General features: G+C 73.6%; 49 protein-coding genes. 14 read left to right on the top strand and 35 right to left on the bottom strand.

Annotation, left to right across the window (positions count from 1 at the left end):
* Nucleotides 1-331 precede the first annotated feature (331 nt).
* The 3 genes from QC029_RS19880 to thyX form a co-directional block, all read right to left on the bottom strand.
* Entirely contained in the window at nucleotides 332-2,017 is a 1,686-nt protein-coding gene (locus QC029_RS19880; RefSeq protein WP_279557056.1) for a ribonuclease J, read from the bottom strand.
* 103 nt (nucleotides 2,018-2,120) lie between these two features.
* Nucleotides 2,121-3,020, bottom strand: coding sequence for a 4-hydroxy-tetrahydrodipicolinate synthase (gene dapA, locus QC029_RS19885; RefSeq protein ID WP_279557057.1), 900 nt, complete (start codon nucleotides 3,018-3,020; stop codon nucleotides 2,121-2,123).
* A gap of 170 nt (nucleotides 3,021-3,190) precedes the next feature.
* The gene (gene thyX / locus QC029_RS19890) at nucleotides 3,191-3,883 is read right to left on the bottom strand and encodes an FAD-dependent thymidylate synthase (protein WP_279557101.1); all 693 of its coding nucleotides are present in this window, start codon (nucleotides 3,881-3,883) and stop codon (nucleotides 3,191-3,193) included.
* 256 nt (nucleotides 3,884-4,139) lie between these two features.
* Between thyX and QC029_RS19895 the strand changes: the two genes are divergently transcribed.
* Nucleotides 4,140-4,379 (top strand): hypothetical protein, encoded by a 240-nt coding sequence (locus tag QC029_RS19895; RefSeq protein WP_279557058.1) that lies wholly within the window; start codon nucleotides 4,140-4,142, stop codon nucleotides 4,377-4,379.
* Nucleotides 4,380-4,431: 52 nt separating this feature from the next.
* Nucleotides 4,432-4,983 (top strand): hypothetical protein, encoded by a 552-nt coding sequence (locus QC029_RS19900; protein WP_279557102.1) that lies wholly within the window; start codon nucleotides 4,432-4,434, stop codon nucleotides 4,981-4,983.
* A 115-nt stretch (nucleotides 4,984-5,098) separates the two neighbouring features.
* On the opposite strand, the gene QC029_RS19905 is transcribed toward QC029_RS19900, so the two are convergent.
* The 6 genes from QC029_RS19905 to eccD form a co-directional block, all read right to left on the bottom strand.
* Entirely contained in the window at nucleotides 5,099-5,557 is a 459-nt protein-coding gene (locus QC029_RS19905) for a hypothetical protein (RefSeq protein ID WP_279557059.1), read from the bottom strand.
* A gap of 5 nt (nucleotides 5,558-5,562) precedes the next feature.
* Entirely contained in the window at nucleotides 5,563-6,315 is a 753-nt protein-coding gene (gene dapB / locus QC029_RS19910; RefSeq protein ID WP_279557060.1) for a 4-hydroxy-tetrahydrodipicolinate reductase, read from the bottom strand.
* 44 nt (nucleotides 6,316-6,359) lie between these two features.
* Nucleotides 6,360-7,775: a pitrilysin family protein gene (locus tag QC029_RS19915; RefSeq protein WP_279557061.1), complete on the bottom strand. Its 1,416-nt coding sequence runs from the start codon at nucleotides 7,773-7,775 to the stop codon at nucleotides 6,360-6,362.
* Nucleotides 7,772-10,015, bottom strand: a complete 2,244-nt coding sequence (locus QC029_RS19920; RefSeq protein ID WP_279557062.1) for a polyribonucleotide nucleotidyltransferase — start codon at nucleotides 10,013-10,015, stop codon at nucleotides 7,772-7,774. The genes QC029_RS19915 and QC029_RS19920 overlap by 4 nt, the downstream gene beginning before the upstream one ends.
* 277 nt (nucleotides 10,016-10,292) lie before the next feature.
* Nucleotides 10,293-10,580, bottom strand: a complete 288-nt coding sequence (gene rpsO / locus QC029_RS19925) for a 30S ribosomal protein S15 (protein ID WP_279557063.1) — start codon at nucleotides 10,578-10,580, stop codon at nucleotides 10,293-10,295.
* 228 nt (nucleotides 10,581-10,808) lie between these two features.
* On the bottom strand, nucleotides 10,809-12,284 hold the full coding sequence (gene eccD, locus QC029_RS19930; protein WP_279557064.1) for a type VII secretion integral membrane protein EccD: 1,476 nt from the start codon (nucleotides 12,282-12,284) through the stop codon (nucleotides 10,809-10,811).
* Between the two features lie 247 nt (nucleotides 12,285-12,531).
* Between eccD and eccCa the strand changes: the two genes are divergently transcribed.
* Together eccCa and QC029_RS19940 are read left to right on the top strand one after the other, a co-directional pair.
* Complete coding sequence (gene eccCa, locus QC029_RS19935; RefSeq protein ID WP_279557065.1) at nucleotides 12,532-16,497, top strand: type VII secretion protein EccCa; 3,966 nt, start codon at nucleotides 12,532-12,534, stop codon at nucleotides 16,495-16,497.
* Between the two features lie 215 nt (nucleotides 16,498-16,712).
* Nucleotides 16,713-16,946 (top strand): DUF397 domain-containing protein, encoded by a 234-nt coding sequence (locus QC029_RS19940; RefSeq protein WP_279557066.1) that lies wholly within the window; start codon nucleotides 16,713-16,715, stop codon nucleotides 16,944-16,946.
* 129 nt (nucleotides 16,947-17,075) lie between these two features.
* Here QC029_RS19940 and QC029_RS19945 read toward each other — a convergent pair whose 3' ends face one another.
* From QC029_RS19945 to eccB, 7 genes are all read right to left on the bottom strand, one after another.
* On the bottom strand, nucleotides 17,076-17,363 hold the full coding sequence (locus tag QC029_RS19945) for a WXG100 family type VII secretion target (protein ID WP_279557067.1): 288 nt from the start codon (nucleotides 17,361-17,363) through the stop codon (nucleotides 17,076-17,078).
* A 30-nt stretch (nucleotides 17,364-17,393) separates the two neighbouring features.
* On the bottom strand, nucleotides 17,394-17,765 hold the full coding sequence (locus QC029_RS19950; RefSeq protein WP_279557068.1) for a WXG100 family type VII secretion target: 372 nt from the start codon (nucleotides 17,763-17,765) through the stop codon (nucleotides 17,394-17,396).
* Between the two features lie 74 nt (nucleotides 17,766-17,839).
* Entirely contained in the window at nucleotides 17,840-18,973 is a 1,134-nt protein-coding gene (locus QC029_RS19955) for a S8 family serine peptidase (protein WP_279557069.1), read from the bottom strand.
* A 129-nt stretch (nucleotides 18,974-19,102) separates the two neighbouring features.
* Entirely contained in the window at nucleotides 19,103-20,857 is a 1,755-nt protein-coding gene (locus tag QC029_RS19960; RefSeq protein WP_279557070.1) for a WXG100 family type VII secretion target, read from the bottom strand.
* A gap of 18 nt (nucleotides 20,858-20,875) precedes the next feature.
* The gene (locus QC029_RS19965; protein WP_279557071.1) at nucleotides 20,876-21,298 is read right to left on the bottom strand and encodes a hypothetical protein; all 423 of its coding nucleotides are present in this window, start codon (nucleotides 21,296-21,298) and stop codon (nucleotides 20,876-20,878) included.
* Nucleotides 21,299-21,540: 242 nt separating this feature from the next.
* Nucleotides 21,541-22,818: a type VII secretion-associated serine protease mycosin gene (gene mycP, locus QC029_RS19970; RefSeq protein ID WP_279557072.1), complete on the bottom strand. Its 1,278-nt coding sequence runs from the start codon at nucleotides 22,816-22,818 to the stop codon at nucleotides 21,541-21,543.
* A 19-nt stretch (nucleotides 22,819-22,837) separates the two neighbouring features.
* Nucleotides 22,838-24,349, bottom strand: a complete 1,512-nt coding sequence (gene eccB, locus QC029_RS19975) for a type VII secretion protein EccB (protein ID WP_279557073.1) — start codon at nucleotides 24,347-24,349, stop codon at nucleotides 22,838-22,840.
* Nucleotides 24,350-24,541: 192 nt separating this feature from the next.
* Between eccB and eccE the strand changes: the two genes are divergently transcribed.
* The 3 genes from eccE to QC029_RS19990 all read left to right on the top strand — a co-directional run bounded on the left by eccE (nucleotide 24,542) and on the right by QC029_RS19990 (nucleotide 29,583).
* Nucleotides 24,542-25,867, top strand: coding sequence for a type VII secretion protein EccE (eccE, locus tag QC029_RS19980; RefSeq protein ID WP_279557074.1), 1,326 nt, complete (start codon nucleotides 24,542-24,544; stop codon nucleotides 25,865-25,867).
* Nucleotides 25,867-26,604 carry a hypothetical protein gene (locus QC029_RS19985; RefSeq protein ID WP_279557075.1) on the top strand — a complete coding sequence of 246 codons (738 nt, stop codon included), beginning with the start codon at nucleotides 25,867-25,869 and terminating at the stop codon, nucleotides 26,602-26,604. The genes eccE and QC029_RS19985 overlap by 1 nt, the downstream gene beginning before the upstream one ends.
* A 249-nt stretch (nucleotides 26,605-26,853) precedes the next feature.
* Entirely contained in the window at nucleotides 26,854-29,583 is a 2,730-nt protein-coding gene (locus QC029_RS19990; protein WP_279557103.1) for an SCO5717 family growth-regulating ATPase, read from the top strand.
* A 44-nt stretch (nucleotides 29,584-29,627) separates the two neighbouring features.
* Here the strand turns inward: QC029_RS19990 and QC029_RS19995 are convergent, their stop codons facing one another.
* The 8 genes from QC029_RS19995 to rimP all read right to left on the bottom strand — a co-directional run bounded on the left by QC029_RS19995 (nucleotide 29,628) and on the right by rimP (nucleotide 37,948).
* Entirely contained in the window at nucleotides 29,628-30,566 is a 939-nt protein-coding gene (locus QC029_RS19995) for a bifunctional riboflavin kinase/FAD synthetase (protein ID WP_279557076.1), read from the bottom strand.
* 277 nt (nucleotides 30,567-30,843) lie between these two features.
* The gene (gene truB / locus QC029_RS20000) at nucleotides 30,844-31,749 is read right to left on the bottom strand and encodes a tRNA pseudouridine(55) synthase TruB (protein WP_279557077.1); all 906 of its coding nucleotides are present in this window, start codon (nucleotides 31,747-31,749) and stop codon (nucleotides 30,844-30,846) included.
* Between the two features lie 3 nt (nucleotides 31,750-31,752).
* Nucleotides 31,753-32,232 carry a 30S ribosome-binding factor RbfA gene (gene rbfA, locus QC029_RS20005; RefSeq protein ID WP_279557078.1) on the bottom strand — a complete coding sequence of 160 codons (480 nt, stop codon included), beginning with the start codon at nucleotides 32,230-32,232 and terminating at the stop codon, nucleotides 31,753-31,755.
* Nucleotides 32,233-32,298: 66 nt separating this feature from the next.
* Entirely contained in the window at nucleotides 32,299-32,592 is a 294-nt protein-coding gene (locus tag QC029_RS20010) for a DUF503 domain-containing protein (RefSeq protein ID WP_279557079.1), read from the bottom strand.
* Nucleotides 32,593-32,769: 177 nt separating this feature from the next.
* The gene (infB, locus tag QC029_RS20015) at nucleotides 32,770-35,847 is read right to left on the bottom strand and encodes a translation initiation factor IF-2 (RefSeq protein ID WP_279557080.1); all 3,078 of its coding nucleotides are present in this window, start codon (nucleotides 35,845-35,847) and stop codon (nucleotides 32,770-32,772) included.
* A 168-nt stretch (nucleotides 35,848-36,015) separates the two neighbouring features.
* Nucleotides 36,016-36,294 carry a YlxR family protein gene (locus QC029_RS20020; RefSeq protein ID WP_279557081.1) on the bottom strand — a complete coding sequence of 93 codons (279 nt, stop codon included), beginning with the start codon at nucleotides 36,292-36,294 and terminating at the stop codon, nucleotides 36,016-36,018.
* Between the two features lie 74 nt (nucleotides 36,295-36,368).
* A complete protein-coding gene (nusA, locus tag QC029_RS20025; protein ID WP_279557082.1) occupies nucleotides 36,369-37,394 on the bottom strand; it encodes a transcription termination factor NusA in 1,026 nt (341 codons plus the stop codon).
* Between the two features lie 2 nt (nucleotides 37,395-37,396).
* Entirely contained in the window at nucleotides 37,397-37,948 is a 552-nt protein-coding gene (gene rimP / locus QC029_RS20030) for a ribosome maturation factor RimP (protein WP_279557083.1), read from the bottom strand.
* 260 nt (nucleotides 37,949-38,208) lie between these two features.
* Here rimP and QC029_RS20035 point away from each other — a divergent pair, with 260 nt between their 5' ends.
* The 3 genes from QC029_RS20035 to QC029_RS20045 are packed head-to-tail and all read left to right on the top strand — an operon-like array spanning nucleotide 38,209 to nucleotide 40,248.
* Entirely contained in the window at nucleotides 38,209-38,760 is a 552-nt protein-coding gene (locus tag QC029_RS20035; protein ID WP_279557084.1) for a hypothetical protein, read from the top strand.
* Entirely contained in the window at nucleotides 38,760-39,293 is a 534-nt protein-coding gene (locus tag QC029_RS20040) for a ferritin-like domain-containing protein (RefSeq protein WP_279557085.1), read from the top strand. The genes QC029_RS20035 and QC029_RS20040 overlap by 1 nt, the downstream gene beginning before the upstream one ends.
* Nucleotides 39,294-39,336: 43 nt before the next feature.
* Nucleotides 39,337-40,248 carry an aminoglycoside phosphotransferase family protein gene (locus QC029_RS20045; protein ID WP_279557086.1) on the top strand — a complete coding sequence of 304 codons (912 nt, stop codon included), beginning with the start codon at nucleotides 39,337-39,339 and terminating at the stop codon, nucleotides 40,246-40,248.
* A 49-nt stretch (nucleotides 40,249-40,297) separates the two neighbouring features.
* On the opposite strand, the gene QC029_RS20050 is transcribed toward QC029_RS20045, so the two are convergent.
* The 9 genes from QC029_RS20050 to QC029_RS20090 form a co-directional block, all read right to left on the bottom strand.
* The gene (locus tag QC029_RS20050; RefSeq protein ID WP_279557087.1) at nucleotides 40,298-42,007 is read right to left on the bottom strand and encodes a proline--tRNA ligase; all 1,710 of its coding nucleotides are present in this window, start codon (nucleotides 42,005-42,007) and stop codon (nucleotides 40,298-40,300) included.
* Between the two features lie 63 nt (nucleotides 42,008-42,070).
* Nucleotides 42,071-42,607, bottom strand: a complete 537-nt coding sequence (locus QC029_RS20055) for a GNAT family N-acetyltransferase (protein WP_279557088.1) — start codon at nucleotides 42,605-42,607, stop codon at nucleotides 42,071-42,073.
* Between the two features lie 122 nt (nucleotides 42,608-42,729).
* Nucleotides 42,730-43,575 carry a GNAT family N-acetyltransferase gene (locus QC029_RS20060; protein WP_279557089.1) on the bottom strand — a complete coding sequence of 282 codons (846 nt, stop codon included), beginning with the start codon at nucleotides 43,573-43,575 and terminating at the stop codon, nucleotides 42,730-42,732.
* Nucleotides 43,576-43,663: 88 nt separating this feature from the next.
* Entirely contained in the window at nucleotides 43,664-44,818 is a 1,155-nt protein-coding gene (gene ispG, locus QC029_RS20065) for a flavodoxin-dependent (E)-4-hydroxy-3-methylbut-2-enyl-diphosphate synthase (RefSeq protein WP_279557090.1), read from the bottom strand.
* Between the two features lie 154 nt (nucleotides 44,819-44,972).
* The gene (locus tag QC029_RS20070) at nucleotides 44,973-46,277 is read right to left on the bottom strand and encodes an RIP metalloprotease (RefSeq protein WP_279557091.1); all 1,305 of its coding nucleotides are present in this window, start codon (nucleotides 46,275-46,277) and stop codon (nucleotides 44,973-44,975) included.
* Complete coding sequence (dxr, locus tag QC029_RS20075) at nucleotides 46,274-47,578, bottom strand: 1-deoxy-D-xylulose-5-phosphate reductoisomerase (protein ID WP_279557092.1); 1,305 nt, start codon at nucleotides 47,576-47,578, stop codon at nucleotides 46,274-46,276. The genes QC029_RS20070 and dxr overlap by 4 nt, the downstream gene beginning before the upstream one ends.
* A gap of 62 nt (nucleotides 47,579-47,640) precedes the next feature.
* Nucleotides 47,641-49,206, bottom strand: coding sequence for an ABC transporter permease (locus QC029_RS20080; protein ID WP_279557093.1), 1,566 nt, complete (start codon nucleotides 49,204-49,206; stop codon nucleotides 47,641-47,643).
* A complete protein-coding gene (locus QC029_RS20085; RefSeq protein WP_279557094.1) occupies nucleotides 49,203-49,937 on the bottom strand; it encodes an ABC transporter ATP-binding protein in 735 nt (244 codons plus the stop codon). Before QC029_RS20085 ends, QC029_RS20080 begins: the two co-directional genes overlap by 4 nt.
* Nucleotides 49,934-50,473 carry a PadR family transcriptional regulator gene (locus QC029_RS20090; RefSeq protein ID WP_279557104.1) on the bottom strand — a complete coding sequence of 180 codons (540 nt, stop codon included), beginning with the start codon at nucleotides 50,471-50,473 and terminating at the stop codon, nucleotides 49,934-49,936. The genes QC029_RS20085 and QC029_RS20090 overlap by 4 nt, the downstream gene beginning before the upstream one ends.
* Before the next feature lie 148 nt (nucleotides 50,474-50,621).
* On the opposite strand from QC029_RS20090, the gene QC029_RS20095 reads away from it, so the two are divergent.
* Both QC029_RS20095 and QC029_RS20100 read left to right on the top strand, forming a co-directional pair.
* Complete coding sequence (locus QC029_RS20095; protein ID WP_279557095.1) at nucleotides 50,622-51,149, top strand: GNAT family N-acetyltransferase; 528 nt, start codon at nucleotides 50,622-50,624, stop codon at nucleotides 51,147-51,149.
* On the top strand, nucleotides 51,142-51,891 hold the full coding sequence (locus QC029_RS20100) for an alpha/beta hydrolase (RefSeq protein ID WP_279557096.1): 750 nt from the start codon (nucleotides 51,142-51,144) through the stop codon (nucleotides 51,889-51,891). Before QC029_RS20095 ends, QC029_RS20100 begins: the two co-directional genes overlap by 8 nt.
* 46 nt (nucleotides 51,892-51,937) lie before the next feature.
* On the opposite strand, the gene QC029_RS20105 is transcribed toward QC029_RS20100, so the two are convergent.
* The gene (locus QC029_RS20105) at nucleotides 51,938-52,870 is read right to left on the bottom strand and encodes an EamA family transporter (protein WP_279557097.1); all 933 of its coding nucleotides are present in this window, start codon (nucleotides 52,868-52,870) and stop codon (nucleotides 51,938-51,940) included.
* A gap of 79 nt (nucleotides 52,871-52,949) precedes the next feature.
* Between QC029_RS20105 and QC029_RS20110 the strand changes: the two genes are divergently transcribed.
* Nucleotides 52,950-53,447 (top strand): MarR family winged helix-turn-helix transcriptional regulator, encoded by a 498-nt coding sequence (locus QC029_RS20110; RefSeq protein WP_279557098.1) that lies wholly within the window; start codon nucleotides 52,950-52,952, stop codon nucleotides 53,445-53,447.
* A gap of 99 nt (nucleotides 53,448-53,546) precedes the next feature.
* Here QC029_RS20110 and QC029_RS20115 read toward each other — a convergent pair whose 3' ends face one another.
* A complete protein-coding gene (locus QC029_RS20115; RefSeq protein ID WP_279557099.1) occupies nucleotides 53,547-55,463 on the bottom strand; it encodes an acyl-CoA dehydrogenase family protein in 1,917 nt (638 codons plus the stop codon).
* A gap of 264 nt (nucleotides 55,464-55,727) precedes the next feature.
* Here QC029_RS20115 and QC029_RS20120 point away from each other — a divergent pair, with 264 nt between their 5' ends.
* The gene (locus tag QC029_RS20120; protein ID WP_279557100.1) at nucleotides 55,728-56,741 is read left to right on the top strand and encodes a LacI family DNA-binding transcriptional regulator; all 1,014 of its coding nucleotides are present in this window, start codon (nucleotides 55,728-55,730) and stop codon (nucleotides 56,739-56,741) included.
* Nucleotides 56,742-56,839: the final 98 nt, after the last annotated feature.

Consider the following 56,839-nt stretch of genomic DNA (forward strand, 5'->3'; position numbering starts at 1 on the left):
GTGTTTCAAAGGAACCTCGCCCCTCGGCCGTCTACTCGGCCGCGGGAACGGGGTATCAACATATCTGGCGTTGACTTTTGGCACGCTGTTGAGTTCTCAAGGAACGGACGCTTCCTTCGGCACCCCTCCCGGGGTCCCTCCGGGCGCTTCCCTTCGGTGTTTCCAACCTTACCAGAATCGTTTTCCGGTCCGTTTCCGTCCCGTTCATGATCCCGGCCACCGGGAGTCCTCCGGAGCAAGACTGCTTCCGGTTCCCGTTCGGCGGAGACTTAAACGTACTGGAGCGGGGCGCCCGGATGCAAATCCCGGTGCCCCGCCCCCTGTCGGGACCTCAGACCTCGACGACCACGGGGAGGATCATGGGCCGGCGACGGTAGTTGTCCGACACCCACCTGCCCACCACGCGGCGGATGAGCTGCTGCACCTGGTGCGGTTCGGAGATGCCGTCCTGGGCCGACTTGGCCAGCGCTTCGTCGATCTTGGGGATCACCGACTCGAAGTCGCTGTCGTCGATGCCCGAGCCCCGGGACTGGATGTGCGGACCACCGGTGATCTTGCCGGTGGTGCTGTCCACCACCACGAAGATCGAGATGATCCCCTCCTCCCCCAGGATGCGGCGGTCCTTCAGTGAGGACTCGGTGACGTCGCCGACCGACAGGCCGTCGACGTAGACGTAGCCCGCCTGGACCTTTCCGACGATCTTGGCCCTGCCGTCGACCAGGTCGACCACCACACCGTCCTCGGCGATGACGATGTGGTCCTTGGGCACACCGGTCTGTGCGCCCAGCTCCGCGTTGGCGCGCAGGTGGCGCCACTCGCCGTGGACCGGCATCAGGTTCTTCGGCTGGCAGATGTTGTAGAAGTACAGCAGCTCGCCCGCCGAGGCGTGGCCGGAGACGTGGACCTTGGCGTTGCCCTTGTGGACGACGTCGGCGCCCCACCGGGTCAGGCCGTTGATCACGCGGTAGACCGCGTTCTCGTTGCCCGGGATCAGCGAGGAGGCGAGGATCACCGTGTCGCCGGGGACGATGCGGATCTGGTGGTCTCGGTTGGCCATCCGCGACAGCGCCGCCATCGGCTCGCCCTGCGAGCCGGTGCAGACGAGCACCACCTCGTCGTCCGGCAGGTCGTCCAGCGTCTTCACGTCCACGACGAGGCCGGCGGGCACCTTGAGGTAGCCCAGGTCGCGGGCGATGCCCATGTTGCGGACCATCGACCGGCCGACGAAGGCGACGCGGCGGCCGTGCTCGTGGGCCGCGTCGAGGATCTGCTGGATGCGGTGGACGTGGCTGGCGAAGCTCGCCACGATGATGCGCTTCCGGGCTCCGGCGAAGACCTGGCGCAGCACCTGCGAGATGTCCCGCTCGTGCGGGGTGAAGCCGGGCACCTCGGCGTTGGTGGAGTCCGACAGCAGCAGGTCGATGCCCTCCTCGCCCAGGCGCGCGAAGGTGCGCAGGTCGGTGAGGCGGCGGTCCAGCGGAAGCTGGTCCATCTTGAAGTCGCCGGTGTGCACCGCCATGCCGGCGGGAGTCCGGACGGCGACGGCCAGCGCGTCCGGGATGGAGTGGTTGACCGCCACGAACTCGCAGTCGAAGGGGCCGATGCGCTCGCGGTTCCCCTCGGCCACCTCGAGGGTGTACGGGCGGATGCGGTGCTCCTGGAGCTTGGCCTCGATCAGGGCCAGGGTCAGCTTGGAGCCGATCAGCGGGATGTCGGGCTTCTCCCTCAGCAGGTACGGGACGCCGCCGATGTGGTCCTCGTGCCCGTGGGTCAGGACGATGCCGTCGATGTCGTCCAGCCGGTCCCTCACGGAGCTGAAGTCCGGGAGGATCAGGTCGACGCCGGGCTGTTCCTCCTCGGGGAAGAGGACGCCGCAGTCGACGATGAGCAGCCGGCCGCCGTACTCGAAGACGGTCATGTTGCGGCCGATCTCGCCGAGACCGCCCAGCGGGGTGACGCGCAGGCCGCCCTCGGGCAGCGGCGGCGGCGGGCCGAGTTCGGGATGCGGGTGGCTCAAAAGACTCTCCTCACCACGCGCGCCACGCGCCCCCGCGGGGCACGTGGCGCGCGATCGTCGTGCACTTGCAGTTGTTGGTCCGTATGTAGTTGTGAAGTCCGTGTCAGAGCTGTACCCCGCCCGCCGCGAGATCGCGCCTGAGCTGCTCGGTCTCCTCCGGGGTCAGCTCGACGAGCGGCATGCGCAGGGGACCGGCGGGCAGTCCCTGGAGGGCGAGGGCGGCCTTGGTGGTGATCACGCCCTGGGTGCGGAACATGCCGGTGAAGACCGGCAGCAGCTTCTGGTGGATCTCCGTCGCCTTGGTGACGTCGCCGCTGAGGTGGGCCTCCAGCATCGCGCGCAGTTCGGGGGCGACCACGTGGCCGACGACCGAGACGAAGCCGACCGCGCCGACGGACAGCAGCGGGAGGTTGAGCATGTCGTCCCCGCTGTACCAGGCGAGCCCGCTGCTCGCGATGGCCCAGCTCGCGCGGCCCAGGTCGCCCTTGGCGTCCTTGTTGGCGACGATCCTGGGGTGCTCGGCCAGCCGGACGATGGTCTCGGTGTTGATGGGGACGCCGCTGCGGCCGGGGATGTCGTAGAGCATGACCGGCAGGCCGGTGGCGTCGGCGATGGCGGTGAAGTGCCGGTACAGGCCCTCCTGCGGGGGCTTGCTGTAGTACGGCGTGACGGCCAGCAGGCCGTGGGCGCCCGCCCGCTCGGCCGCGCGGGCCAGTTCCAGGCTGTGCCGGGTGTCGTTGGTGCCGGCTCCGGCGACGACGTGGGCCCGGTCGCCGACCGCCTCGACCACGGCGCGTACGAGCTGGGCTTTCTCCGCATCGCTGGTGGTCGGGGACTCACCGGTGGTGCCGTTGACGATGATGCCGTCGTTGCCTGCGTCCACCAGGTGTACGGCGAGCCGCTGCGCGCCGTCGAGGTCGAGATCGCCGTCCGCGGTGAACGGCGTGACCATCGCGGTCAGGACCCGCCCGAAGGGCGTCTGCGGTGTGGAGGTCGGAGCCATGGGTCCCACGCTACTCGCAGCCTGCGGTGCGATGCTCCCTCGGGATGGGGTTGAGGAGCCCGGCACTGTCCGCTCGGGGGTTCAGACAGTGCCGGGTCCTTGGAAAGAGCGTAGACGAACCTTCCCAAAAGCCGCAATACGGACATCAATGGCGGCAGCCCGGGAACCCCCTAGGGAGCGACCCGCCCGTTGGCGTTGAACGCCGCGTGGGTGAGCGGCATGAGCCCGGCCCAGTGCTCCTCCATCCGCTCGGCGACCATCTCGATCTCCCGCTGCGGGAAGGAGGGCACCCGCGCCAGCTCGTGCTGGGTGCGCAGCCCCAGGAAGTGCATCAGCGAGCGGGCGTTGCAGGTGGCGTACATGGAGGAGTACAGGCCGACCGGGAGGGCGGCGCGGGCCACCTCGCGGGCGACGCCGGCGGCCAGCATCCCCTGGTACGCCTCGTAGGAACGGCGGTACGAGTCCTCCAGGGACTCGGTGACCAGCCGGTGCTGCTTCTCGGTGCCCTCGACGAACCGGTACTTGCCCGGGCGGCCCTCCTGCACCAGCCTGCGGGAGGCGTCGGGGACGTAGAAGACGGGCTCCAGCTCCCGGTAGCGGCCGGACTCCTCGTTGTAGGACCAGCCCACCCGGTGGCGGTGGAACTCGCGGAAGACGAACAGCGGCGCGCTGATGAAGAAGGTCATCGAGTTGTGCTCGAACGGACTGCCGTGCCGGTCGCGCATCAGGAAGTTGATCAGTCCCCTGGAGCGCTCCGGGTCCTTCTCCAGCTCGTCCAGGGACTGCTCGCCCGCGGTGGAGACCCGCGCCGCCCACAGCACGTCGGTGTCGGCGGCCGAGTGTTTGACCAGCTCGACGGTCATGTCACTGCGGAAGCGGAGGTCGGGGGCGTCGGACACCGGGGGGATCCTTCCAGTCGTGCCACGTCGGAACTCGGGGCGGCGGACAGCCTATGGCGGCGACGGCCGCGGGAGCGACTTCACCCCCTCGCGCGTCCTGCGGGCCCGGAAGCCGGCACAGTCACTGATATTTTGCTGCAAGCAGTCGAAAACGGGCACTTCCTCGAACGTCTGGACGTTCCCCCTGCGACAGTGCAGATCGCCGTTCAAGGAGCAGCAGATGGTCCGTCGCGAAGAGTCCGTGCCCTTCGCCTTCGTCGCCGAGTCCGGGCACTTCCACAGCAACGTCACGCCCCCGCGCCGCCGCCCCACCGGAGCCGACATGGCGGGCCGCGTGCTGCTGGGGCTGGTCGTGGTCGCCGGACTCGTCGGATCCCTGCTCCTGGGGGTGCCCGCCCTGGAGACGCCGCAGCCCCAGGACGGCAGGCCGGACCAGCCGACCGCCGCCGAGGGCCGCTGATAATCTCCTCGCTCACAGGCCCCCACCCACTGTGCCCGTGAGCGAGGATCCCGTGCCCCTGCACTTCCTGACGGCCGACGGCGAACTGGACGCCATCACCTCCGACGCACCGCTGCCGTACGAGGAGCGGGAGAGATGGCGGCGCCCTTACCGGCCCGGCCCCTGGCGTGTCGCCGGGGCGGCGCTGGCGCTGCTGCTCGCCGCCTACATGCTGATGTCCACCCTGGTCATCGCCATGGCCGGCACCCTCGTGGAGGCGGTCGTGTGCGTGGCCGTCGCGGCGCTGGTGATCACGTACGCCCTGCGCCTGCTGCGCGTGGGGGTCTGGGTCAGCGCCCACGGCATACGCCAGGTGGGCCTGTTCTCGACGACGACGGTGGCCTGGCGGGACGTCGCGGCCGTACGGACGGTGCAGCAGCCGGTGAAGTGGCTGGGCATGCCGCGTACCGTGCAGGGCCAGGCCCTGCTCGTCGAGCCGCGGGGCCGCGAGGCGCTGAGGCCGGTGCTGACCGACCACAACGCGGACTTCCTGTCGGCCTCCGACTCCTTCGACCAGGCCGCCGACGTGGTGGAGGGCTGGGCCGCGGAGAACCGCCGCCCGTAAGCCCTCCCCTCCCGCCACGGCCCCCGGCCCAGTCTCCGGGCCGGGGCCTTCCGGAATCCGTACGCAGCACCTCCGGGACGGCCCCGGAAACGCCTCGGAGCCGCTTCCGGGGCGCTCAGCCGGCGGTCTCCCGGACGGGCTTGCCGTCGTGCAGGGCGATGGCCCGCTGCATGGCCTTGCGGGCGCGCGGGGTGTCCCGGGCGTCGCGGTAGGCGACGGCCAGCCGGAACCAGCAGCGCCAGTCGTCCGGCGCCGCCTCGGCCTCCGCCTTGCGCCGGGCGAAGACCTCGTCCGCCGACTCCCTGTCCACGCGTCCGCCCGCCGTCCGCGCGGGCCCCTCCGGCAGCCCGCCCTCGGCCTCCAGCTCCCGCGCCAGCCGGTTGGCGTTCCGCGCGAAGCGGGTGTTGTGCCACAGGAACCAGGCGCCGACGCAGGGCAGCACGAAGGCCATCGCCCCCATCCCCATCGCGGCGGGCTCGCCCGTGCCCAGCAGCAGCACGCCCTCCAGGGCCACCACCGCGAAGACGACGACCAGCGAGACGGCGAGGAAGGCGTAGGTGATCTTTCCGCCCATGGGTGTCAGTCCAGGTCCAGGAAGTGCTCCAGCCCCACGGTGAGGCCGGGGGTGCCGACCACGCGGCGCACACCGAGCAGGATGCCGGGCATGAAGCTGCTGTGGTGCAGCGAGTCGTGGCGGATGGTGAGGGTCTCGCCGGTGTCGCCGAAGAGCACCTCCTGGTGCGCCAGCAGCCCGCGCAGCCGTACCGAGTGCACCGGGACCCCGTCCACGTCCGCGCCGCGGGCGCCGTCGAGGGCGGAGGTGGTGGCGTCGGGCTGCGGGGGGCAGCCCGCCTCGGCCCGGGCGGCGGCGATGAGCCGGGCGGTGCGGGCGGCGGTGCCGGAGGGGGCGTCGGCCTTGTTCGGGTGGTGCAGCTCGACCACCTCGGCGGACTCGAAGAAGCGGGCGGCCTGCTGGGCGAAGCGCATGGTCAGAACGGCGCCGATGGAGAAGTTCGGCGCGACCAGCACACCGGTGCCGGGGGACGCCTCCAGCCAGGTGCGCAGCCTCCCGAACCGCTCGTCGGTCCAGCCGGTGGTACCGACGACGCCGTGGACGCCGTGGCCGACGCAGAACTCGAGGTTGTCCATCACCGAGTCGGGGTGGGTCAGGTCCACCGCGACCTGGGCGCCGGCCTCGGTGAGCGCCTCCGGCTTGTCGTCCTTGTCCAGGGCCGCGACGAGCTCCATGTCGTCGGCGCCCTCCACGGCGCGTACGGCCTCGGAGCCGATCCGGCCCCTGGCGCCGAGGACTGCTACGCGGAGCTTGCTCATGTGCGTGTTCCCTTCACGGGTACGGGCCCGGCGAGGGCCTCGGGTCAGGCGACGGCTTCGTCCAGGCGGGCGCTCTGCCGGTCGGTCAGCGGGCCGATGACCGACAGCGAGGGCCGCCATCCCAGGATCTCGCGCGCCACCGAGCGGACGTCGTCCGGGGTGACGGAGGCGATCTTCGCGAGCATCCCGTCGACCGACAGCTGCTCGCCCCAGCACAGCTCGCCCTTGCCGATGTGGTTCATCAGCGCGCCGGTGTCCTCCAGGCCCAGGACCGTGGAGCCGGACACCTGCCCCACGGCGCGGTGCAGCTCCTCGTCGCCCAGGCCGTGCTCGGCGACGTGGTCGAGTTCGTCGCGGCAGATCTTCAGCACGTCGTGGACCAGGTTGGGACGGCAGCCCACGTACACGCCGAACAGGCCGCAGTCGGCGAAGCCGGAGGTGTAGGAGTACACGCTGTAGGCCAGTCCGCGCTTCTCCCGCACCTCCTGGAACAGGCGTGAGCTCATGCCCCCGCCGAGGGCCGCGCTGAGCACCTCCAGCGCCCAGCGGCGCTCGTCGGTGCGGGAGAGGCCCGGCATGCCCAGGACCATGTGGGCCTGCTCGGTGCCCCGGTCCAGCAGGTCGACACGGCCGGCGGTGCGGATGCGGCGCGAGCCGGCGCGGGGGGCGACGGGCTCGGCGTCGGCGCGGCTCAGAGCGCCCGCCCGCTCGAAGGCCTCGTGCACCTGGCGTACGACCGTGTCGTGGTCGAGGTTGCCCGCGGCGGCGACGACCAGGTGGGTCGGGTCGTAGTGCCTGCGGTAGAAGCGGGCGATGCGGTCGCGGGTCAGGGCGTTGATCGTCTCGGTGGTGCCCAGGACCGGGCGGCCCAGCGGGGTGTCGCCGAGCATGGTCTTGGCGAACAGGTCGTGGACGCAGTCCCCGGGGTCGTCCTCGGTCATGGCGATCTCTTCCAGGACGACGTTGCGCTCGGCGTCGACGTCCTCGGCCCTGATCAGCGAGCCGGTCAGCATGTCGCAGACGACGTCGACCGCCAGCGGCAGGTCGGTGTCCAGGACCCGGGCGTAGTAGCAGGTGAACTCCTTCGCCGTGAAGGCGTTCATCTCGCCGCCGACCGCGTCGATCTCCGCGGAGATGTCCAGGGCGCTGCGCCGTCCGGTGCCCTTGAAGAGCAGGTGCTCCAGGTAGTGGGTGGCGCCGTTGAGCGCGGGCGTCTCGTCGCGGGAGCCGACCCTCGCCCAGATGCCGAAGGTGGCGGAGCGGACGGTCGGCACGGACTCGGTGACGACGCGCAGGCCGCCGGGGAGCACGGTCTTGCGGACGGTTCCCGCGCTGTTCCCGGAGGCCGACGGGGCGGCGGTCCACGACCGCGCGGAGGGGCCGGAGGCCGGATGGGCACGGGCGACGGCCCGCCCCACCGTGGCGGTGGGGCGGGCCGTCGTACGGGGCGTGCGCGTCACTTGGTCGCAGCGTCCTTCGCGTCGGCGTCGGCGTCGGCGGTCTCGCCGCCTTCCTTCTCGTCCTCGTCGAGGACCGGGATCAGCGACAGCTTGCCGCGCTGGTCGATCTCGGCGATCTCGACCTGGACCTTCTGGCCGACCCCCAGCACGTCCTCGACGTTCTCCACGCGCTTGCCGCCGGCGAGCTTGCGGATCTGCGAGATGTGCAGCAGGCCGTCCTTGCCCGGGAGCAGGGAGACGAAGGCACCGAAGGTGGTGGTCTTCACGACCGTGCCCAGGTAGCGCTCGCCCACCTCGGGCATCGTCGGGTTGGCGATGCCGTTGATGGTGGCGCGGGCGGCCTCGGCGGCCGGGCCGTCGGCGGCGCCGATGTAGATGGTGCCGTCGTCCTCGATGGTGATGTCGGCGCCGGTGTCCTCCTGGATCTGGTTGATCATCTTGCCCTTGGGGCCGATGACCTCGCCGATCTTGTCGACCGGGATCTTCACGGTGATGATCCGCGGCGCGTTGGGGGACATCTCGTCCGGGACGTCGATGGCCTCGTTCATCACGTCCAGGATGTGCAGGCGGGCGTCGCGGGCCTGCTTGAGGGCCGCGGCCAGCACGGAGGCCGGGATGCCGTCCAGCTTGGTGTCGAGCTGGAGGGCGGTGACGAACTGGCGGGTGCCGGCGACCTTGAAGTCCATGTCGCCGAAGGCGTCCTCCGCACCGAGGATGTCGGTGAGGGTGACGTAGTGGGTCTCGCCCTCGATCTCCTGGGAGATCAGGCCCATGGCGATGCCGGCGACCGGCGCCTTGAGCGGCACGCCGGCGTTCAGCAGCGACATGGTGGAGGCGCAGACCGCGCCCATGGACGTCGAGCCGTTGGAGCCCAGCGCCTCGGAGACCTGGCGGATGGCGTAGGGGAACTCCTCGCGCGAGGGCAGCACCGGGACGAGCGCCCGCTCGGCCAGCGCGCCGTGGCCGATCTCGCGGCGCTTGGGGGAGCCGACGCGGCCGGTCTCGCCGGTGGAGTACGGCGGGAAGTTGTAGTTGTGCATGTAGCGCTTGCGCGTCACCGGCGAGAGGGTGTCGAGCTGCTGCTCCATGCGGAGCATGTTGAGGGTGGTGACACCCAGGATCTGGGTCTCGCCGCGCTCGAACAGCGCCGAACCGTGCACCCGCGGGATCGCCTCGACCTCGGCGGCCAGGGTGCGGATGTCGGTGAGCCCGCGGCCGTCGATGCGCTTCTTCTCCTTGATGACGCGCTCGCGGACCAGGGCCTTGGTCAGCGAGCGGTACGCCGCGGAGATCTCCTTCTCGCGCCCCTCGAACTGCGGCAGCAGCTTCTCGGCGGCCAGCGCCTTGACGCGGTCCAGCTCGGCCTCGCGGTCCAGCTTGCCGCCGATGGTGAGGGCCTGGGCCAGCTCGTCGCGGACGGCCTCGGTCAGCGCCTCGTACACGTCGTCCTGGTAGTCCAGGTAGATCGGGAACTCGGCGACCGGCTTGGCGGCCTTGGCGGCCAGGTCCGACTGGGCCCTGCACAGGGTCTTGATGAAGGGCTTGGCGGCCTCCAGGCCGGCGGCGACGACCTCCTCGGTCGGCGCCTCGGCGCCGCCCTTGACCAGCTCGACGGTCCTCTCGGTGGCCTCGGCCTCGACCATCATGATCGCCACGTCGCCGTCGGGCAGGACACGGCCGGCGACGACCATGTCGAAGACGGCCTCCTCCAGCTCGGTGTGGGTGGGGAAGGCCACCCACTGGCCGCGGATCAGGGCGACGCGGGTGCCGCCCACGGGCCCGGAGAAGGGCAGCCCGGCCAGCTGCGTGGAGCAGGAGGCGGCGTTGATGGCGACCACGTCGTACAGGTGGTCGGGGTTGAGCGCGAGGATCGTCTCGACGATCTGGATCTCGTTGCGCAGGCCCTTCTTGAAGGAGGGGCGCAGCGGGCGGTCGATCAGGCGGCAGGTGAGGATCGCGTCCTCGCTCGGGCGGCCCTCGCGACGGAAGAAGGAGCCGGGGATCTTGCCCGCGGCGTACATCCGCTCCTCGACGTCGACCGTCAGGGGGAAGAAGTCCAGCTGCTCCTTGGGGTGCTTCGAGGCGGTGGTGGCCGACAGCACCATGGTGTCGTCGTCCAGGTAGGCCACGGCGGAGCCGGCGGCCTGGCGGGCCAGGCGGCCCGTCTCGAAGCGGATGGTGCGGGTGCCGAAGGAACCGTTGTCGATGACGGCCTCGGCGTAGTGGGTCTCGTTCTCCACCAGGGAATTCTCCTCGTCTGCGTCTCCGCCCGTGTGGCGGGGACGGTGGCGGTGGAGCGTCTTCCCGTACGGGCCGGTCTTCGATCGAAGCTCCCGGGACCTTTTTCTCCCGGGGGCCACTACCGAGGACCGGCGGCGTGAAGGCGCTCCCCCTCGTTCCGTATGTCGTTGTGGGACCAGAGTACAAAGCTTCCGGTCCCCGTGAGAGCCCGTGAGGTGCCGCGAGTACGGCAAAGGGAGCGGTCCCCTCTCCGGGGACCGCTCCCTTCACGGCGTGCTACCGGGCGCCGGCCGCGCCGCGGCGGATGCCCAGGCGCTCGACCAGCGCGCGGAAGCGCTGGATGTCCTTCTTCGCCAGGTACTGCAGCAGGCGGCGGCGCTGGCCGACCAGCAGCAGCAGACCACGGCGGGAGTGGTGGTCGTGCTTGTGGGTCTTCAGGTGCTCGGTGAGGTCCGAGATGCGGCGGGTGAGCAGCGCGACCTGGACCTCGGGGGAGCCGGTGTCGCCCTCCTTGGTGGCGAACTCGGTCATGATCTGCTTCTTCGTAGCGGCGTCGAGCGACACGCGATACTCCTTGGGTTCTTCGTCGAGGCCACCGAGTGCCCCTGGTCTTCCGCTCAGGGGATCTTCCACGACTCGGGAGGCGGGGTCCGCTGGGCGCTGCCTCCAGGTGCTCCCGGAAGACGCGTACGCAAACGGCCGTCGACCACCCTACCAGTCGTGCGACGGATCGCTCACCGCAGGTCAGCGCCGGGCGGTCCGGACGGTGATCCTGACGGCGGTCCGGAGCCGTCAGCCGGTCATGCTCCGGGCGGCGGAGTAGGCGTCCAGCACGGCCAGGCACAGCGGGACCAGGGACAGCAGGACGAAGCCCTCGGCGAAGTCGAGGAAGCGGCCCCAGAAAGGAGTGACGCCGCGCCGCGGCACGATCAGCCCGATGGCCGTGGCCAGGGCCGCCGCGCCGGCCAGGGCGGCCGACAGCCAGATGGTGCGCAGGTCCAGCGGGCCGCCGTCCCCGGTCAGCAGTTCGCGCACCAGGTCGGCGGGCGGGTTGAGGGCCAGGCCCAGGACGAGCAGGGCGAGGGCGGCCAGGCCCGCGGCGAGGGTGCAGGCGACCTGGGCGGTGTAGCGGAACAGGCGGGCGCGCGTCAGCGTCCCCAGGCCGGCGGCCAGGGCGAGGAGCTGTCCCCAGCCGGAGTCGGAGAAGCCCAGCACCGCGGCCGAGGCGACGGTGACGGCCGCGCAGCCGCCGACGAGGCCCAGCAGCGTCTCGTGGCCGCGGCGGGCCTGGGCGGCGATGCGGTCCGCGTCGACGGGACCGGCGGTGTCGGGGACGGCGTCGGGGTCCTCGTCATAGCGCATGCCGCCGGTGCGCGGCGCGTTGTAGCCGATGGGGAGCCGGGCGAAGCGGGCGGACAGGCCGGGCAGGAAGGCGATGGCGCCGATCGCGACGGGAACGCACACGGCCGCGGTCTCCACCGGGCTCAGCTCGGTGAGGATGGCGGTGAAGGTGGCCAGGGTGCCGACGGTGGAGGCGAAGGCGGCGGCGACGAACGGGCCCTCCCCGCCGGGCGTGGCGGCGATCAGGGAGACGGACGCGACGAGCACGGCCACGCACCCGAGCAGGAACTGCAGTCTGCCGACGCCGCCGCCGTCCTCCAGGGGCAGCAGCCCGGACCCGGCGATCATCACGTGCGGCAGGGCGGCGAGCCCGAGCGCGATCGCGGCGGGGCGGTCGTCGTACACCCGCGCTCGTACCGCCGCGAAGGCGACGAGGAGCACTCCGGTGACGGCGGCGAGGATGCCCGGCAGGCTGTGCATGTCGTGGCGGACGGGGTCGGCGAACCACAGCACGAAGGCCATGAGCGACAGCAGCACCACGCCGCCGACCAGCCCGGCTCCGCGCATCAGGTCGTCGCTCCACATCCTGCGGTCCTTCGAGACCGCGGAGGCGACCGCGTCGGAGACGTCGTCGAAGACGGCCGGGGGCAGCGACTCGGCGAACGGGCGGAGGCTGAGGACCTCGCCGTCCAGGACGCGCTGGGCGGCGAAGGAGCGGGCGCTGTCGAGCACGCTGCCGTCGCGGCGCACCAGGTGGTAGCCGACGGGCGCGCCCTCGGCGGGGGTCTGGCCGCTGAGGCGGAGGATCTCGGGGTGGATGTCGGCGACGGGCACGTCCTCGGGGAGGGCCACGTCGATGCGGCTGTCGGGTGCGACGATGGTGACCCGGCAGAAACCGGTGGCGGCCGCCGGTGCAGTCGTACTCACCTTGAGATCCCCCTCGTGGGCTGCTCACTGGCTCCATGACCGCGCGCGGGCCGTCCGCGGGACCCCACGGTCCGCCGCGGTTCCTCACCGGCGGCCGGCCGTTCACGCTGCGCGTATGTCGCGCGACACCCTACCGCCCTCGGCCGTTGCGCACTGCCAGTAGGATCGCCACCCGCGGAGGGGGGTCCGTCGCCACGGGGGCGCCGGCAGGAAGAACCGTCCCCTCCGCCCGAGGGATTGATGCTCCGTGAGTCAGATCGTCGTCAAGCGACCGCCACGGGTCCTGCCGCCCAGCGTGCCCAGCGAGGATCTGAGGCTCGAACCGCCCCCCGAGCTGCCCCGCGGGCAGCAGGAGGGCGTGCTGTTCCAGCTCCTGCCCATGCTGGGCATGGGCGGTTCCGTCGTCTTCTTCTTCATGCCGAACGCGCACCCGTTCATGCGCATCATGGGCGTGATCATGATCGTGTCCACGATCGCCATGCTCATCGCCACCATCGTGCGCTACCGCAGAGGCACGCAGGGCGAGATGGCGCAGATGCGCCGCGACTACCTCAAGTACCTCGCCCAGACCCGGCGCAGGGTCCGCAGGACGGCGCGCAGGCAGCGCGACGCGCAGTACTACCTGCACCCCTCGCCGGACCAGCTGTGGGCCCTGGTGGCCGAGGGCAGCCGGGTGTGGGAACGGCGCGCGGGCGACGACGACTTCGTGCACGTACGGGTCGGCCTGGGCACGCACCGGCTGGCCACGCCGCTGGTGGCGCCGGAGACGGCGCCGGTGGACGAGCTGGAGCCGCTGACGGCGGGCGCGATGCACCAGTTCCTGCGGACGCACGGCACCGTCGAGGACCTGCCGATGGCGGTCTCCCTGCGCGCCTTCTACCACCTGACGGTGAGCGGCGAGCCGGAGTCGGTGCACGGCGGCGTCCGCGCGATGGTGGCCTCGCTGGTCTCGCTGCACTCCCCCGACGACCTGGTGGTCGCGATCGTCACCGGGCGCGACGGGGCGGAGCGGTGGGAGTGGGCCAAGTGGCTTCCGCACGCGCAGACCTCGGCGGTCACCGACGGCGCGGGCACCGGCCGTCTGATCACGACCGACACGGCGGAGGCGGAACGGCTGCTGGGCGCCGGACTGGAGGGCCGCCCGCGCTTCAACTCCGGCGGGCAGCCGCTGCTGGACCAGCCGCACGTCCTGGTGGTGCTGGACGGCGGCGCGGTGGTGCCCCCGGGCTCGCTGCTGGCCTCCGCCGAGGGCCTGCAGGGGGTCACGGTCGTCGAGGTCGTGCCCGGTGAGATCGGCAGTCCGCGCGGCGGTCTGTCGGTGGTCGTGCGCCCGGGCGAGCTGCGGCTGGAGTCGGGGCACGGCGCGGTCTACGAGGGCCGGCCCGACTTCCTGTCCCTGGAGGCGGCCGAGGCGCTGGCCCGCCAGCTCGCCCCGCTGCGCATGGGCACGGGCGGGGGCGACGACGAACCGCTGCTGGCGAACCTGGAGTTCACCGACCTGCTGAACCTGGGCGACGCGGCCTCGGTCGACGTGCGCCGCACCTGGCGGCCGCGTTCGACGGCCGAGCGGCTGCGCGTGCCGATCGGTGTCGGCGAGGACGGCCAGCCGGTCATGCTGGACCTGAAGGAGGCCGCGCAGGACGGCATGGGCCCGCACGGCCTGTGTGTCGGCGCGACCGGTTCGGGCAAGTCCGAGCTGCTGCGCACCCTCGTCCTGGGCCTGGCGGTCACCCACACCTCGGAGACGCTGAACTTCGTCCTGGCGGACTTCAAGGGCGGCGCGACCTTCGCCGGGATGGCGCAGATGCCGCACGTGGCGGCCGTCATCACCAACCTGGCCGACGACCTCTCGCTGGTCGACCGCATGGGCGACTCCATCCGCGGCGAGCTCAACCGCCGGCAGGAGCTGCTGCGCGACGCGGGCAACTACGCCAACATCCACGACTACGAGCGGGCGCGCGCCGCGGGCGCCCCGCTGGTGCCGATCGCCTCGCTGGTGCTGGTCATCGACGAGTTCAGCGAACTGCTGACGGCCAAGCCCGACTTCATCGACATGTTCATCCAGATCGGCCGCATCGGCCGTTCGCTGGGGGTGCACCTGCTGCTGGCGTCGCAGCGTCTGGAGGAGGGCCGGCTGCGGGGCCTGGAGACGTACCTGTCGTACCGCATCGGTCTGCGCACCTTCTCGGCCGCCGAGTCGCGTGCCGCCCTCGGCGTGCCGGACGCGTACCACCTGCCGTCGGTGCCCGGCTCCGGCTATCTGAAGTTCGGCACCGAGGAGATGGTGCGCTTCAAGGCGGCCTACGTCTCGGGGGTCTACCGCTCGGGCTCCGGCGGCGGTGGCGGTGCCGCCGGCCCGCTGCCCGCGGACCGGCGTCCGGTGCTCTTCACGGCCAGACCGGTCCCGCTGCCCGCACGGCGCTCCGAGCCCGCGCCGGCCGCGCCCGCCGCCCCGCCGGAGGACGACGCGCTGGCGGACACCGTCCTGGACGTCGTCGTGCGCCGTCTGGAGAACCAGGGCCCGGCCGCCCACCAGGTCTGGCTGCCGCCCCTGGACCAGGCGCCGCCGCTGGACGAGCTGCTGCCCGGTCTGACGGCGGTCGCCGGCCGCGGCCTGACCCAGCCCGACTACCCGCACGCGGGCCGGCTGGTGGTGCCCCTGGGATTGGTGGACAAGCCGTACGAGCAGCGGCGCGAGACGCTGCTGCGCGACTTCTCCGGCGCCGCGGGCCACATGCTGGTCGTCGGCGGTCCGCAGTCGGGCAAGTCCACCCTGCTGCGCACCCTGATCTCCTCCTTCGCCCTCACCCACACCCCGCAGGAGGTCCAGTTCTACGGGCTGGACTTCGGCGGCGGGGGCCTGTCGGCGGTGACGGGCCTGCCGCACGTGGGCGGCGTCGCCTCCCGCCTGGACCCGGAGCGGGTCCGCCGCACGGTGGCGGAGGTCGCCGGGGTCCTCGCCCAGCGCGAGGAGTACTTCCGCGCCCACGGGATCGACTCCGTGGCCACCTACCGGCGCCGCCGGGCGCGCGGGGAGATCACCGACCAGCCGTGGGGCGACGTCTTCCTGGTCATCGACGGCTGGGGCGGCTTCAAGCAGGAGTACGACGTGCTGGAGGAGGCCGTGATCAACATCGCGTCGCGCGGCCTCGGCTACGGCGTCCACGTCGTCGTCAGCGCCTCCCGCTACATGGAGGTGCGCCCGGCGCTGAAGGACCAGCTGCTGAACCGGCTGGAGCTGCGGCTCGGCGACACCATGGACTCCGAGTTCGACCGCAAGGTGGCCGCGAACGTCCCCCCGGACACGGCCGGCCGCGGCCAGACGCCGGACAAGCTCCACTTCATGACCGCGGTCCCCCGCATCGACGGGGTCGCCTCCGACGACGAGCTGTCCGACGCCACCGCCGCGATGAACGGCGCGGTGGCCGGCGCCTGGCAGGGCCCGCCGGCCCCGCCGGTCCGGCTGCTCCCCCGCGAGCTCTCCGCCGACCTGCTGCCCAAGGGCGGCGACCACCCGCAGTACGGCGTCGCCTTCGGCATCGACGAGAACACCCTCCAGCCGGTCTTCGTCGACTTCGAGACCGACCCGTTCTTCCTGGTCTTCGGCGAGAGCGAGTCGGGCAAGACCGCGCTGCTGCGCCTGCTGGCCAAGCAGATCTGCGAGCGTTACACGCCCGACGAGGCGCGCATCGTCGTGGCCGACTACCGGCGCTCCCTGCTGAGCAACATCCCGGACTCGCACCTCATCGTGTACGCCGCCATGTCCAACGCCATGGACACGCACATGGCCGCGATGAAGGACCTGATGGAGAAGCGCACCCCGCCGGAGGACGTCACGCCTCAGCAGTTGCGCGACCGCAGCTGGTGGGCGGGGCCGAAGATGTTCCTGATCATCGACGACTACGAGCTGGTCTCCACCTCCAGCGGCAACCCGCTGGCCATGCTCACGGAGCTGCTGCCCTTCGCCCGCGACATCGGCGTCTGCTTCGTCATCGCCCGCAGCGCGGCCGGCGCCTCCCGCGCCTCCTACGAGCCGTTCATGCAGCGCATGAAGGAGCTCGGCGCCCAGGGCGTGGTCCTGTCCGGCGATCCCGGCGAGGGCGACCTGCTGGGCAACGTACGCGCCCGTCCGATGCCCCCGGGCCGCGGCTACTTCGTCTCCCGCAAGCGGGGGACCCCGCTGGTCCAGGTCGGCTGGCTGCCGGCGCGGTGACGCGCCGCCCCGGGCGGTCCGGCGCGGCGTCCGCCGGCCGGGTCGCCCGGCCGCCGGGAGGGACGCCGCCCACCGGCTCGCGCCGGCCCCGCGCGCCCCGTGTCCGGCCGCTTCTCCCCCGAAAGGGCGGTGGTGCGCGACGGCCGTCCGGGTCCGTCGACGGACTGTTATCTTTCGGTCACCGTCGCTGGCATCGATGAGGGAGAGGTTCGCCGATGGGGACTCAGCAGGAGAAGGACGAGCTGTACGCGATGGACATCTCCGACGCCGTGTGGGAGAGCGCGCCCGGGGGCCCGGAGGACGAGAAGGTGGAGATCGCGCACCTGCCGGGCGGCGCCGTGGCCATGCGCAACTCCAAGGATCCCGGCACCGTGCTGCGCTACACCGCAGCGGAGTGGCGGGCGTTCGTCCTGGGTGTGCGCGACGGCGAGTTCGACCTCAGGCCCTGAGCCGCGGGCCGGCGGGGCACGGCAGGACACCGCGGGCGCGGCAGAGCACGACGGGCGGGCGCCCGACGCATGACGTCGGACGCCCGCCCGGAGCGTTCGGCGGCGGCTTCGCGGGAAAGCCCCGGGGAATCAGAACTCGAACTGCTGCGCCGCCCGGCGGTCCGTGCGCTGGTAGCCGGCGGCCGCGTTGTCCAGCCCGGCGGCGATGGCCTTGAGCGTGGTGTTCAGACCGTTGACGTTCTCCTCCCACCCCTTGTGCTTGCGGTGGAAGGCGTTCTGGGCCTCACCGTCCCAGGTGGCGACGACGCTGGTGACGCGGGCGTTCAGGGCGTTGAGCTGGCCCTCGAGTTCGCTGGCGACCCTGCGGACGTCATCGGCGGCAGCGGTGACGGTGCCGTATGTGATCTTGATGGTCATTCCTGCCCCTCCCTTCTTCTCTGTTTCTCGTTACCTGGCGGTCGGGGTGACGCCCACACCGGTGAAGTCGCTGATCGGGCTCGCCTTCGAGACCTGGTTGAAGCTCTCCATCTGCTCGATCTCGTTGGCGGTGAAGCCGTCCTTGCTCGCCTGGAGGGCCTCCTCCATCATCTGGAGCTTGCCGTCCAGGTTCCGGGCGTAGTCGTTCGTCTTGCGCTGGAGGTTGTCGTAGGACCGGTGGGCGTCGCCCTTCCACGCGGCCTCGATCGTGTCGACCACGGCGTTCAGGTTGGCGATCTTGCTCTTCAGCTTCGACTGCATCTCCTGGACGTCGCGGATCAGATCGTTGAGATCGGCGTCGTTGGACTGGAACGTACCGCCGCTGCCGCCTTCTCCGGCCATGCTGCTCTCCTTGGATGTGAGTTACTGGTGCTTGCGGATGGGCTGTCGTGGGCGCGCCCCGGACGGCGCGCCCGCTAGGTGCGGCGCGTCCGCCGGACGAGGACGAACGCGCCGGCCACCACAACGGCCGCCGCGGCGCCCGCTCCCAGGTAGATCCACAGGTCGCCGCTGTCCCTGGATTCGGAACTCGCCTTTTCTACCCGGTCTTTCCCGGCCCTGCCATCGTTCTCGGCGTCGCTTCCCCCGTCAGGGGAGGACGCCGCCGACGACGGGGTCGGTTCCGTGGCCTCGATCGGGTTCCTGTCCGGCTCGCCGGGGTCGCCCTTGCCCTCGAGGAGGTGGATGCGCGGGCGGACGGCGCCGTAGCCGATGTACTTGCTGGCCACGTCGCTCCTCTCCTTGCGCCCGGCGGTGTCGACCAGGACGCGCAGGACCTGGTTGGCGGTCCAGTCGGGATGCTTCGACCAGATCAGCGCGGCGGAGGCGGAGGCGATGGCGGTGGCGGCACTCGTACCGTCGGCGTCGGGGCAGTACTCCTTCAGGCTCTTGTCGCACCAGGCGGGAATGTTGACTCCCGGTGCTGCCAGATCCGTGTTGGGCCCGTACTGCGAGAACTTTCCGACAACGCCCTTCTCGTCCGTTGCCGCCACGCCCACCACGCCCGTGTACGAGGACGGGAAGTGCATTCCGTCTTTACCGCTGTTCCCGGTACCGGCGAACAGCAGCTTTCCCTTGCTGAGAGCGTAGTTGACCGCTTCTTCTTCCTCGGTGTCGTAATACGGCCCGCCGAAGGACATGTTGATGATCTGGGCGTCGCTGTCCGCTGCCGCCCTGATCGCCTCGGAGCCGCTTCTCTCGTTGCTCTTGCCCTCAAGGGTGCTGAGGGCGACGCGAATGGGAATGATCTTCGCGCCGGGAGCAAGCCCCTGGATTCCCCCGCCCTCGCCGGTTCCCGCGATGATCTCCGCCATGGACGTCCCGTGACCGTCGTAGTCATCGGTGGCCTCCCCGGCCGCGCCGGAATGGTCCTCGCCCGGGAGTACCTGGCCCCGCAGGGAGGCGGTGGTGGCGTCGACACCGGTGTCGATGACCGCCACCTTGACGCCCTCGCCCGTGCTGACCTTCCACATCTCCTCGGCCTGCATGGCGTCCAGGTACCACTGCTGCGAACGCACGTCGTCCGCCTGGGCCGCCGGTGCCACTCCCATGAGGCATGTGGTCCACGCGCCGACTGCCGCCGATGCCGAGAGCAGACGCCGCCGCGCCGTGCTCCGCGGCAGCGTCCTGCCCTGGCGGTGGTTGTGTCCTGCCGTCATCGCCGCTCTCTCGACTGGGGGTTAATCGACGACGGGAGGAGCGATGCCGTTCCGCCCCGTCGTCCACGTCTCTTCGTCCTCGGTCAGGTAGTCCGGCCGACGGGACTCGCTCCGGGACTCGTCCCGGGATCCCTGAGTCCCGGGACGCGGAGCCCCCGCGGGAGCCTGGCCGCCCGTGGCACCGCTTCGCGCCAGGCCCGTGCCCCCCGGAGTGAACGGCCGGGACGCGGCCCCCTGCGCCGGCGCGTTCCGCGGGGTGCCGACGACACCGCCGGGGGTCGACGCCGGTCTGCGGCCGGTGGTGCCGCCTCCCGTCCCGGTCCCGGTCCCGGCCCCGATCGCGCCCGCGCCCGGCGAGCCCGCGGAAGGCCGCCCCGTCATGCCGTGTTCCGTTCCGATCACCGTTCCCCGGGGGACGCGCGGGCCGGTGGCCGCTCTCCCTCCCTGGCTCGGAGTACCGCCGAAGATCCCGTTGCCGCCGCGGCCGACGGGCGGTGCCGTCGTCTGGGGAGCCCTGCCGGCGGGCGTACCGCCCGTGCCCGTGACGGGCCGCGGCCCCACGCCGTTCGCCGGCGGGGCCGCGGGAGGGACGGCGCCCGTCCGGCCGGGAGCGCCACCCGTGACGGGACGCGTCGTCCCGTTGCCCGCCGACGGAGCGCCGGGAAGCGTGGGGGTCACCCGGCCCGGGCCGGTACCGCGCTGCTGCCCGGGGTGCGGGCTGCCCTGGACCTTCGAGCCGCCCCCTCCTCTGCTGTTGACCGGGCTGTTGTACGAGGACGGGGGAAGGGGTCCGACCGGGCCGGCGGTGGGAGGACCGGCCACGGGGCTCACGGGAGTCTGGAGGCGCGGGCCGGAGTCGGCGGACGGGGCCACCGGAACAGCGACGCTGTCGAGTTCGGTCCGCACCTCTTCCCCGGGCGCGATCCCGCCGCCGGGGACGGCCGGGGTGCCCTGAGCGTCGCCGGACGACGTGGTGCCCCGCACCGTTTCCCCGCGCTCCTCGACCCGCGGCGGCGTCTCCGCCGTTCTGTACGCGTCCGCCGAAGGGCTGGAGCCCCTGCCGTCCGAAAGGAGTTCCCGCTCCTTGAGGGACGGCGCCGGGGGCATGCCGATCTTCGGCATCGGGCCGAACCTCGGCTCCTCCTTGGCCTGCATGCTCTCGTGCGAGACCCGGTAGTAGGACGCCAGGCGGTTCATCTGGTTGATGGCCTCCTGGCGGTCCTCCTCCTTCTTCTTCGCCAGCCGGTACTTCTCGTTGTCGTCGACCCGCTCGGGGGTGGGGATGTCCTCCAGCCGCGGCGCGGCCGCGATCCTGGCGTCGCGCTTGGGCATGCTGCTCTTCACCGAGGCCAGGCCGACACCGGCCGCCTTCAGGTGAGTGCTCGCCTGCTCGGTGTAGTCGGCCAGCAGGAGGGTGTTCTTGCTGAGGTCACGCCCCCACGCGCGGAAGCTGTCGCCGGACTCGCCGTCCCACTTGACCTTGTCGATGTGCTTGCCGATGTCCTCGCCGACCTCCCTGATCTTGCCGCCGGCCTTCCAGAGCGCGTCCGCCGCGCTCTCGATGTCCTCCGGCCTGGCGTTGTCGACCAGGTCCTGCATCTCCTCGAGGTCCTTGCCCTCGAAGTCGGTGGAGCCCATGACGCTGGCGCGCATCATCAGGCCGCCGAGCGGGTTGAACGGCGAGGCGAGCACCCCGCTCCGCTTCAGGTCGGTGATGAACAGCAGAGGGGCGACGACCGGTTCGTCCGGCCTCTCCTGCCCCTTGTCGTCACTCATGGCCCTTGCCTCCCCCCGTCAGTAGGTGACCTCGGTGTCGTCCTCGGTCCCGGGCTTGTCCGCCTGCCGCTGTTCCTGCTGGTGCTGGTACGCCTGTCCCTGGAGCTGCCAGAAGCGCCGCTTCAGGTCGTCCTCCAGGTTGCCGAAGCCGACGTCGGCGCCGTGGACGGCGATGCGCATGGCCTCGATCTGGGCTCCGAGCACCTTGGAGAGGCCGGTGAGGTGGGTGTGGACGCGGTTGTACTCCGCGTAGATGCCGTCGGCCTCGGCGAAGCTCCCGCCGAAGGAGGCCCGGTCGACCTCCTGCTGCCCTACCTTGGCGGGAGCGGCGGGGGAGCTCTCGAGTTCGCCGAGGATGCCGTCGACCCGCTTCTTGAAGTCCTTGAGGGTCTCGAGTTCGACATCGATTCCACCGGAGCCGGAATCCGCCGGCAGCGTCATCAGGTTCCCCCTCCACCCGTTGAACCCGCACGTTCGACCGTGTGCGCGACCACTCTAGCCATCGCCTGTGACAGCACCAACCGCGTAACGCGGCCGGTGAGTTGGCGCGCGGTGCCCGTGGGGCGCGCGGGGTGCGGCGCGGTTCCCGGGGTCGCGGACGGGCGGATCGCCCGGTTCCCGCGAGCCGTGCGAGGGTTCCGCGACCGTCGCTCCGGCCGTGCCCGCGCGGTAGGGCGCAGACCCTATCCGGTGACGCGCCGGCGCCGCCAGTCCCGGTACACCAGGGAGCCGCCCGCGATCACCGACACCAGGACGCCTCCGCCGACCACCACGTACGTGCCCAGGCGTTCGGTGCGTTCCTGGGCGGTCTCGCCGAGGTGGAGCTCGGCCGGGGTGGGCGGTTCGGCCCTGTCGACGCCCTCGCGGGCCACCGGCTTCTCGATCGGCTTGTCGTCCTCGGTGAGGGCCCGGACGGGGTCGATGACGCCCCAGCCCACGTGGCGGTCGTGTCCGGGGACGGAGCGTTCCGCGGTCTGTTCGAGCTGGGCAGCGATCTGGTGGGGCTTCCAGTCCGGGTGCTCGGCCACGAGCAGCGCCGCGACGCCCGCCACGTACGGGGCCGAGAAGCTGGTGCCGTTGTCCGCGCAGTGGCCGCCCCCCGGGACCGTGGAGACCATGTCGACGCCCGGGGCGGCGATGTCCACGAAGTCGCCCGACTGGGAGAAGGGCGCGCGCTCGTTGTTGCGGTCGGAGGAGGCGACGGCGATGACGCCCTCGTAGGAGGCCGGGTAGGTCTCCTTCACGTTGCCGCCCAGGCCGTCGTTGCCCGCCGACGCGACGATGACGACGCCCTCGGCCAGCGCGTCGTTCACCGCCTGCTCCAGCTCGGAGTCGGGCCGGAGGGGCTCCGCGGTGTCCTGCGAGATGTTGATGACCCGGGCGCCGACGTCCACCGCGTGCCTGATGGACGCGGCCAGGGTGGTCGTGCTCCCGCTGCCGTTCGCGTCGTTCTGCTGGATCGGGATGATGGTCGCCCCGGGGGCCATGCCGACGAAGCCGGTGTCGTCGGCCGGGCGGGCGGCGATGATGCCGGCGACCTTGGTGCCGTGGCCGACGGTGTCGTCCGTGCCGTTCTCCGCGCCGCGCTCGGGGACGTTGCCGTACTCGTCCTTCTTGGGCTTCCTCGGCAGCATGTTCTTGCCCAGCTCGGTGTCGACCGCGCCCTTGAGCTGCGGGTGGTCGTCGTCCACCCCGGTGTCGATGACCGCGACCTTGACGCCCTCGCCCCTGGTCTTCACCCAGAGCTGGTCCAGGAGGACCCTCTTGAGCGACCACGGCCTGCCCTCGAAGGGCTTGGCCGGGAAGGTGCACTGCCCGTCGGCCGCGGCCGGCGGCGCCCAGGCCAGGGGCGTGGCGACGGCGGCGAGGGCCGCCAGGACGACCGTCCCGGCCGTGGGGAGCGCCGTCCGGCGGCGGACGGTGCGCGCGGTGCGCCGCGCCGCGGCTGCCGTGCTCGTCATCGCCTGCGCCTCCCCCACGTCAGGAGCCCTGCGGCTGCTTCGCCGCGCTCGTGCTCAGCCGCGGTCCCGTGGGGAGGAAGCCCGACCAGGTGGCGGGCACCGGCACCGGCCGGGCCCCCTCGTAACCGAGCCTGATCTGCGCCTGGTTGCCCTCCTGCACGGCCTGCCGCGGGTCCTTCCTCCTGCCGTCGGTGCCGATCTCGGACTCGTCCCGGCCGCTGTCGCTGTTCGCCTGCACCGCGTACCGCAGTCCGGTGTCGGTCACCAGGAAGACGCCGCCGGACCCGGTCTCCCGGCCCTTGATCTGCCGGAAGAGCAGCCCGGAGCCGGGGGTGACGTACGCGCTGGTGGCTCCGTTGGGCAGGGTGGCGGGGTAGTCCTCGCCGGCCCAGGTGCTGAGCTCGGTGGTGCCCTTCTTCTCGTCGACGCCGCGCAGCACGTTGCACAGGGTGTCCCGGCCGCCGCCGGACGGGTTGGCCGCGGCGGCCTCCTTCCGGGGCCAGTCCAGCCTGCCGCCGTAGGGGGTGCCGTCGGGCCGGATGGCTCCGGCGCTGACGTTCCTCGCCTCCGCCTGCTGGCCGAGCACGGTGGCCTCCGGGCTGTTGAGCAGGAGCTTGGCCATGAAGTCGGTGACCGGCCGGACGCCCCCCTTCACCACCACGTAGTGCTGGAGCCCGGTGCCGGAGGGCGCGCGCAGCACCATGCCGACGCGGTTGGCCTCGGCGTCCAGGCTGCCGGGGGCTCCGGCCGGCTCGCCGATGTCGGTGAACGCCTCGGGGAAGTCGATCGGGTCGCCCGTCCTGAAGGTCTGCAGCCAGTCCGCGGTGACATCCTGCGGGCGGGTGCTGCCGACGACGGTGCGCAGCAGCGTGTCGTTCGGGGCGATCGGGTAGGCGGTGCCCCCGGCGTCGACGATGTGGAGTCTCCGGTCGGGCCCCCTGACGTACATCACCTCGCCGCCGCTCAACCGGCCCTTCCCCTCGACCCTGTCCCTGTCGCGGTCGGCCAGGACGAAGACCGCCTTCTGCACCCCGTCGTCGCCGGGCTGGACGCACACCGCCCAGCGCTTGGCCTTCGTCGCCTCCTCCTTCCCGGGGAGCCGGTCCGGGGCGTAGGGGATGCCGATGGTGGCGCCGTGCGGGATCCTCCCGCTGTCCAGGACCTTCTCGTCCACCTTGACGATGCCGAACTTCTGCGGGTCCAGGAGGAGTTTGGCGGAGGCCAGGTTGAGCACCGGGTGGAGCTGCTTCTTGCCCCTGGTCTCCAGGACGACGTAGCGGGTGGTGGACTCGCTCCCGATGATGACCTTCTCGTGGGGGTTGTCCCAGCCCTTGGGGGCCTTCGGCTTGAACATGCCCCAGGCCCCGAAGCCCGCCAGGATCAGGACCCCGACGACCAGTCCGGGCAGCACCGCCCGCAGCGGCCTGGGCGCCCCCTCCTCGGTTCCGGTCGGCGAGGGCTGGAGGAATGCCGAGACCAGCCGCTTCTTGGCGAAGGTGTAGGCGTTGAGCTCGTCCCGCCGTGATGCCATGTCTTGAAGAATCTCCCCACTGGTCGGCCCGGCGTCTCCGGGAAAACCGGTGCACCGCCACTGCTGCCGATTGTCGGACCGGCCCCCTACTATGCCCGTTGGCGATGGGCCCGTGCCGCTCCGGTAGGGTGATCGCCCGACCAACGCCCTTGAGTTCCAGGGCGATTACGGACACAAGGGGATTTTCAGGGGATGGGGACCGCCACGCGGGCCCGGACCGCCACGTCCGCGCCCGACACCTCGGCGCCGGACGGCACGCGCCCCGCGCCCGCCCGGTCGTCGCGCCAGGCGCGCACGGTCACGCCGCGCGCCGAGGCGCGCCACCGTCGCCTGGGGCCCTTCCGTCTGCAGCATCTGGTGCTGGTCGAACTGGCCGCCGCGGGCGTGGTGGTCGCCCTCGCCGTCGACGAGGTCCTGCTGATACCGGCGGCCGTGGTCGCGGTCCTGCTGTTGCTGCTGGCGGTGGTGCGGCGGCGCGGCCGTCCGCTGCCCGAGTGGCTGGGCACCGTCATGGCGCTGCGCGGCCGCAGGCGGCGGGCCGCCGCCGAGCTCCTGCCGCCGGACACCGATCCGGGCATCGCCCCGGCCGTCGAGTGCGACCCGGCCCTGCGCAGCCTGTCGTACACCGACCGGGAGCGGCGTGTGGTCGGGATGGTCGGGGACGGCACGTTCCTGACCGCGGTGCTGCGCGTCGAGCCGCGCCCCGCGGCCCTGCGCTCCGGCCCCGCCGAACGCCCGCTGCCGCTGCGGCTGCTGGCCGACGCCCTGGAGGTGGACGGCATACGACTGGAGTCGGTGCAGGCGGTGCAGTACACCCAGCCCGCGCCCGCGCCGCACCTGCCCGAGCGGTCGGTGGCCGCGGCGAGCTACCGCCCCCTGCAGGCCGCGTGCGGCGCACCGGCCGTACGGCTGACCTGGATCGCGCTCAAGCTCGACCCGGAGCTGTGCCGGGAGGCGGTCCGGGCGCGCGGCGACGGTGTCGAGGGCGCGCAGCGCTGTCTGGTGCGGGCCGCGGACCAGTTGGCGAGCCGGCTGGCCGGCGCCGGTTTCCGGGCGGCGCTCCTTTCGGAGCAGGAGCTGGTCACGGCGCTGGCGACCTCGGCCGGTGCCAGCCCGATGGCCACGGCGCGGGCCGGACGTCCCGACTCCGCGCCCGCGCGGCGCACCGAGGAGAGGGCGCGCGCCTGGCGGTGCGACGACCGCTGGCACACCACCTACGGGGTGGTCCGCTGGCCCGAGCTGGGACCGGGCGCGGCGTCGCTGCCCGCGCTGGTGGCCCAGCTGACGGGGCTTCCCTCCCTGGCCACCACCTTCAGCCTGGCCCTGAGCCGGGGCGAGCGCCGTTCGGTGGCGGTGCGCGGCCATGTGCGGATCACCGCGCGCAGCGACGGCGAACTGGTCGCCGCCCGGCACACGCTGGAGCGGCTGTCGCGCGACAACCGGCTCGGGCTCGTACGGCTGGACCGCGAGCAGGTGCCCGGAGTGCTGGCGACGCTGCCGCTGGGAGGGACGCGCTGATGCCCGGTTCCGCGGACCCGGTGCGTACCGCCGCACGGCCCCGTCTGGGGTTCGGACTGCGCGGTCCCCGGACGCCCCGTCAGGTGCTGCCCGTGGAGCAGCTGGACGCGCTCGCCCTGCCGCTCGGCGACGACGGGGTGGCCGCCGGCGTGGACGTCGAGGACCGTCCGGCCGTCCTCGGGCTGCACCACCCCGTCCCGTACGACGTGGTGCTGGTCGGCGGTCTGTGGACGGCTCAGGTGCTGGCCCTGCGCGCGGCCGGCACCGGGGCGCGGGTGGCCGTCGAGACCGGCCGTCCGCAGGTGTGGACGAACCTCGCCCGGGCCGCGGGCGGCGACCAGCAGTGCATGACGCTCCACGACGTCGGCCGGGTGCCGCCGCTGGGCGCCACGGCCGTCTCGCCGGTGGTGGTGATCCGGGACTGCGGCATGAAGCCGCCGCGCGGCCGGGTCTCCTCGGGCCCCTGGCAGTCGGTGCTGACGCTGCTGCCGTACCTGAGTCCGGTGGCCCCGCGACTGCTGCGGGGGGCCTCGCTCGCGGGCATCCAGCAGGTCTCCCCGGAGGAGGCGCGGCAGGTCGGCCGGATCCTGTCGCTGTCCCGGCAGGAGGTCGAGGCGCTCTCCACGCTCGCCGACGGCGTGACGCTGTGGTGCGCGGGCCGGGACCGGCGGTTCGTGCTGACCCGGCCCACCGACGCCGAGGCGGGCCTGCTGGGCGCGGCCCGGCGGCTGGACTGACGCCCGCCGCGTCCCCGTCCCCGGCCGCCGTCGGCTGTCGCCCCGTCACCGGTCCGTCGTCCGAGCGGGACAGGCCCGGCATGCCTTTTCCGCGCCCGCGGCGATTAGGGTGGACCGTACGCGCGGCACGGCGTTCGGAGGAACCGGCCGGAGGCCGCGGCGGCGGGGGAGCCGGTCGCTGGAGCCGCTCGTCGGCAAGGGGCGGCCCGCGCGGTCCGACCGGGGTGCTCGACCAGATCAGCAGGAGGCATTGTGAACGACCGGGACGAGATCCGCGTCGACGGGATCGCACCCGGCGACGACCTGCCCGAGGACGAACTCGACACCACGGGCGAGTTCACCATCGACTACACCCCGCCTGCCTGGTACACGCGGAACGCCGACCCCGCCCCGCCGCCGCCCGCGGCTGCTCCCGGCGGTGCTCCGGACCGGGCCGACACGGGCGCGGAAGCCGCCGCGCCACCCGCGTTCCCCCCGGTCGCGCCGCCCGTGACCCCGGCGGGGGAGGCGCGGGAGGAGTCCGGCGAGCGGGACTCCGGCGGCTCCCGGGCCGGCCGGAGCGGCGAGGACGGACAGGACGTCCGGGAGGAGCGGCCCGCCGGGGACGGCGGTCCCGCCGGCGACTCCACCATGCGCTTCTCCGCCGCCGCGCTGCGCCGTGAGATCGCCGGGCGGAGGTCGTCCGGGTCCTCCGGGGAGTCCCCGGCGGAGGGGGACGACCGGCCCGAGGGCGCGGACGGCGAGCCGTCCGGTACCGCGCCGTCCGACGTGGGAGCCTCCCCGGCCGGCCCGGCGGCGGACGGCGGCAGCGGTTCCGGGGAGGGACCCGCAGAGCCGCCGGCGGAGTCCGGGGAGTTCGGGGAGTCCGGAGCGGAGGCCGCCGGCGGTGAACCGCACGGGGCCGTTCCGCAGCCGTCGGCGCCGCAGCAGTCCGCGCCGCAGTCGCCCGCGCCGGCGCCGTGGCAGCCCGCTCCGGAGGGCGGGGTCCCGGCCGGACTGCCGCCCCTGCCACCGCACTTCCAGCCCGCCGCTCCCCCGGCCGGGGCGCCGGCTCCGGCAGCGGGCTGGACGGGCGCCCCGGAGCAGTCCCCGGCCCGGCCGCCGGCCGCGCCCAACCCGCCCGCGCAGCAGGGCGGTTACGGCTTCCCCCAGGCACAGCCCGCCCCGGCGCCCAACCCGCCGTCGCCCCAAGGCGGTTACGGCTTCCCCCAGGCACAGCCCCAGCCTCCGGCCGTGCCCGGTCCGCCCGCGCCCCAGGGCGGCTACGGCTTCCCGCAGCCGCCCGCACCACCCCAGGCCGCACTGCCCCAGCCCCAACCCCAGCCGCTGCCTCCGGCGCCCGCGCCCAACCCGCCCGCGGCGCAGGACGGTTACGGGTTCCCCCAGCCCCAACCCCAGCCCCCGGCCGTGCAGCACCCCGCACCGCCCGGGCCCGCGGCTGACCGGGCGGGAGTGCCCATGCCGCCCCAGGAGCCCTCTCCCCAGGGTGGTTACGGCTTCCCGCAGCCGCCCGCGCCGCACCAGGCCGGGCCGCTGCCCCAGCCACAGGCCCAGCCCCAGCCGCTGCCTCCCGCCCAGCCCCCGGCGTCCGGACCGCTGCCCCAGTCCCAGCCCCAGACTCAGCCCCAGCCCCAGGCCCAGGCCCAGCCACAGCAGCCGCAGGATCCCCGCGCCGGCACCGCCTGGCCCGACCCCCGGCAGCAGCCGCCGAGCCGCCCCGGCGCGCTCGGGTACACCGCGTCGGTGGAACTGTCCTCCGACCGCCTGCTGAACCAGAAGAAGAAGCCCCGCCCGCAGAGCAACCGAGGCGGCTCCCGGTTCCGCATCGGCGCCAGGAAGGAGGAGGCCGAGCGGCAGCGCAAGCTCGACCTCATCCGCACCCCGGTGCTGTCCTGCTACCGCATCGCGGTGATCAGCCTCAAGGGCGGCGTCGGCAAGACGACGACCACCACGGCGCTCGGCGCGACGCTCGCCATCGAGCGGCAGGACAAGGTCATCGCGATCGACGCCAACCCCGACGCGGGCACCCTCGGCCGCCGCGTGCGGCGCGAGACGGGCGCGACGATCCGCGATCTGGTGACGGCGATCCCGTACCTCAACAGCTACATGGACATCCGCCGGTTCACCTCGCAGGCGCCCTCCGGTCTGGAGATCCTCGCCAACGACGTGGATCCGGCGATCTCCACCACCTTCAACGACGAGGACTACCGCCGTGTCATCGGCGTGCTGGGCCAGCAGTACCCGATCATCCTCACCGACTCGGGCACCGGTCTGCTCTACAGCGCGATGCGCGGCGTCCTCGACCTCGCCGACCAGCTGATCGTCGTCTCCACCCCGTCCGTGGACGGCGCCAGCAGTGCCAGCACGACGCTGGACTGGCTCTCCGCGCACGGCTACGGCGATCTGGTGCAGCGCAGCGTCACGGTCATCTCCGGGGTCCGCGAGACCGGGAAGATGATCAAGGTCGAGGACATCGTGGCGCACTTCAAGACGCGCTGCCGCGACGTGGTGGTCGTCCCGTTCGACGAGCACCTGGCGGCGGGCGCGGAGCTGGACCTCGACATGATGCGGCCCAGGACGCGCGAGGCGTACTTCAACCTCGCCGCCCTGATCGCCGAGGACTTCTCGCGCCACCAGCAGGAACAGGGGCTGTGGTCGCCCGGCGGCAACCCGCCGCTGTCGGCGCCGCCGATCCCCGGCCGGCCGCAGCCCGGTCAGCCCTACCCCGGGGCTCCCCGGCAGACCCAGGTCCCGTACCAGCAGCCGCAGCCGTACCCGCAGCAGCCGTACGGGCAGCCGCAACCACAGCCCTACCCCGCGCAGCCGCCCCACCCGGGCCAGCCGGGCCAGGCGCAGCCCGGTCAGGCACAGCCCGGCCAGGCGCAGGCCGGTCCGCCGCAGGGCTGGCAGCAGCAGCCGCCCGGCGCGGCGGCGCCGCCCTCGCCCGGCGTGCAGTGGCGGCAGCAGCCGGAGCGGTGACGGTGGGGCGCGAGCCCCGCGGAACGCGGACGGGCCGGCCGGGCTCAGCCCAGCAGGCCCTTCGCCACCCTCACGTCCTCGGCCATCCGCTCCAGCAGGCCCTCCAGCGTGTCGAACCTCTCCTGGCCGCGGATGTAGGCCAGGAAGTCCACCGCGACGTGGAGCCCGTACAGATCGAGGTCGACGCGGTCGATGGCGTACGCCTCCACCGTCCGCTCGGTGCCGTCGAACTGCGGGTTGGTGCCGACGGAGATCGCGGCGGGCATCGACTCGCCCTCCACGACCAGCCATCCGGCGTAGACGCCGTCCGCGGGGATCGCGGTGTGCGGCAGGGTCTCGACGTTGGCCGTCGGGTAGCCCATCTCGCGTCCGCGCTGCGCGCCGCGGACGACCACGCCCTCCACCCGGTGCGGCCGGCCCAGGACCTCCGCCGCCCCCGCCATGTCGCCCTCGGCGACCAGACGGCGGGTGAGGGTGGAGGAGAACGGCTCGCCGCCGCCCGCCGCGCCCCGCACGAACAGGTCGACCACCATCACGTCGTAGTCGTACGTCCGGCCCAGCTCGGCCAGGGTCTCCACGGTGCCGGCGGCCCTGTGGCCGAAGCGGAAGTTGGGGCCCTCGACGACGGTGCGGGCATGGAGCTTGTCGACCAGCACCTTCACCACGAACTCGGCCGGCGACAGCTTCGAGAACTCCCTGGTGAAGGGCAGGACCAGGACCGCGTCCACCCCGAGCCCGGCCATCAGCTCCGCGCGCCGGTGGTGCGGGGCGAGCAGCGGCGGATGGCTGCCGGGCCGCACGACCTCGCTGGGGTGCGGGTCGAAGGTGACGACGACGGCCGGTACGCCCAGCTCGCGGGCGCGCTCGACCGCCCTGCCGATGATCAACTGGTGCCCGCGGTGCACCCCGTCGTAGGAGCCGATGGTGACGACGCTGCGTCCCCAGTCCTCGGGGATGTCCTCCAAGCCACGCCAGCGCTGCACAGTGCCCGCTCCTCGCCGAATGCCAGTTGGATGGTGCCGGGTCCAAGGGTGCCATGACCCCCCGTCGCGTTCGCACGGGGACCCGCGCCCGGCCGGTCCGGTCCCGTCCCGTCCGTAGGGCGAACGCGCGACGGCCCCGGCCGGGGCCGCACCGGAGGGTCCGCGGGCGCGGGGCGTTCCGGTGCGCGCCGTGGCGCACCTCGCGCGCCCGCCCGACGGGGTGAATCCGGGGCCCTGCCCCGAGGGGAACCGGCCGGACGCCCCCGCCGTCCGCGGATCAGGCGAAGACGGCCAGGCTCTTGGCCCTGCCCCCGTGCTCCTCGACCAGGGCGAGGAAGCGGCCCCCGGGGCCGAAGGCCGCGACCGGGCCGGGCCGCCCGGCCGGCGGCATGGCGATCCGCGCGCCGTTCGCCAGCAGTCCGGCCTGCCGCTCGTCCACGTCCCAGCGCGGGAAGGCGGCGGCCGCCGCCTCGCCGATGGGCATGACGGTCAGCGACTCCTGGTGCTGCTCCAGGGTGCGCGCCGCGTCCAGGCCGTACGGGCCGACCCGGGTGCGGCGCAGCGCGGTGAGGTGGCCGCCGACGCCCAGGTCGGCGCCCAGGTCGCGGGCGAGCGCCCGGATGTAGGTGCCGGAGGAGCAGACGACGGAGACCAGCAGGTCCGTGACGGGCGTGCCGTCCGCCGCGCTCTCCTCGCGGACGTCGTGCACGGTGAAGGAGGAGACGGTGACCGGCCGGGCGGCCAGTTCGACCTCCTCGCCCTCGCGCACCCGGGCGTAGGACCGCTTGCCGTCGATCTTGATGGCGCTGACCTTGGACGGGACCTGGAGGATGTCCCCGGTCAGCTTGGCGACGCCGTCGTCGATCGCCCCGCGCGCGATGCCGTCCGCCGGCGCGGAGGAGGTGATCTCGCCCTCGGCGTCGTCGGTGACGGTGTTCTGGCCGAGGCGGATGGTGCCGACGTACTCCTTCTCCGTCAGGGCCAGGTGCCCCAGCAGCCGGGTCGCCTTCTCGACGCCCAGGACGAGGACGCCGGTGGCCATCGGGTCCAGCGTGCCGGCGTGCCCGACCCGGCGGGTGCGGGCGATGCCGCGCATCTTGGCGACGACGTCGTGGGAGGTGAACCCGGCGGGCTTGTCGACGATGACCAGCCCGCCGGGTTCCTGGGTGCCTTTGCGTGCCACGGGTCAGGCGTCCTCGCCGTCCGTCTCGCCCCCGGCGCCCTCCGCGCCCTCCGCGTCCTCCTCGCGTGCGGGCTTGCGGTACGGGTCGGCCTCGCCCGCGTAGGCGGCGCCCGAGGACGCCTGGCGGACCTGGGCGTCCGACGCCCTGGCCTTCTCCAGCAGGTCGTCGATGGTCCGGGCGTTCTCCGGGAGCGCGTCCGGGACGAACGTCAGCGACGGCGTGAAGCGCACACCGGTCTGCCGGCCGACCTCCGAGCGCAGTACGCCCTTGGCGCTCTCCAGCGCCGCGGCGGAGGCGGCGCGCTCCTCGTCGTCGCCGTAGACCGTGTAGAAGACGGTCGCCTCCCGCAGGTCGCCGGTGACCCGGGTGTCGGTGATCGTCACATAGCCGAGCCGCGGGTCCTTGATCCGCCGCTGGAGGGTCTCCGCGACCACGACCCGGATGCGGTCAGCCAGTTTGCGTGCCCGCGCGGTGTCGGTCATGTGTCTGCTTCCTTCTGTCTCGGATCGTTCGGTTGGGGTGCGGCGGGGCCCGCGCTCCGGACGCTCTCAGTCCTCGTCCCCGTGGAACCGCCGCCGCACCGACAGCAGCTCCACCTCCGGCCGCGCGGCCACCAGCCGCTCGCACCGGTCGAGCACGTCCGAGACGTGCCCGGCGTCCCCGGAGACCACCGCCAGGCCGATCAGGGCCCTGCGGTGGACGTTCTGGTCCCCGACCTCGGCGACGCTCACCGTGTACTTGCGCTGCAGCTCCGCGATGATCGGACGGACGACCGACCGTTTCTCCTTCAACGACCGTACGTCGCCGAGCAGCAGATCGAAGGAGAGTGTGCCTACGTACATGTGGTGCGGGTCCAGCCGACCCGTGGGGCCTCGTGGGGTAAGCCCTGCCGGCGCCCGGCAGGACACGGAGAACCGTACACGGAACGGTTCCCGGTGATCGACGCATATAACGGCCGGGAGCCTCCCGCCGGGGCGGGAGGCTCCGTGGCCGTTCACCGGTGGAACCACCGGCGGGCGTCAGGCGCGGGGCTTCTCCCGCATCTCGTACGTCGCGATGACGTCGTCGACCTTGATGTCGTTGAAGTTTCCGAGGTTGATACCACCCTCGAAGCCCTCGCGGATCTCGGTGACGTCGTCCTTGAAGCGGCGCAGGCCCTCGATGTTGAGGTTCTCCGCCACGACCTTGCCGTCGCGGATGAGGCGGGCCTTGGTGTTCCGCCTGACCTCGCCGGAGCGGATGATGACACCCGCGATGTTGCCGAGCTTGGAGGAGCGGAAGACCTCGCGGATCTCCGCCGTGCCCAGCTCGACCTCCTCGTACTCCGGCTTGAGCATGCCCTTGAGGGCCGCCTCGATCTCCTCGATCACCTGGTAGATGACCGAGTAGTAGCGGACGTCCACGCCCTCGCGCTCGGCCATCTGCGTGGCACGCCCCTCGGCGCGCACGTTGAAGCCGATGACGATGGCGTCGGAGCCGGTCGCCAGGTCGATGTCGGTCTCGGTGACCGCACCCACACCGCGGTGCAGGACGCGCAGGTCCACCTCCTCGCCGACGTCGAGCTGGAGCAGCGAGGACTCCAGGGCCTCGACCGAACCGGACGCGTCGCCCTTGATGATGAGGTTGAGCTGCTGCACCTCGCCGGCCTTGAGCACCTTGTCCAGGTCCTCCAGGGAGACCCTGCGGGTGCGCTTGGCGAAGGCGGCGTTGCGCTCGCGGGCGGCGCGCTTCTCGGCGATCTGACGGGCCGTGCGGTCCTCGTCGACCACCAGGAAGTTGTCGCCCGCGCCCGGGACGCTGGTCAGACCCAGCACCAGGACGGGGGTCGCCGGACCGGCCTCCTCGACGGTGTTGCCCTTGTCGTCGAGCATCGCCCGGACGCGGCCGTACGCGTCGCCGACCACGACCGTGTCGCCGACCCGCAGGGTGCCGCGCTGGACCAGCACCGTGGCCACCGCACCGCGGCCGCGGTCGAGGTGGGCCTCGATCGCGATGCCCTGCGCGTCCTGGTTGGGGTTGGCCCGCAGGTCGAGCGAGGCGTCCGCGGTGAGGATCACGGCCTCCAGCAGCTGGTCGATGTTCAGACCCTGCTTGGCGGAGATGTCGACGAACATGGTGTCGCCGCCGTACTCCTCGGCCACGAGCCCGTACTCGGTGAGCTGGCCGCGCACCTTGGTCGGGTCCGCGCCCTCGACGTCGATCTTGTTGACCGCCACCACGATCGGCACGTCGGCCGCCTTGGCGTGGTTCAGCGCCTCGACCGTCTGGGGCATCACACCGTCGTTGGCCGCCACCACGAGGATCGCGATGTCGGTCGACTTCGCACCGCGGGCACGCATGGCGGTGAACGCCTCGTGACCCGGGGTGTCGATGAAGGTGATCCTGCGCTCTTCCTCGTTGACCTCGGTCGCGACCTGGTACGCGCCGATGTGCTGCGTGATGCCGCCGGCCTCGCCCTCGATGACGTTGGTCTTGCGGATCGCGTCCAGCAGGCGCGTCTTGCCGTGGTCGACGTGACCCATGACGGTCACCACCGGCGGACGCGAGACGAGTGCCTCCTCGCCGCCCTCGTCCTCGCCGAACTCGATGTCGAAGGACTCCAGGAGCTCCCGGTCCTCCTCCTCCGGGCTGACGATCTGGACGGTGTAGTTCATCTCCTCGCCGAGGAGCTGCAGCGTCTCGTCGGAGACCGACTGGGTCGCGGTGACCATCTCGCCCAGGTTGAACATCACCTGGACCAGGGACGCCGGGTTGGCGTTGATCTTCTCCGCGAAGTCGGTGAGCGACGCACCGCGCGACAGCCGGACGGTCTCGCCCTTGCCGCGCGGCAGCATCACGCCGCCGATGGACGGGGCCTGCATGGCCTCGTACTCCTGGCGCCTCTGCCGCTTCGACTTGCGACCGCGACGCGCCGGACCGCCGGGACGGCCGAACGCGCCCTGTGTGCCGCCACGGCCGCCGGGGCCGCCGGGACGACCGGCGAAACCGGGACGGCCGCCGAAGCCGCCGCCACCGCCGCCACCGCCGGGACGACCGGCGAAACCGCCGCCGCCACCGGGACGGCCGGCACCGCCGCCGCCACCGGGACGACCAGCGAAACCGCCGCCGCCACCGGGACGGCCGCCGCCACCGCCCGGACGGCCCGCGCCGCCGGGACCGCGGCCGCCGGGGCCCGGACGCGGACCCGCGGCCGGACGCTGCGGCATCATGCCCGGGTTCGGACGGTTGCCGCCGCCCGGACGCGGACCCGCGGCACCGCCCTGGGCGCCCTGCGGGCGCGGCATGTTGCCGGGGCTGGGACGGCCGCCGCCGGGAGCCTGCGGACGGGGACCGCCCTGGCCCGCGCCGGGACGGGGACCGCCCTGGCCGGCACCGGGACGGGGACCGCCCGGGGCGCCGGGGCCGCCGGGACGCGGGGCACCGCCCGGACGGGGCGCCTGCGGGCGCGCCATGCCGGTGGAGCCGCCGGAGGTGAAGGGGTTGTTGCCCGGACGCGGGCCGGCCGGACGGGCGCCCGGCTTGGGGCCGCCCGGCTTGGGCGCGCCCGGACCGCGGCGGTCCTGGCCCGCCGGGGCGGGACGGCCGCCCGGCTTGGGGGCGCCCGGACGCGGCGCGCCCGGAGCGGACGGCGGCGCGGTGAACTCGGGCCTCGACGGGGCCGGGGGCTGGGCGGGACCCGGCTTGGCCGGGGCCGGGCGCGGGCCGGGCGCCGGCTGGGCCGGGGCGCTCTTGGCCGGGGCCGGGGCCGGACCCGGGACGTTCTTCTGCGGCGCGCTCCTGGGCGCCTCGGCCGCGGGGGCCGGGGGCTTGGGCGCGCCGGGCTTGGGGGCACCCGGGCGGGGTGCGGAGGCACCCGGCTTCGGGGCGCCCGGCTTGGGGGCCGCCTTGCGGGGGGCGGCGGGTTTCGCAGCGGACTTCCTGGCGCCTCCGGCGCCGTTGCCCGTGTCGAATGCGTCAGTCAGTTTGCGTACGACCGGCGCCTCGATGGTCGAGGACGCCGAACGGACGAATTCACCGAGTTCCTGGAGCTTGGCCATGACGACCTTGCTTTCGACTCCAAGCTCCTTGGCGAGCTCGTATACCCGGACCTTAGCCACTTCGCTCCTTACGGTCCGGGGGGATCGTCCGCCGGACCTTCGCTACTGCATGGGCGTACTCATCGCGTACTCATCGAGTGCTCATCGCAATCTCGACCTACTTCCAACTCGCGAGGTACCTCTCCCGCACGGCGGGGTGCCGTACGGGCTGTCGTGCGTGCTTGCGTCTTACGGTGTTGCCCGCGGTACTGCCTGCAGCAGTTCCGCGGTATCGAGCGGTCCACCGGCCCGGAAGGCCCGCTGGAACGCCCGGCGGCGGACCGCCAGGTCGACACAGGTCGGTGCGGGGTGCACATAGGCTCCCCGGCCGGGCAGCGTACCGCGATGATCGGGAACGCACCGGTTCCCGGCCAACACCACACGCAGCAGATCGCCCTTGCCCGACCGCTCCCGGCACCCCACGCAGGTGCGTTCTGGGCATGCGCGGGTGCGCGTCCGGTCAGACACTCCTCAGTCTACCTCCCCGCGCCGATTGCGCCGTTGGTGGGGTCTGCGACGGGGTACGGACGGTGACGGGCGCCTCAGCCCCTCTCCGCGCCGCTCTCCCGGCGCTGCCCGCTGTGCTCCCCGGTCTGCTCGGTGTCCGGGCGGATGTCGATCCGCCAGCCGGTGAGCCGGGCGGCGAGCCGGGCGTTCTGTCCTTCCTTGCCGATCGCCAGCGACAGCTGGTAGTCGGGCACGGTGACCCTGGCCGACCGGGCGGCGGCGTCCACGACGTCCACCCGGCTCACCCGGGCGGGTGAGAGGGCGTTGGCCACCATCTCGGCCGGGTCGTCCGACCAGTCCACGATGTCGATCTTCTCACCGTGCAGCTCGGCCATCACGTTGCGCACCCGGCCGCCCATCGGGCCGATGCACGCGCCCTTGGCGTTCAGGCCCGAGCGGGTGGACCGCACCGCGATCTTGGTGCGGTGGCCGGCCTCGCGCGCGATGGCCGCGATCTCCACCGAACCGTCCGCGATCTCGGGCACCTCCAGGGCGAAGAGCTTCTTCACCAGGTTGGGGTGGGTGCGCGAGAGCGTGACCGACGGCCCGCGGACGCCCTTGGCGACCCGCACCACGTAGGTGCGCAGCCGGGTCCCGTGCGAGTAGTCCTCGCCGGGCACCTGCTCCTGCGGGGGCAGGATCGCCTCGAGCTTCCCGATGTCGACGAGGACGCTGCGCGGGTCCTTCCCCTGCTGGACGACTCCCGCGACGATGTCGCCCTCGCGTCCGGCGTACTCGCCGAAGGTGACCTCCTCCTCCGCGTCCCGCAGCCGCTGCAGGATGACCTGCTTGGCGGTGGTCGCAGCGATCCGGCCGAAGCCGGAGGGGGTGTCGTCGAACTCGCGCGGCTCGGCCCCCTCGGGCAGGTCGGCCGGGTCCTCCTTGGCCCACACCGTCACGTGGCCGGTGGAGCGGTCCAGCTCCACGCGGGCCTGGCGGCGGCTTCCCTCGGTGCGGTGGTAGGCAATGAGGAGCGCCGCCTCGATCGCCTCGACCAGCAGGTCGAAGGAGATCTCCTTCTCCCTCACCAGACCCCGCAGGGCACTCATGTCGATGTCCACGGCTACGCCTCCTCCTGGCTCTCTTCGTCAGAGGCCGCAGCCTGACGTGCCTTGTCGGCCTTCTCGGCGGCCTTGCGGTTGAACTCGATCTCCACCCGGGCCCTGGCGATCTCGGTGTAGGCGAGCCGGCGGGCGGTGGCCTTGCGCCCCTTGACGCCGGGCACCTCCACGTCCAGCCCGTCCCCGTCCGCCCCGGCGACGCGGGCGACCAGCTCGCCGCCGCCCGCCTCCTCGGTCAGCTGCGCCCTGACCAGCCTGCCGACGGCGCGGCGGTAGTGCCGCGGCTCGGTCAGCGGGCGGTCGGTTCCGGGGGAGGTGACCTCCAGGACGTACGGGGCGCCGCCCATCACGTCGGCCTCGTCCAGCACCTGGGACGCGTCGCGGCTCAGCTCGGCGCAGGTGTCGAGCCGCACGCCCTCGTCGGAGTCCACCACGACCCGCAGCACGCGCCTCTTCCCGGCCGGGGTCACGGTGATCTCCTCGAGATCGAGGCCCTGCGCGGTGACGAGCGGCTCCAGCAGTCCTCGCAGCCTCTCGCTCTGGGTGGTGCTCATCCGGGTGACTCCTCGGCCGCGTGTGCTGTTGTGGGAAACGTCCAGTCCTGGGGGTACGGGGGTCAAGCCTATCGTCTGCCGCGGGCCGCGCCGACCAGACGATCGGGGGCGCTGCGCCGGGCGGCCGTCCCCCGCGCGGGGTACGCGCCGGGCGTGGAGGTGACCCGCCGGGGGGGACCGTACGAACACGGGTACGCTCACACCGGCGGTGATCACCGCCCGTCCCCAGCGCCACCGAACCACCTCCCCAGGGAGCGCCCGTGCCGATCGACTCGCGTCCCCGCCGGCGGAGCCTGCTGGCCACCGGTGCGACGGGCGCCGCCGCGCTGCTGCTGACCGGGTGCTCCGGGGGGGAGCGGAAGGCCGCCGAGCGCGGACTCGCCTCCCTGGACGAGCGGCTGCGGGGCCGCGCCGCGCGCGGCAGCGCCGCCCTGCTGGCCCGCTACGACCGCACCCTCGCCGCGCACCCCGGTCTGGCCGGGCGGCTGGCGCCGCTGCGGGCGGACGTGGCGCGGCACGTGAAGGCGTTCGGCGGTACGGCGGCCCGCGGCGGCTCCGGGAGCCCGCAGGCCCCGGCGAGCCCCGTCCCGGCGAGCCCCGCCCCGTCGGGCGCGCGGGCCCCGCGGGGCGCCGGGGCGGACGTCCCCCGGGACCCCCGGCGCGCGCTGGCGGCCCTCGCGGACGCCGAACGCGCCGCCGCCGACGGTCTCACCCGCGCCCTCGACGGCGCCCCGCCCGAACTCGCCCGGCTGCTCGCGTCCGTCGCGGCGGCGGGGGCCGTGCACGCGTACCTGCTCACGAACGGCGAGTGATGAACCGAGCGACGAACCCCACCGCGGCCTCCCCCGCCGCCCCCGCCGCGGGCTCGGCGCCCGGCGGGCGGACCGATCCCGGCGATCCCGGCGATCCCGCGCTGACCGCCCTGCGGGCCGCGCTCGCCGCCGAGCACGCGGCCGTCTACGGCTACGGCGTCGTGGGCGGGCGGATCGCCGAGGACCGGCGCGCGCAGGCCCGGGAGGCCTACGACGCCCACCGCGCGCGCCGTGACGCCCTGCGCCGCGCGGTGCGGCGGATGGGCGGCACCCCCGAGCCCGCCGCCGCGGCCTACTCCCTGCCCTTCGCGGTGCCGGACGGCGCCGCGGCGGTGCGGCTCGCCGCGGAACTGGAGGAGCGGGTGGCCGCCGTCTACGCCGATCTGGTCCGGGCCGGCGGGGGCGGGCTGCGGCGGGAGGCGGCGGCCGCGCTGCGGGAGGCGGCGGTCCGTGCGGCGCGCTGGCGCGGCACGGGCGTACCCTTCCCTGGGCTCGCCGAGCGCGCCGCGCCGGCGAGCCCGGAGTCCCTCTGAGGACTCCCCCGCGGAACGCTGACGACGAAAGGGACGCCCGGGCATGACATCGGCTCCGCACGTCGAACCCCCGCAGCGGCTGGTGCGCTCCCTGGGCGCCGGCTCCCCCTGGCTGGCGGAGCTCCCCGGCCTGGTGGAGGCCTCGCTGGCACGCTGGGAGCTGACGGCCGAGCGGGTGGTCTCCCCCGGCGGACGCGGCAGCCTGGTCGTCCTGGTGCGCCGGGCCGACGGCATCCCGGCCGCGCTGAAGCTGCGCGCCGCCGGCGCGGCGGACGAGGCGGCGGCCCTGGCCCGCTGGGACGGGCACGGCGCGGTGCGGCTGCTGGACGCCGCGCCCGAGGACGGCGCGCTGCTGCTGGAGCGGCTGCACGCGGAGGTGTCGCTGCGCTCGCTGCCGGAGGCGAAGGCCAACCTGGAGGCGGTCTCGGCGCTGCACCGGCTGTGGGTGCCTCCGCTGCCCCCCGGCGCCCCGGACGGGGAGCACCCCTTCACCAGCGTGGAGGAGCACACCGGCCGGGCGGCGGAGGGGATCCGCGCACGGGTGCCGCGGGAGGCCCGGCCGCTGGCCGACGAGGCCCTGGCGCTCCGCTCCGAGCTGCTCTCCGACGCGCCCGAGCGGGTGCTGCTGCACGGCGACTTCCGGCAGGGCACGGTGCTGTCGGCGGGCCCCGGACGGGCGCACTGGCTGGTGGTGGGCCCGGATCCGCTGGTGGGCGAGCGGGCGTACGACCTGGCCCGGCTGGTCCGCGACCGGCTGCACGACCTGGCCGCCGGCTCCGGCGCCCCCGCGATCGCCCGGCGCCGGGTGGCCAAGCTGGCGGACTCCCTGGGGGTGGACCGCGACCGGCTGCGCGGCTGGAGCCTGTACCGGGCGGTGGAGTCGGGCGTCCGCCACATCGCCGCCGGGGACCGCGCCGACGGCGAGGCGCTGCTGGAGTTCGCGGGCTGGCTGTGAGCGGACGCGGGCCCCGGCCCCCGGAGGGGCCGGGGCCCGCGCGCCGGCCTCAGGCCGGGCGGGTCAGCCGCGCGACCGCCTCGTCCACCGGGAGCTCCTCGCGCTCGCCGGTGCGCCGGTCCCTCAGCTCCACCAGCCCCTTGGCCGCGCCCCGGCCCACCACCAGGATCGCGGGCACGCCGATCAGCTCCGCGTCGGTGAACTTCACACCGGGCGAGACGCCCGTGCGGTCGTCCACCAGGACGCGCGCCCCGGCGGCGGCCAGCCGCTCCGACAGCTCCAGGGCCAGCTCGGTCTGGGCGCCCTTTCCGGCGGCGACGACGTGGACGTCGGCCGGGGCGACCTCGCGCGGCCAGCACAGGCCCTGGGCGTCGGCCGTCTGCTCGGCGAGCGCGGCCACCGCGCGCGAGACGCCGATGCCGTAGGAGCCCATGGTGACGCGGACGGGCTTGCCGTCGCGGCCGAGCACGTCCAGCCCGAAGGCGTCGGCGTACTTGCGGCCGAGCTGGAAGATGTGGCCGATCTCGATGGCCCGGTCCAGCTTCAGCCCGGCGCCGCAGACCGGGCACGGGTCGCCCGGCTCGACGGTGACCACGTCCAGGTACTCGTCGACCTCGAAGTCCCGGCCGCACACCACGTTGCGGGCGTGGGTGTCGGGCTTGTTGGCGCCGGTGATCCAGGAGGTGCCGGGGGCCACGCGCGGGTCGGCGACGTAGCGGAAGGCCATGCCCGCCAGTCCCTGCGGGCCGACGTAGCCGCGCACCAGGGCGGGGCGGCCGGTGAAGTCCTCGGCGGTGACCAGTTCCACGGTGGCGGGCGCCAGGTGCTCGGCGAGCTTGCCGAGGTCCACCTCGCGGTCGCCGGGCACGCCGACGGCCCAGATCTCCCCGTCCACCTTGACCAGCAGGTTCTTCAGGGTGGCGGAGGCGGGTACGCCCAGGTACTCGGCGAGGGTCTCGATGGTGGGGGTGCCGGGGGTGTCCAGCTCCTCGACCGGCGGGTGGCCCATGGGGTCGGCGGGCCTGAGCGGATGGGTGACGGCCTCGGTGTTGGCGGCGTAGCCGCAGGAGGGGCAGTCGGCGAAGGTGTCCTCGCCCGCGGCGGCCGGGGCGAGGAACTCCTCGGAGGCCGAGCCGCCCATCGCGCCCGAGACCGCGGAGACGATCCGGTGGTCCAGGCCGAGCCGGGCGAAGATCCGCAGGTACGCCTGGCGGTGCAGCCGGTAGGACTCGGCCAGTTCCTCGTCGGTGGTGTCGAAGGAGTAGGAGTCCTTCATCAGGAACTCCCGCCCCCGCAGGACGCCCGAGCGCGGCCGTGCCTCGTCCCGGTACTTGGTCTGGATCTGGTAGAGCATCACCGGCAGGTCCTTGTAGGACGTGCACTGGTCCTTGACGACCTGGGTGAAGATCTCCTCGTGGGTGGGGCCGAGCAGGTAGTCGGCGCCCTTGCGGTCCTTCAGCCGGAACAGCAGGTCGCCGTACTCCTCCCAGCGGCCCGACGCCTCGTAGGGCTCCTTGGGCAGCAGGGCCGGGAGCAGGACCTCCTGGGCGCCGATGGCGTCCATCTCCTCGCGCACGATCCGGGTGACGTTCTCCAGGACCTGCTTGCCCAGCGGCAGCCAGGTCCAGATGCCGGCGGCGGTGCGGCGGACGTAACCGGCGCGGACCAGGAGCCGGTGGCTGAGGGTCTCGGCGTCGGCCGGGTCCTCGCGCAGCGTCTTCAGCATCAGACGGGACATGCGCTGGACACGGGCTGCCATGGGTCTCTCCTGCGGAACGGGGTGCGAGGGGCGGCGCGGACGGTTGCGCGCCTGGCAGCGAGACTACCGGCGCCGCAGCGGCAGCGGCGCACCCATCACCACGTACGGGCTCGGGGCGCTCGGGAACAGCACGTGGCGGGCCAGATCGCGGTAGCCGAGCGAGCGGTAGAGGGCGCGGGCCGGGCTCTCGGTGTCGATCGCGGAGAGGATCGAGCGCGGCTCGGCGGCGGCGTCGGTGATCGCGGTGATCAGCTTCCGGCCGATGCCGTGCTTCTGGTACGCCGGGTGGACGTGCAGCTCGGTGATGGCGAAGGCGTCGTCGAGCCAGCCGGCGTTCCCGGCCCGCCGCAGGTACGGCTCGACGACCGTGGACCACCACTGGGTGCGGTCGTTGGGCATGCCGTAGACGAAGCCGACCAGCCGCCCCCGCGGCGTGGTGGCGCCCAGCGCCCGGACGCCGGGGGCGCCGGCGTGCCGCAGCACGATGTGGCGCCGCACCCCCACCTCGTCGTCGGTCAGCCCGAAGGCGACGGCCTGCACGGCGAGTGCCTCGTCCACCCGGGCTGCCAGGTCCAGGGGACCGACCACGACGTCTTCCATGGTCGTCGACCCTACTGGAGAGCACCGGGGATTCGGCGAACACCCGCACGGGCGCCGGGCGGTTCGGGCGCCGCGGGCGGGGACGGCGGTTCGGAACGGCGGGGGTTCCAAACGGCGGGGGTTCAGAACAGCACGCTCATGAACGCCCCGACCTCGCGGAAGCCCACCCGCCGGTAGGTGGCGCGGGCCGCGGTGTTGTAGTCGTTGACGTACAGGCTGACGACCGGGGAGACCTCGTCCAGCGCGTAGCGCAGCACCGCGGCCATGCCGGTGACGGACAGGCCCTCGCCCCGGCGCTCGGGCGCGACCCAGACGCCCTGGATCTGGCACGCCTGCGGGGTGACGGCGCCGATCTCGGCCTTGAAGACCACCCTGCCGTCCTCGATGCGGGCGAACGACCGCCCACCGCCGACCAGTTCCGCGACCCGGGCCTGGTAGACCAGCCCGCCGTCCCCGGCCAGCGGCGAGACGCCGACCTCCTCGGTGAACATCGCCACGCAGGCGGGCATCAGCACGTCCATCTCGTCCTTGCGGACGCGCCGCACGTACGGGTCGGGCCGTATCCCCGCGGGCATGCGGTCGGTGACCATCAGCGGCTGGTGGCGGCGGACCTCGCGGGCCGGTCCCCAGTGCGGCTCCAGGTGGGACCACAGGGCGGCGGTGGGCTCGGCCGGGCCGACGACGGACGAGCAGCGCCTCCCCTGGCGGCGCGCCCGCTCGGCGAAGGCGCGCACCGCCTCCGGGCCCGCGCAGACGGGGACGAGGTTGGCGCCGGAGTAGCACAGGGACTCCAGGCGCCCGCGGTGGTACCAGCCCCACATCTCGCCGCCGAGCCGCCACGGGTCCAGGCCGGAGACCCGGACGCGGGCGGCGACGAAGGCGTTGTTGACCGGTTCGCGGTCGAGCACCGTGAGGGCGTCGTCGAGCTCGTGGGGCTCGACGACACGGGTGGTGGTGGTCGTCAACACGTGGGATGCCTCACCGTGCGGCCGTGGGGTGGGGAGCGATTTCCCGACTTTACCCCCAGGCCGCGGCGGACGTGCGCCGACCGGTCGGTCAGCTGACGGAGACCTCCGGCGGGCCGGAGAGCACACCGTCCTTCTCCATCTGCTCGGCGATCTTCATCGCCTCGTCGATGAGGGTCTCGACGATCTTCGACTCGGGGACGGTCTTGATGACCTCGCCCTTGACGAAGATCTGGCCCTTGCCGTTGCCGGAGGCGACGCCGAGGTCGGCCTCGCGGGCCTCGCCGGGGCCGTTGACGACGCAGCCCATGACCGCCACGCGCAGCGGCACCTCCATGCCCTCGAGACCCGCGGTGACCTCGTCGGCGAGCTTGTAGACGTCCACCTGGGCCCGGCCGCAGGAGGGGCAGGAGACGATCTCCAGCCGGCGCTGCCGCAGGCCGAGGGACTCCAGGATCTGGATGCCGACCTTGATCTCCTCCACCGGCGGCGCGGAGAGCGAGACGCGGATGGTGTCGCCGATGCCCTCGCTCAGCAGGGCGCCGAAGGCGACCGCCGACTTGATGGTGCCCTGGAAGGCGGGACCGGCCTCGGTCACCCCCAGGTGGAGGGGGTAGTCGCACTGCGCGGCCAGCTGCCGGTAGGCGTTGATCATCACCACCGGGTCGTTGTGCTTGACCGAGATCTTGATGTCGCGGAAGCCGTGCTCCTCGAACAGCGAGCACTCCCACAGCGCGGACTCCACCAGCGCCTCGGGGGTGGCCTTGCCGTACTTGGCCAGCAGTCGCTTGTCCAGGGAGCCGGCGTTGACGCCGATGCGGATGGGGACGCCGGCGTCCGAGGCGGCCTTGGCGATCTCCTTGACCTTGTCGTCGAACTGCCGGATGTTGCCCGGGTTGACGCGCACGGCCGCGCAGCCGGCGTCGATGGCCGCGAAGACGTACTTGGGCTGGAAGTGGATGTCGGCGATCACCGGGATCTGGGACTTCCTGGCGATCACCGGCAGCGCTTCGGCGTCGTCCTGGGAGGGGCAGGCCACGCGGACGATCTCGCAGCCGGCCGCGGTCAGCTCGGCGATCTGCTGGAGCGTGGCGCCGATGTCGGCGGTGACGGTGGTGGTCATCGACTGCACGGAGACCGGGGCGTCGCCTCCGACGGCCACCGAGCCGACCTGGATCTTCCGGCTGGCCCGTCTGTCGGCCAGTTTGGTCGGTACGGACGGCATTCCGAGCGAAATGGCTGTCATTGTGGTGTGCAACCCCAAGCTGTGGTTCAGTGCCCCGTTCGGCGGCGGGCTCCGGCCTCCGAGATTACGGTACGCCCGGGGCCCGGGGCACACCGTGGTCCGCCGTGCGCGGCGCGGGACCCCGGCGCGCGCCCGGGGCCCCGCGCCGGGGGCGTCAGCCGGTCAGGCGCACGGGGTTGACCACGTCCGCGATGAGCACCAGCAGCGTGAAGCAGACGAAGACGCCCGCCACCACGTACGCCACCGGCATCAGCTTGGCCACGTCGAACGGGCCCGGGTCGGGGCGGCGCAGCACCTTGGCGAAGCCCCGGCGCAGCGACTCCCACAGGGCGCCCGCGATGTGGCCGCCGTCCAGCGGCAGCAGCGGCAGCATGTTGAACAGGAACAGCGACAGGTTGAAGCCCGCCACCAGGAAGAGCATCACCGCCACCCGCTGCTCGGCCGGGATCTCCAGGGCGAAGACCTCGCCGCCGACCCGGGCCGCGCCGACCACGCCCATCGGGGAGTCCTGCTCGCGCTCGGCTCCGGCGAAGGCGGCGTTCCACAGGCCGGGGATCTTCTCCGGGAGCCTTATCAGGGCCTCGACGCCGCTGGCCATCATGTCGCCCATCCGGTCGACGGCCTGCGGGAAGGACTGCTCGACGACGCCGGTGGCCGGGGAGAAGCCGAGGAAGCCGGTGGTGACGTACTCGCCCTCGACGTAGCCGCCGCGCCCGTCGGACTTGGCGACCTCGTTCCTCACCAGGTCCGCCTGGAGGACCCTGCGCTCGCCGTCGCGCTCGACGGTGATGGCGGCCGGGCCGATGGTGTCGCGGATGCGCCGCTGGAGGTCGCTCCACCCGGTGACCTCCGCCCCGTCGAAGGCGACGATGGTGTCGCCGGGCTTGAGGCCGGCCGCCTTGGCCGGGGAGTCCGGCGCGCCCGCGGGGCAGGTGTCGGTCTTCGCCGACACCCTGATCACGCAGTCGGAGACGGTGGCGACGGTGGTGGTCTGGGTGCTGATGCCGAAGGTCATCAGCGTGGCGAGGAAGACCACCACGGCCAGGATCAGGTTCATGAACGGCCCGGCGAACATGACGATCACGCGCTTCCAGGGCTTGCGCGTGTAGAACAGCCGCTTCTCGTCGCCCGGCTGGAGCTCCTCGAAGGCCGCGGCGCGGGCGTCCTCGATCATGCCCCGGAAGGGGGAGGTGGAGCGCTTCCGGACGGCGCCGTCCTCGCCGGGCGGGAACATGCCGATCATGCGGATGTAGCCGCCGAGCGGGATCGCCTTGATGCCGTACTCGGTCTCGCCCTTCTTCCTCGACCACAGGGTGGGGCCGAAACCGACCATGTACTGCGGCACGCGGACGCCGAACATCTTGGCCGTCGACAGGTGGCCCAGCTCGTGCCAGGCGATGGAGAACAGCAGGCCGAAGACGAAGACGACTATGCCGAGAATGGTCATCACCGTCGTCATGCGCGTGCCTCCGCTGTCTCGGTCGTGCCGGTCGGGTCCGTCGTGGGGGCGGTGCGTGCGGCGCGTGCCGCCAGTTCACGGGCGCGGGCGCGCGCCCAGGTCTCGGCGTCGAGGACCTCCTCCAGGGTCAGGCCGGTTCCCCGGGGGACGCCGTGCTCCTCGACCACCGCGGCGACCGTATCCACTATGCCGTTGAAGGGCAGCCCGCCGGAGAGGAACGCCTCGACGCACTCCTCGTTGGCGGCGTTGAACACCGCCGGGGCGGTGCCGCCGAGCGCGCCGACGTGGCGGGCCAGCGCCACGGACGGGAAGGCCTTCTCGTCCAGCGGGAAGAACTCCCAGCTCATCGCCGTGGACCAGTCGAAGACGGGGCCGGCGTCGGGGACCCGGTGCGGCCAGCCCAGGCCGAGCGCGATGGGCAGCCGCATGTCGGGCGGGCCGCACTGGGCGAGGGTGGAGCCGTCGGTGAACTCCACCATCGAGTGGATGTAGGACTGCGGGTGGACGACGACCTCGATGCGGTCGAAGGGGATGTCGTAGAGCAGGTGCGCCTCGATGACCTCCAGGCCCTTGTTGACCAGGGTGGCGGAGTTGATCGTGATGACCGGGCCCATCGCCCAGGTGGGGTGGGCCAGGGCGTCGCCGGGCGTGACGTCCTCCAGCTCCTGGCGGGTCCGCCCGCGGAAGGGGCCGCCGGAGGCGGTCACCAGCAGCTTGCGGACCTCGGCCCGGGTGCCGCCCATCAGCGCCTGGAACAGCGCCGAGTGCTCGGAGTCGACGGGGACGATCTGGCCGGGCCGGGCCAGCGCCTTCACCAGCGGGCCGCCGACGATCAGCGACTCCTTGTTGGCCAGGGCCAGGGTGCGGCCCGCCTCCAGGGCGGCCAGGGTGGGGCGCAGCCCGATGGAGCCGGTGATGCCGTTGAGGACGGTGTGGCACCCGGACGCGGCCAGCTCGGTGGCCGCGTCCGGTCCGGCCAGCACCTCCGGCAGCGGCTCCCCGGCCCCGTACCGCGCCCGCAGCGCCTCGCGCAGCTCCCCCGCCCTGTTCCCGTCGGACACCGCGACGGTGCGCACCCCCAGCCGGTGGGCCTGCTCGGCCAGCAGCCCCACCCGGCCGCCGGCGGCGGACAGGGCGGTCACCCGGAAGCGGTCGGGGTTGCTCAGCACCACGTCGACGGCCTGGGTGCCGATCGATCCGGTGGATCCCAGGATCACGATGTCGCGCGGGCCGCCCTCGGCGGGGGCGTCGGCCGGGTGGCGCAGGTGCGGGTCGGCGAGGGGAGCGGGGCTCTCGGTCATCCCCCCATTGTGTCCGGTCCGCGAGACGGCTCGGACACCGCGTCGTGCCGCGCCGCCCGGTGTCACCCGGTGCGCAGTTCCTCGGCCGACGTGCCCGCGCGCAGGAACAGCAGGCCGAGGCCGGTGGCGGCGAGGACGAGGGCCAGTACGCCCAGTCCGTGGAGCGCGAGGTCGTCCAGGGGCACGGGGACGGCGCGCACGACGTCGGGGAGCTCGACGTGGCGGACGTCCTCCCCGGAGGCGCCGGGTCCGAAGCAGTCCCGGGAGGCCGTCGCGCAGACCGCGGCCGATCCCCCGTACTCCACCGCCTCCGGGCCGAAGTAGCCCCGGCCCATCAGGGTGCCCACGGTCATCGCCAGCGCCACGGCCGGGACCAGGGGCGCGAGCGTCTGCCACAGCAGCGCCCGTCCCATCACGGAGCGGGGCACGCCGGCGGCGGCCAGGGCGGCGTGGGTGCGGCGCCGGGCGACGACGGCCTCGGCGACGGTGACCAGCAGGCCGGCGGCCGCGATCACCGACGCCACGACGACCGCGGCGTCCACCAGGTCCATGGTGTCGAGGTAGAAGGGGTCGGGGGCGTACCCGTGGCCGCCCGCCGGTCCGGCCGCCTCCGCGTGGCGGCGCCCCACCTCCCGCCTCGCCTCGCCCATGGCGGTGAAGTAGGCGCGCACGGCCAGCGCTCCCGCGCCGAAGACCACGGCCACCAGCAGCGCGGCGAGGGTGCGGCTGCCGTGCCAGGGGTCGGCGAGCAGCCGGCGGGCGGCCAGCAGCGGGGCCGGACGGCGGGCGAGCCGGTGCAGCACCCGGCCGGTGGCGTGGGAGATCCAGCCGGTGCCGAGCACCACGCCGAGGGCGGCCGCGAGCCCGCCGCCGAAGAGCAGGAGGACCGCCAGGGGGAGGGAGGACGAGGCGTCCCGGGTCTCGTCGTACCACCGCACGAGCCCCTCGAAGGCGAAGAAGGCGCCCACGCCGAGCACGATCAGGGCGGCGGGCCACGGCCTCGGCGCCCGCTTCGCCCGGGCCCGCCGGACCACCCCGAGCGGGGTCACCACCACCCGGCGCAGCATCACCGCGGCGGCGAACGCCGCCAGCAGCGGCAGGCCGAGCACGGCGGCGGCGAGCGCGGGAACGGAGGGCAGGACGTCGGTCGGCAGCGGCAGCCTGCCCTCCGCGTCCGGCCGGTGCAGCACCTCGCGTCCGGCCAGGTGGACCACGAGTCCGGCGCAGGTGCCCGCCAGGCTCGCCACCCCGGTCTCGGCGGCGGCGACGGCGACGGTCTGGCGCGGGGTGCCGCCGGCCAGCCGGATCGCGGCGAGCCGCCGGTCCCGGGCGGGCGCGCCGAGCCGTGCGCACTGCCCGGCCAGGGCCAGCACCGGGATGGTGAGCAGCAGCAGGGCGGCCACCACGCCGATGTGCAGCCCCGGCTCCCTGAGCAGCGCGTTGGTGTACCGGTCGGACATCGGGGCGCTCGCGTCCGGCGGCGGTCCGGGGTCGGGGACGGCCAGCACGGTCAGCGCGGCGAACACCGCCAGGGAGGCGAGGAGGGCGCTGAACGCGGTGAGCACCACCCGCAGGGTGTCGGTGCGCGTCCCGGCGAGGGCCAGTCCGAGCAGCAGCCGGGGCCTCACGGGCGACCACCGATCGACTTGTCGACACCGGCGCCGATACCGGTACCGGCGCCGACACCGACGCCGAGGCCGGTCGGGTCCACCGCGCCGTCCCGCAGGGTGATCTCGCGGTCGGCGTAGGCGGCCACCGACGCCTCGTGGGTGACGAGCACGACGCTGGTGCGCTGTTCGTGGGCGACCCGGGTGAGCTGCCCGAGCAGCCGCTCCCCGGCCAGCGCGTCCAGCGCGCCGGTGGGCTCGTCGGCGAAGAGCACCCTGGGCTCGGTGACCAGCGCCCGCGCGGCGGCGCACCGCTGCTGCTGGCCGCCGGACATCTCCCCGGGCCGGACGTCGGCCACGTCCGCCACGCCCAGCCGCTCCAGCCAGCTCAGGGCGGCGGTACGGGCCTCGCGCCGCCCCCGGCCGGCCAGCAGCAGCGGCAGGGCGACGTTCTCCGCCGCCGACAGCTCGGCGACGAGCTGCCCGAACTGGAACAGCACGCCGAAGTCGGTGCGCCGCAGCCGGGAGCGGTCTGCCTCCGAGCGGGTGTCGAGGCGCCGACCCCCGTACAGCACCTCGCCCGCGTCGGGGCGCAGGATTCCGGCCAGGCAGTGCAGCAGCGTGGACTTGCCGCAGCCGCTGGGTCCGGTGACGGCGAGGATCTCGCCCTCGGCCAGCTCCACGGTGACGCCGCGGAGCGCGGGTGTGGGCCCGTAGGACTTCACGACCCCGCGTGCTTGCAGGAGCGTCATGAGTGCACCTCCCGGTGCAGGTCGGCGACGCGCTCCAGCGTGGTGTGCAGCCAGCGCAGATCGGCGTCGAGGTGGGCGATGGCGAAGTCCGCGGCGATCACGTCGCCGAGCGAGGACTCGGGGTCGGTCTTGACGGCGGTCAGCTCCCGCAGCCGCGCGGTGTGCGCCCGGCGCTGCTCGACGAGGTAGCCGCGGGCCCGGTCGACGCCGGTGACGAGCAGGGCGACGACGACCTTGGCGAGCAGCGTGCTGCTGACGTACGGGGCCGGGGTCTCGATCTCCTCCAGCCAGGTGCGCAGCCTCTCGCGCCCGGCGTCGGTGAGGGCGAACTCGGTGCGGTCCGGGCCCCCTTCGCGGCTCTGCCCGCGCTTCTCCACCAGTCCGTCGCGCTCCAGCCTGCCGAGCGTGCCGTAGACCTGGCCGAAGGCGATCGGCTTGGCCTTGGGGAAGCGCTGGTCGTGCGCCTTCTTCAGGTCGTAGCCGTGCTGCGGCCCGGTGGCCAGCAGGGCGAGCAGTACATGGGCCGCGGTCGACATGGCCACGACTATTCCCTGAGAGAATAGTCGACGTCAAGTCGCCCCGGGGGAAGGGCCGTCGCCCCTCTTCCCGGGTGCGCGGCGGAGGACCGGCCGGCGCAGGGGAATCCCGTTGCCGTCGTCCCCGGCGGCGCGGCAGACTGCCCCGGTGCTGATCCGACGCGAGACACCCGCCGACGTCACCGCCGTACGCGCCGTGACCGGCGCCGCCTTCGCCGCCAGGTCGCGGACGCCCGTCCCGGCCGAGGTGACGCTGCTGGACGAACTGCGCGGCTGCGACGGATGGCTGCCCGCGCTGTCGCTGGTGGCGGAGGGGCCGGACGGCGAGGTCGCCGGGCACGTGGTGTGCACCCGGGGGCGCATCGGGGACACGCCCTCGCTGGGGCTCGGCCCGATCAGCGTGGCCCCCGGCCGCCAGGGGCGCGGCACCGGCTCGGCGCTGGTGCACACCGCGCTGGGCGCGGCCGACGCCCTCGGCGAACCGCTGGTGGCACTGCTGGGCGACCCGGCGTACTACCGCCGCTTCGGCTTCCGCGCCGCCGCCGGGTACGGCATCACCGCGCCGGATCCCGCCTGGGGCGACCACTTCCAGGTCCGCACGCTCTCCGCGTACGACCCCGGCGATCCCGCGCTGCGCGGCGCCTTCGCCTACGCGGAGCCGTTCGACCGTGTCTGAGCGGCCCGTTCCGTCCGAGCGCGGCGTCCCCTACGGCACCGGCGGCGGACTGCTCGACGTCCACCGGCCGGCCGGCGCCTCCGCGCCCTCCCCGACCGTCCTGCTGTGGCACGGCAGGGGTCCGGACAAGCGGGACGCGCTCGCGCCCCTCGCCCGGGAGGCCGCCTCGCTGGGCCTGACGGTCGTGGTGCCCGGCTGGCACCCCGACGCCCCCGACGGCGGCCTGCGCGATCTGCTGGAGTCGGTGCGGTTCGCCCGGGAGCGGGCGGGCGGGCCCGGCGGCGGCGCCGGCCGCGTCCTGCTGGCCGGATGGTCGCTGGGCGCGCGCATCGCGGTGGACGTCATGCTGCGTCCCGATCTGGTGGACGGCTGGCGGCCGATGGGCGTCGTCGGCGTGGCGGGCCGGTACGACTCGGGCAGGCCGGAGGCGGGGATCCGGGCTCCGGAGGAGGAACTGGCCAGGAGGGCCGTGTCCCCGGTGCCCGTCCACCTCGTGCACGGCACCGCCGATCCCGTGGTCCCCGCCCGCCGTTCGAGGGAGTTCGCGGCCGCCCTGCGCCGGTGGGACTGGCCGGTGGCCTACACCGAGACCGGCGCCGACCACGCGGGCGTGGTGATGACCGAGTACGACCCCGGGCGCGAGCGCTCCCTGCCGGCGCGTACGCCGCGGGCCCTGGAGGCCGGGCGGCTGACCGCCCGCGTCCTGGCCCGCGCCGCCGGGCTGGCCGCGCCGCCGGACTGACCGGCCGTACCGGGCACGGCGACGCGCGCGGGGTTCCCCGGGACCCTCAGCTCCCGCGCGGCTCCGGGATCCCGGGCGCCGCCGGGGCGGCGTCCAGGGCGGGGGCGCGGCGGGGGCGGCGGAGCCGGCGAGGCCGAGCCTGGGCCGCGGCGAGGGCGGCGAGGACGACGAGCGCGCCCGCCGCCTGCGCCGGGGTGAGGTGCTGGCCGAGCAGGAACCAGCCGAGCGCGGTGGCGACCAGCGGGCTGAGCAGGCCGAGGAAGGCGACGGCGGTGGGCGGCAGGGCGCGTATCCCCCGGAACCACAGGGCGTAGGCGAGGGCCGCGCCGACGATCGACAGGTAGCCGTAGCCGAGCAGGTTGCCGGCGGTCAGGCCGGCGGGCGGCGGCCCCTCGACGGCCAGGGCGACGGGGAGCAGCAGCAGTCCGCCCGCGACGAGCTGCCAGCCGGTGACGGCGAGCAGGGGCGCGGGCGCGGTCCACCGCTTGCTGAGGACGACGCCGGCGGCCATGACGACCGCGCCGCCGAGCGCGGCGGCGACGCCGACCGTGTCCAGCCGTGCGTCGGCCCGCAGGACGAGCAGACCGACCCCGGCCACGCCCGCGGCCCCGGCGACCGCGGTGCGCGGGGCCAGGCGCTCGCCGAGCAGCCCCGCGGCCAGTCCCGCGACCAGCAGCGGCTGCACCGCGCCGACCGTGGCCGCGACCCCGCCGGGCAGCCGGTAGGCGGCGACGAACAGTAGCGCGAAGAACACTCCGATGTTGAGCGCGCCGAGCACCGCCGCGCGCCACCACCACTCCCCCTTCGGCAGGCGGCGGGTGAGCGCGACGAGGACGAGCCCGGCGGGCAGGGCGCGTACGACCGCGGCCAGCAGCGGGCGGCCGGGCGGCAGCAGCTCGGTGGTGACGAGATAGGTGCTGCCCCAGACGGCGGGGGCCAGCGCGGTCGCCGACAGGACTCCGACTCGATTACTTAGCACTAAGCAAAAGTATCTTATCGCTAAGAGACCTGTCGACGGACGCACCCGGCCCCCGCCGCCGCCTGAGTAGGCTGAGGCGGTGACCGATCACGTCGACCGAGTGCTGGAGCAGTGGGACAGGGAGCGCCCCGACCTGGACGTCTCACCGATGGCGGTGATCGGGCGCCTGAAGCGGCTGGCCCGGCTGATCGACGCCGAACTGCGCCGCACCTTCGCCGCGCACGGGCTCGACTCCGCGTCGTTCGACGTACTGGCCACCCTGCGCCGCAGCGGTCCCCCGTACCGGCTGACCCCCGCCGGGCTGATGCGGTCGGCCATGGTCACCTCGGGGGCCGTCACCCAGCGGCTGGACCGGCTGGAGGCGCGCGGCCTGGTGGCGCGCTCGCCCAGCGAGACGGACGGCCGGGTCGTCCACGTCACCCTCACCGAAGAGGGGCGCGCCCTGATCGACCGCGTGCTGCCCGACCACCTCGCCACCGAGCACCGCCTGCTCGCCGCCCTCCCGGCGGCCCGGCGGGACGAACTCGCCCGTCTGCTCGGCGAGTTGCTGGACTCCCTCGGCGACGGGACGGACTGACCCCGCGGCCGGGGGCGGCGACTCGCCCGGGCCGCGGGCCGCCGTGCGCCCCGCCCCGGGATCCGCTCACCGCCGTGTCCGCGCCCCCGTGGTCAGCCGTCAGGGGATGGGCCGGTGGACGTCCGCGCGGGTGGCGGGGCCCGGGTCGGCCGGGGCGATCCAGGGGCCGGGGGTGGAGGGGTCGACGACGCCCTCCTCCAGCCAGGTGTACGCGCCGCCCAGCACGCCGCGCACGACCGCGCGGTCGACGTCGTCGGTGTTGGTCCACAGCCGGCCGAACAGCTCCTCGGCGCGGACGCGGGCCTGGCGGCAGAAGGCGTCGGCGAGCTGGTAGGCGGCGCGGCCGTGCTCGCCGCGGGTGCGCAGCATCTCCGCCCGCACGCAGGCCGCGCTCATCGCGAACAGCTCGGCGCCGATGTCCACGATCCGCCCCAGGAAGCCCTGCTTGGCCTCCAGCTTCGCCTGCCAGCGGGACATGCCGTAGAAGGTGGCGCGGGCCAGGCGGCGGGAGGCGCGCTCGACGTAGCGCAGGTGGGTGGCCAGGTCGGGGTGGCCGCTCGGGTGGAACTCCCGGTAGGAGCCGGGGAGCTGACCGGGCCCGGCGACCAGTTTGGGCAGCCAGCGGGCGTAGAAGCCGCCCGCGCGCACCGCCGCCCTCCCCTTGTCCGCCGCCGTCGCCGCGGGATCGACCAGATCGCCCGCGACGGTCAGGTGCGCGTCCACCGCCTCGCGGGCGATGAGCAGGTGCATGATCTCCGTCGAGCCCTCGAAGATGCGGTTGATGCGCAGGTCGCGCAGCATCTGCTCGGCCGGTACGCCCCGCTCGCCGCGGGCGGCGAGGGAGTCGGCGGTCTCGAAGCCGCGCCCGCCGCGGATCTGGACCAGTTCGTCGGCCATCCGGTACGCCGCCTCCGAGCCGTAGAGCTTGGCCAGGGCGGCCTCGATGCGGATGTCGTTGCGGTCGTCGTCGGCCATCTGGGAGGCGAGGTCGAGGACGGCCTCCAGGGCGAAGGTGGTCGCGGCGATGAAGGAGATCTTGCTTCCGACGGCCTCGTGGTAGGCGATCGGCTTGCCCCACTGCTCGCGGGCCGCGGACCACTCGCGGGCGATCCTCAGGCACCACTTGCCCGCTCCCGCGCACATCGCGGGCAGGGAGAGGCGGCCGGTGTTGAGGGTGGTCAGCGCGATCCTCAGCCCGGCTCCCTCGGGGCCGATCCGGTTGGCGGCCGGGACGCGGACGCGGTGGAGGCGGGTGACGCCGTTCTCGATGCCGCGCAGGCCCATGAAGGCGTTGCGGTTCTCCACCGTGACGCCCTCGGAGCCGGCCTCGACGACGAAGGCGGTGATGCCTCCCCGGTGCCCCTCGGAGGCCGGCACGCGCGCCATGACGACCAGCAGGTCGGCGACGACGCCGTTGGTGGTCCACAGCTTCACGCCGTCCAGGACGTAGGTGTCGCCGTCGGGCACGGCGGTGGTGGCCAGGCGGGCCGGGTCGGATCCGACGTCCGGTTCGGTGAGCAGGAACGCCGAGATGTCGGTGCGGGCGCAGCGCGGCAGGAACGCCCTCTTCTGCTCCTCGGTGCCGAACATCTTCAGCGGCTGGGGCACGCCGATGGACTGGTGCGCCGACAGCAGCGCGCCGACGGCGGGGCTGGCCGAGCCGGCCAGGGCCAGGGCGCGGTTGTAGTGGAGCTGGCTCAGGCCCAGGCCGCCGTACTCGGGATCGATCTTCATGCCGAGCGCGCCGAGCTCCCTGAGGCCCTTGACCACCTCGTCGGGGACCAGCCCCTCGCGGTCGATGCGCAGGCCGTCGATCTCCGTCTCGCAGAACTCCCGCAACCGGGCGAGGAACTCCTCGCCGCGCCGGGCGTCCTCGTCGGCGGGCAGGGGGTGGGGGTGGATCAGGTCCAGGCGGAAGCGGCCGAGGAACAGCTCCCTGGCGAAGCTCGGCTTGCGCCAGTCCTGCTCCCTCGCCGCCTCGGCCACCTGTCGCGCTTCGCGTTCGGAGACTGTCATCGCGGGCTCACCTCGCACTGCCGGCTGCTGCCGACCACTGCCGACCGCCGATCAACCGGTATCGCTCGGTCGTGTGTACCCGTTGCGCATGGTACGTACCGTTTACGGCGCGGGGTGCACTCGGATGCGGCCTATTGTTGAAGCGCTTCGACAACCCATCGCGGAGCATCTGGACAGGCGGTCAGCTCCGGTTTAGGGTCAGTCCGCAGATTCGCTGTCGAAGCGCTTCACCTCAGCCGCTTCCCGCACCGCCCTGGAGAGCCCATGGTCACCCTCGCCGAGGTCGCCCGGCACGCCGGAGTCTCCGCCAGCACCGTGAGCTACGTCCTCAGCGGAAAGCGTTCCATCTCCGCCGCCACCCGGGAGCGGGTCGAGCAGAGCATCCGCGAGCTGGGCTACCACCCCAACGCCGGCGCGCGGGCGCTGGCCAGCAGCAGGTCGAACATCATCGCGCTGATGATGCCGCTGCGCACCGACATGTACGTGCCGGTGATGATGGAGATCGCCCTGGCCGTCGCCACCACCGCCCGCGCCCACGACCACGACGTGCTGCTGCTGACCGGCGAGGAGGGTCCGGCGGCGGTACGCCGGGTGGTGGGCAGCGGGCTGGCCGACGCGATGATCCTGATGGACGTCGAGCTGGACGACGCCCGTCTGCCGCTGCTGCGCGACACCGGGCGCCCCGCCGTGCTGATCGGCATCCCCGCCGACCCGACCGGGCTCACCTGCGTCGACCTGGACTTCACCGCCACCGGCGCGCTGTGCGTGGAGCACCTGGCCGAGCTGGGCCACCGCGACATCGCGGTGGTCGGCGAGGCGGCGGCCGTCTACGAGCGGCACACCGGCTTCGCCGAGCGCACCCGCGACGGGCTGCGCGCCCGCGCCGCCGACCTGGGGGTGCGGCTGCTGCACCGGCCGTGCGAGGGCAGCTACGCGGCGATGGCCGGGACGCTCTCGCGCATCCTCGACGAGCGCCCCGGCACCACCGGCTTCATCGTGCAGAACGAGGCCGCCATCGACCCGCTGCTGAGCCTGCTGCGCCAGCAGGGCCGCGCCGTGCCCGAGGACGTCTCGGTGGTCGCCATCTGCCCCGACCAGGTGGCCGTCCAGGCGTCCGTGCGCCTGACCTCGGTGGCCATCCCCGCCCACGAGATGGGACGCCGGGCGGTGGAGCTGGTGATGGCCAGGGTGCGCGGCGAGTGCGGGGACCGGCTCGACCTGCTGCCGCCGCGGCTGACCGTACGGGCCAGTTCCGGCCCGGCCCCCGCCCCCCGCTGAGTCCGCCCTCCCCCGACGACCGCCCCGCCCTGCCGCGCCGTCCCTCTCTCTTAAACACATCTGACGCTGCCGACGACAGCGAGTGTGTAGATCTCGGT

Source organism: Streptomyces sp. DH37, from assembly GCF_029813835.1.
In the GTDB taxonomy this organism is placed as follows: domain Bacteria; phylum Actinomycetota; class Actinomycetes; order Streptomycetales; family Streptomycetaceae; genus Streptomyces.

Coding starts and splice junctions, on each gene's coding strand:
- dapA (WP_279557057.1), bottom strand. CDS start 3,020: ATGGCTCCGACCTCCACACCGCAGACGCCCTTCGGGCGGGTCCTGACC.
- thyX (WP_279557101.1), bottom strand. CDS start 3,883: ATGACCGTCGAGCTGGTCAAACACTCGGCCGCCGACACCGACGTGCTG.
- QC029_RS19895 (WP_279557058.1), top strand. CDS start 4,140: ATGGTCCGTCGCGAAGAGTCCGTGCCCTTCGCCTTCGTCGCCGAGTCC.
- QC029_RS19905 (WP_279557059.1), bottom strand. CDS start 5,557: ATGGGCGGAAAGATCACCTACGCCTTCCTCGCCGTCTCGCTGGTCGTC.
- dapB (WP_279557060.1), bottom strand. CDS start 6,315: ATGAGCAAGCTCCGCGTAGCAGTCCTCGGCGCCAGGGGCCGGATCGGC.
- QC029_RS19940 (WP_279557066.1), top strand. CDS start 16,713: ATGGGGACTCAGCAGGAGAAGGACGAGCTGTACGCGATGGACATCTCC.
- QC029_RS19945 (WP_279557067.1), bottom strand. CDS start 17,363: ATGACCATCAAGATCACATACGGCACCGTCACCGCTGCCGCCGATGAC.
- QC029_RS19950 (WP_279557068.1), bottom strand. CDS start 17,765: ATGGCCGGAGAAGGCGGCAGCGGCGGTACGTTCCAGTCCAACGACGCC.
- QC029_RS19955 (WP_279557069.1), bottom strand. CDS start 18,973: ATGGGAGTGGCACCGGCGGCCCAGGCGGACGACGTGCGTTCGCAGCAG.
- QC029_RS19960 (WP_279557070.1), bottom strand. CDS start 20,857: ATGAGTGACGACAAGGGGCAGGAGAGGCCGGACGAACCGGTCGTCGCC.
- QC029_RS19965 (WP_279557071.1), bottom strand. CDS start 21,298: ATGACGCTGCCGGCGGATTCCGGCTCCGGTGGAATCGATGTCGAACTC.
- mycP (WP_279557072.1), bottom strand. CDS start 22,818: ATGACGAGCACGGCAGCCGCGGCGCGGCGCACCGCGCGCACCGTCCGC.
- eccB (WP_279557073.1), bottom strand. CDS start 24,349: ATGGCATCACGGCGGGACGAGCTCAACGCCTACACCTTCGCCAAGAAG.
- eccE (WP_279557074.1), top strand. CDS start 24,542: ATGGGGACCGCCACGCGGGCCCGGACCGCCACGTCCGCGCCCGACACC.
- QC029_RS19985 (WP_279557075.1), top strand. CDS start 25,867: ATGCCCGGTTCCGCGGACCCGGTGCGTACCGCCGCACGGCCCCGTCTG.
- rbfA (WP_279557078.1), bottom strand. CDS start 32,232: ATGACCGACACCGCGCGGGCACGCAAACTGGCTGACCGCATCCGGGTC.
- QC029_RS20010 (WP_279557079.1), bottom strand. CDS start 32,592: ATGTACGTAGGCACACTCTCCTTCGATCTGCTGCTCGGCGACGTACGG.
- rimP (WP_279557083.1), bottom strand. CDS start 37,948: ATGAGCACCACCCAGAGCGAGAGGCTGCGAGGACTGCTGGAGCCGCTC.
- QC029_RS20040 (WP_279557085.1), top strand. CDS start 38,760: ATGAACCGAGCGACGAACCCCACCGCGGCCTCCCCCGCCGCCCCCGCC.
- QC029_RS20045 (WP_279557086.1), top strand. CDS start 39,337: ATGACATCGGCTCCGCACGTCGAACCCCCGCAGCGGCTGGTGCGCTCC.
- QC029_RS20050 (WP_279557087.1), bottom strand. CDS start 42,007: ATGGCAGCCCGTGTCCAGCGCATGTCCCGTCTGATGCTGAAGACGCTG.
- QC029_RS20055 (WP_279557088.1), bottom strand. CDS start 42,607: ATGGAAGACGTCGTGGTCGGTCCCCTGGACCTGGCAGCCCGGGTGGAC.
- ispG (WP_279557090.1), bottom strand. CDS start 44,818: ATGACAGCCATTTCGCTCGGAATGCCGTCCGTACCGACCAAACTGGCC.
- QC029_RS20070 (WP_279557091.1), bottom strand. CDS start 46,277: ATGACGACGGTGATGACCATTCTCGGCATAGTCGTCTTCGTCTTCGGC.
- dxr (WP_279557092.1), bottom strand. CDS start 47,578: ATGACCGAGAGCCCCGCTCCCCTCGCCGACCCGCACCTGCGCCACCCG.
- QC029_RS20085 (WP_279557094.1), bottom strand. CDS start 49,937: ATGACGCTCCTGCAAGCACGCGGGGTCGTGAAGTCCTACGGGCCCACA.
- QC029_RS20090 (WP_279557104.1), bottom strand. CDS start 50,473: ATGTCGACCGCGGCCCATGTACTGCTCGCCCTGCTGGCCACCGGGCCG.
- QC029_RS20115 (WP_279557099.1), bottom strand. CDS start 55,463: ATGACAGTCTCCGAACGCGAAGCGCGACAGGTGGCCGAGGCGGCGAGG.
- QC029_RS20120 (WP_279557100.1), top strand. CDS start 55,728: ATGGTCACCCTCGCCGAGGTCGCCCGGCACGCCGGAGTCTCCGCCAGC.